This is a genomic window from Acidovorax sp. LjRoot38 (assembly GCF_964252975.1).
Classification (GTDB): Bacteria; Pseudomonadota; Gammaproteobacteria; order Burkholderiales; family Burkholderiaceae_C; genus Acidovorax; species Acidovorax facilis.
This window is the reverse complement of record NZ_CAXUPT020000007.1, coordinates 164,799-218,900: the sequence shown is the minus strand read 5'-3', so window position 1 is coordinate 218,900 and position 54,102 is coordinate 164,799. Positions and strand designations below refer to the sequence as shown.

Annotated in this window: 57 protein-coding genes and 1 pseudogene (2 of these 58 running past the window's edge); 27 read left to right on the top strand and 31 right to left on the bottom strand. The window is 66.3% G+C overall.

The annotated features are described in order from the left end of the window. On the bottom strand, positions 1-275 hold the 5' portion of the coding sequence (locus ACSQ22_RS15185) for an MliC family protein (protein WP_228899006.1). Its footprint begins 76 nt before the window's first position; 275 of the gene's 351 nt are visible here — the first part of the coding sequence; its start codon is at positions 273-275; its stop codon lies beyond the left edge, outside the window. Between the two features lie 105 nt (positions 276-380). Here ACSQ22_RS15185 and ACSQ22_RS15180 point away from each other — a divergent pair, with 105 nt between their 5' ends. Together ACSQ22_RS15180 and ACSQ22_RS15175 are read left to right on the top strand one after the other, a co-directional pair. Then, positions 381-896 (top strand): CoA-binding protein, encoded by a 516-nt coding sequence (locus ACSQ22_RS15180; RefSeq protein WP_176887211.1) that lies wholly within the window; start codon positions 381-383, stop codon positions 894-896. Positions 897-984: 88 nt separating this feature from the next. Then, complete coding sequence (locus ACSQ22_RS15175; RefSeq protein WP_436130794.1) at positions 985-2,310, top strand: O-acetylhomoserine aminocarboxypropyltransferase/cysteine synthase family protein; 1,326 nt, start codon at positions 985-987, stop codon at positions 2,308-2,310. Here ACSQ22_RS15175 and ACSQ22_RS15170 read toward each other — a convergent pair. Beyond that, complete coding sequence (locus ACSQ22_RS15170) at positions 2,307-2,762, bottom strand: methyltransferase family protein (RefSeq protein WP_436130793.1); 456 nt, start codon at positions 2,760-2,762, stop codon at positions 2,307-2,309. The genes ACSQ22_RS15175 and ACSQ22_RS15170 overlap by 4 nt on opposite strands. A 90-nt stretch (positions 2,763-2,852) precedes the next feature. Here ACSQ22_RS15170 and ACSQ22_RS15165 point away from each other — a divergent pair, with 90 nt between their 5' ends. Next, entirely contained in the window at positions 2,853-3,446 is a 594-nt protein-coding gene (locus tag ACSQ22_RS15165; protein ID WP_218301551.1) for a Crp/Fnr family transcriptional regulator, read from the top strand. A gap of 7 nt (positions 3,447-3,453) precedes the next feature. Here ACSQ22_RS15165 and ACSQ22_RS15160 read toward each other — a convergent pair whose 3' ends face one another. Next, entirely contained in the window at positions 3,454-4,266 is an 813-nt protein-coding gene (locus ACSQ22_RS15160) for an IclR family transcriptional regulator (protein ID WP_436130792.1), read from the bottom strand. A gap of 142 nt (positions 4,267-4,408) precedes the next feature. Here ACSQ22_RS15160 and ACSQ22_RS15155 point away from each other — a divergent pair, with 142 nt between their 5' ends. The 4 genes from ACSQ22_RS15155 to ACSQ22_RS15140 all read left to right on the top strand — a co-directional run bounded on the left by ACSQ22_RS15155 (position 4,409) and on the right by ACSQ22_RS15140 (position 8,395). Continuing rightward, on the top strand, positions 4,409-5,368 hold the full coding sequence (locus ACSQ22_RS15155) for an MBL fold metallo-hydrolase (protein ID WP_343735621.1): 960 nt from the start codon (positions 4,409-4,411) through the stop codon (positions 5,366-5,368). 27 nt (positions 5,369-5,395) lie between these two features. After that, positions 5,396-7,048, top strand: a complete 1,653-nt coding sequence (locus ACSQ22_RS15150; protein WP_436130791.1) for an FAD-dependent oxidoreductase — start codon at positions 5,396-5,398, stop codon at positions 7,046-7,048. A gap of 26 nt (positions 7,049-7,074) precedes the next feature. Then, positions 7,075-7,332, top strand: a complete 258-nt coding sequence (locus ACSQ22_RS15145; RefSeq protein WP_436130790.1) for a DUF2783 domain-containing protein — start codon at positions 7,075-7,077, stop codon at positions 7,330-7,332. A gap of 94 nt (positions 7,333-7,426) precedes the next feature. Then, positions 7,427-8,395 carry a Bug family tripartite tricarboxylate transporter substrate binding protein gene (locus ACSQ22_RS15140; protein WP_436130789.1) on the top strand — a complete coding sequence of 323 codons (969 nt, stop codon included), beginning with the start codon at positions 7,427-7,429 and terminating at the stop codon, positions 8,393-8,395. Between the two features lie 108 nt (positions 8,396-8,503). Here ACSQ22_RS15140 and ACSQ22_RS15135 read toward each other — a convergent pair whose 3' ends face one another. Continuing rightward, complete coding sequence (locus ACSQ22_RS15135; RefSeq protein WP_436130788.1) at positions 8,504-9,046, bottom strand: DUF2062 domain-containing protein; 543 nt, start codon at positions 9,044-9,046, stop codon at positions 8,504-8,506. Positions 9,047-9,063: 17 nt separating this feature from the next. Continuing rightward, positions 9,064-10,044 (bottom strand): TerC family protein, encoded by a 981-nt coding sequence (locus ACSQ22_RS15130; protein WP_436130787.1) that lies wholly within the window; start codon positions 10,042-10,044, stop codon positions 9,064-9,066. Positions 10,045-10,194: 150 nt separating this feature from the next. On the opposite strand from ACSQ22_RS15130, the gene ACSQ22_RS15125 reads away from it, so the two are divergent. Then, positions 10,195-11,097 carry a LysR family transcriptional regulator gene (locus tag ACSQ22_RS15125; RefSeq protein ID WP_436130786.1) on the top strand — a complete coding sequence of 301 codons (903 nt, stop codon included), beginning with the start codon at positions 10,195-10,197 and terminating at the stop codon, positions 11,095-11,097. Between the two features lie 75 nt (positions 11,098-11,172). On the opposite strand, the gene ACSQ22_RS15120 is transcribed toward ACSQ22_RS15125, so the two are convergent. The 4 genes from ACSQ22_RS15120 to ACSQ22_RS15105 all read right to left on the bottom strand — a co-directional run bounded on the left by ACSQ22_RS15120 (position 11,173) and on the right by ACSQ22_RS15105 (position 15,424). Beyond that, positions 11,173-11,901, bottom strand: a complete 729-nt coding sequence (locus tag ACSQ22_RS15120; RefSeq protein ID WP_436130785.1) for an alpha/beta fold hydrolase — start codon at positions 11,899-11,901, stop codon at positions 11,173-11,175. Positions 11,902-12,083: 182 nt separating this feature from the next. Next, positions 12,084-13,055: a helix-turn-helix domain-containing protein gene (locus ACSQ22_RS15115; protein WP_436130784.1), complete on the bottom strand. Its 972-nt coding sequence runs from the start codon at positions 13,053-13,055 to the stop codon at positions 12,084-12,086. 84 nt (positions 13,056-13,139) lie between these two features. Further along, positions 13,140-14,468, bottom strand: coding sequence for a sulfatase family protein (locus ACSQ22_RS15110; RefSeq protein WP_436130783.1), 1,329 nt, complete (start codon positions 14,466-14,468; stop codon positions 13,140-13,142). Further along, complete coding sequence (locus ACSQ22_RS15105) at positions 14,465-15,424, bottom strand: Bug family tripartite tricarboxylate transporter substrate binding protein (protein WP_436130782.1); 960 nt, start codon at positions 15,422-15,424, stop codon at positions 14,465-14,467. The genes ACSQ22_RS15110 and ACSQ22_RS15105 overlap by 4 nt, the downstream gene beginning before the upstream one ends. Positions 15,425-15,541: 117 nt before the next feature. On the opposite strand from ACSQ22_RS15105, the gene ACSQ22_RS15100 reads away from it, so the two are divergent. Further along, a complete protein-coding gene (locus ACSQ22_RS15100) occupies positions 15,542-16,111 on the top strand; it encodes a MarR family winged helix-turn-helix transcriptional regulator (RefSeq protein ID WP_218301538.1) in 570 nt (189 codons plus the stop codon). A gap of 49 nt (positions 16,112-16,160) precedes the next feature. Here the strand turns inward: ACSQ22_RS15100 and ACSQ22_RS15095 are convergent, their stop codons facing one another. Further along, complete coding sequence (locus ACSQ22_RS15095; protein WP_436130781.1) at positions 16,161-16,748, bottom strand: hypothetical protein; 588 nt, start codon at positions 16,746-16,748, stop codon at positions 16,161-16,163. A 226-nt stretch (positions 16,749-16,974) separates the two neighbouring features. Here ACSQ22_RS15095 and ACSQ22_RS15090 point away from each other — a divergent pair, with 226 nt between their 5' ends. The 3 genes from ACSQ22_RS15090 (at position 16,975) to ACSQ22_RS15080 (ending at position 20,764) form a co-directional block, all read left to right on the top strand. Then, positions 16,975-18,558, top strand: coding sequence for an MFS transporter (locus ACSQ22_RS15090; protein WP_121421341.1), 1,584 nt, complete (start codon positions 16,975-16,977; stop codon positions 18,556-18,558). Between the two features lie 156 nt (positions 18,559-18,714). Next, positions 18,715-19,827 (top strand): uroporphyrinogen decarboxylase, encoded by a 1,113-nt coding sequence (gene hemE / locus ACSQ22_RS15085; RefSeq protein ID WP_218301536.1) that lies wholly within the window; start codon positions 18,715-18,717, stop codon positions 19,825-19,827. Between the two features lie 58 nt (positions 19,828-19,885). After that, on the top strand, positions 19,886-20,764 hold the full coding sequence (locus ACSQ22_RS15080) for a helix-turn-helix transcriptional regulator (RefSeq protein WP_255577899.1): 879 nt from the start codon (positions 19,886-19,888) through the stop codon (positions 20,762-20,764). Between the two features lie 26 nt (positions 20,765-20,790). Here ACSQ22_RS15080 and ACSQ22_RS15075 read toward each other — a convergent pair whose 3' ends face one another. After that, on the bottom strand, positions 20,791-21,252 hold the full coding sequence (locus ACSQ22_RS15075; protein ID WP_369801366.1) for a NuoB/complex I 20 kDa subunit family protein: 462 nt from the start codon (positions 21,250-21,252) through the stop codon (positions 20,791-20,793). Positions 21,253-22,098: 846 nt separating this feature from the next. On the opposite strand from ACSQ22_RS15075, the gene priA reads away from it, so the two are divergent. After that, the gene (priA, locus tag ACSQ22_RS15070; RefSeq protein ID WP_436130780.1) at positions 22,099-24,237 is read left to right on the top strand and encodes a replication restart helicase PriA; all 2,139 of its coding nucleotides are present in this window, start codon (positions 22,099-22,101) and stop codon (positions 24,235-24,237) included. Between the two features lie 6 nt (positions 24,238-24,243). Here the strand turns inward: priA and ACSQ22_RS15065 are convergent, their stop codons facing one another. Further along, positions 24,244-24,807, bottom strand: coding sequence for a midcut-by-XrtH protein (locus tag ACSQ22_RS15065; protein ID WP_218301533.1), 564 nt, complete (start codon positions 24,805-24,807; stop codon positions 24,244-24,246). A gap of 123 nt (positions 24,808-24,930) precedes the next feature. Between ACSQ22_RS15065 and ACSQ22_RS15060 the strand changes: the two genes are divergently transcribed. From ACSQ22_RS15060 to ACSQ22_RS15045, 4 genes are all read left to right on the top strand, one after another. Next, on the top strand, positions 24,931-25,206 hold the full coding sequence (locus ACSQ22_RS15060) for a cupin domain-containing protein (RefSeq protein ID WP_218301532.1): 276 nt from the start codon (positions 24,931-24,933) through the stop codon (positions 25,204-25,206). A gap of 136 nt (positions 25,207-25,342) precedes the next feature. Further along, positions 25,343-25,771 carry a hypothetical protein gene (locus ACSQ22_RS15055; protein ID WP_255582593.1) on the top strand — a complete coding sequence of 143 codons (429 nt, stop codon included), beginning with the start codon at positions 25,343-25,345 and terminating at the stop codon, positions 25,769-25,771. Next, a complete protein-coding gene (locus ACSQ22_RS15050; RefSeq protein ID WP_218301531.1) occupies positions 25,772-26,578 on the top strand; it encodes a hypothetical protein in 807 nt (268 codons plus the stop codon). It abuts the gene before it with no gap. 317 nt (positions 26,579-26,895) lie between these two features. Continuing rightward, the gene (locus tag ACSQ22_RS15045) at positions 26,896-27,624 is read left to right on the top strand and encodes a hypothetical protein (RefSeq protein ID WP_218301530.1); all 729 of its coding nucleotides are present in this window, start codon (positions 26,896-26,898) and stop codon (positions 27,622-27,624) included. A gap of 80 nt (positions 27,625-27,704) precedes the next feature. On the opposite strand, the gene ACSQ22_RS15040 is transcribed toward ACSQ22_RS15045, so the two are convergent. Together ACSQ22_RS15040 and ACSQ22_RS15035 are read right to left on the bottom strand one after the other, a co-directional pair. Then, positions 27,705-28,658, bottom strand: a complete 954-nt coding sequence (locus ACSQ22_RS15040; protein ID WP_121508398.1) for an AEC family transporter — start codon at positions 28,656-28,658, stop codon at positions 27,705-27,707. A 141-nt stretch (positions 28,659-28,799) separates the two neighbouring features. Then, positions 28,800-30,080: an ABC transporter substrate-binding protein gene (locus ACSQ22_RS15035; protein WP_436130779.1), complete on the bottom strand. Its 1,281-nt coding sequence runs from the start codon at positions 30,078-30,080 to the stop codon at positions 28,800-28,802. A 333-nt stretch (positions 30,081-30,413) separates the two neighbouring features. Here ACSQ22_RS15035 and ACSQ22_RS15030 point away from each other — a divergent pair, with 333 nt between their 5' ends. The 4 genes from ACSQ22_RS15030 to ACSQ22_RS15015 all read left to right on the top strand — a co-directional run bounded on the left by ACSQ22_RS15030 (position 30,414) and on the right by ACSQ22_RS15015 (position 34,988). Beyond that, entirely contained in the window at positions 30,414-32,504 is a 2,091-nt protein-coding gene (locus tag ACSQ22_RS15030; RefSeq protein ID WP_121508396.1) for an ATP-dependent helicase, read from the top strand. Positions 32,505-32,548: 44 nt separating this feature from the next. Further along, complete coding sequence (locus tag ACSQ22_RS15025; protein WP_436130778.1) at positions 32,549-33,037, top strand: hypothetical protein; 489 nt, start codon at positions 32,549-32,551, stop codon at positions 33,035-33,037. Next, complete coding sequence (locus tag ACSQ22_RS15020) at positions 33,034-34,233, top strand: phospholipase A (RefSeq protein ID WP_121421353.1); 1,200 nt, start codon at positions 33,034-33,036, stop codon at positions 34,231-34,233. The genes ACSQ22_RS15025 and ACSQ22_RS15020 overlap by 4 nt, the downstream gene beginning before the upstream one ends. Positions 34,234-34,601: 368 nt before the next feature. Continuing rightward, the gene (locus tag ACSQ22_RS15015; RefSeq protein WP_055392926.1) at positions 34,602-34,988 is read left to right on the top strand and encodes a hypothetical protein; all 387 of its coding nucleotides are present in this window, start codon (positions 34,602-34,604) and stop codon (positions 34,986-34,988) included. Between the two features lie 70 nt (positions 34,989-35,058). On the opposite strand, the gene ACSQ22_RS15010 is transcribed toward ACSQ22_RS15015, so the two are convergent. Beyond that, a complete protein-coding gene (locus ACSQ22_RS15010) occupies positions 35,059-35,538 on the bottom strand; it encodes a universal stress protein (RefSeq protein WP_436130777.1) in 480 nt (159 codons plus the stop codon). 109 nt (positions 35,539-35,647) lie between these two features. On the opposite strand from ACSQ22_RS15010, the gene tgt reads away from it, so the two are divergent. From tgt to ACSQ22_RS14985, 5 genes are all read left to right on the top strand, one after another. Beyond that, the gene (tgt, locus tag ACSQ22_RS15005) at positions 35,648-36,820 is read left to right on the top strand and encodes a tRNA guanosine(34) transglycosylase Tgt (RefSeq protein WP_436130776.1); all 1,173 of its coding nucleotides are present in this window, start codon (positions 35,648-35,650) and stop codon (positions 36,818-36,820) included. Positions 36,821-36,929: 109 nt separating this feature from the next. Beyond that, entirely contained in the window at positions 36,930-37,406 is a 477-nt protein-coding gene (locus ACSQ22_RS15000) for a hypothetical protein (RefSeq protein ID WP_228899054.1), read from the top strand. Positions 37,407-37,517: 111 nt separating this feature from the next. After that, positions 37,518-38,654, top strand: coding sequence for a diguanylate cyclase (locus tag ACSQ22_RS14995; RefSeq protein ID WP_436130775.1), 1,137 nt, complete (start codon positions 37,518-37,520; stop codon positions 38,652-38,654). 54 nt (positions 38,655-38,708) lie between these two features. Further along, on the top strand, positions 38,709-39,278 hold the full coding sequence (locus tag ACSQ22_RS14990) for a LuxR C-terminal-related transcriptional regulator (protein WP_436130774.1): 570 nt from the start codon (positions 38,709-38,711) through the stop codon (positions 39,276-39,278). A 135-nt stretch (positions 39,279-39,413) separates the two neighbouring features. After that, on the top strand, positions 39,414-40,811 hold the full coding sequence (locus ACSQ22_RS14985; protein WP_436130773.1) for a sensor domain-containing diguanylate cyclase: 1,398 nt from the start codon (positions 39,414-39,416) through the stop codon (positions 40,809-40,811). A gap of 73 nt (positions 40,812-40,884) precedes the next feature. Here ACSQ22_RS14985 and ACSQ22_RS14980 read toward each other — a convergent pair whose 3' ends face one another. The 8 genes and pseudogenes from ACSQ22_RS14980 to ACSQ22_RS14945 all read right to left on the bottom strand — a co-directional run bounded on the left by ACSQ22_RS14980 (position 40,885) and on the right by ACSQ22_RS14945 (position 46,137). Continuing rightward, on the bottom strand, positions 40,885-41,337 hold the full coding sequence (locus tag ACSQ22_RS14980; RefSeq protein WP_436130835.1) for a helix-turn-helix transcriptional regulator: 453 nt from the start codon (positions 41,335-41,337) through the stop codon (positions 40,885-40,887). 39 nt (positions 41,338-41,376) lie between these two features. Further along, positions 41,377-41,700: pseudogene (locus ACSQ22_RS14975) on the bottom strand (AraC family ligand binding domain-containing protein); the annotation flags it as partial. Further along, positions 41,691-42,134: a DUF2000 family protein gene (locus ACSQ22_RS14970; RefSeq protein ID WP_436130772.1), complete on the bottom strand. Its 444-nt coding sequence runs from the start codon at positions 42,132-42,134 to the stop codon at positions 41,691-41,693. The gene ACSQ22_RS14970 and the pseudogene ACSQ22_RS14975, both read right to left, overlap by 10 nt. Further along, positions 42,127-42,918 carry an acetoacetate decarboxylase family protein gene (locus tag ACSQ22_RS14965; RefSeq protein WP_436130771.1) on the bottom strand — a complete coding sequence of 264 codons (792 nt, stop codon included), beginning with the start codon at positions 42,916-42,918 and terminating at the stop codon, positions 42,127-42,129. Before ACSQ22_RS14965 ends, ACSQ22_RS14970 begins: the two co-directional genes overlap by 8 nt. A 123-nt stretch (positions 42,919-43,041) precedes the next feature. Beyond that, complete coding sequence (locus ACSQ22_RS14960; protein ID WP_436130770.1) at positions 43,042-44,097, bottom strand: serine endopeptidase; 1,056 nt, start codon at positions 44,095-44,097, stop codon at positions 43,042-43,044. A gap of 77 nt (positions 44,098-44,174) precedes the next feature. Further along, positions 44,175-44,969 carry a DUF2145 domain-containing protein gene (locus ACSQ22_RS14955; RefSeq protein ID WP_436130834.1) on the bottom strand — a complete coding sequence of 265 codons (795 nt, stop codon included), beginning with the start codon at positions 44,967-44,969 and terminating at the stop codon, positions 44,175-44,177. Between the two features lie 71 nt (positions 44,970-45,040). Then, positions 45,041-45,526 carry a hypothetical protein gene (locus ACSQ22_RS14950; protein ID WP_436130769.1) on the bottom strand — a complete coding sequence of 162 codons (486 nt, stop codon included), beginning with the start codon at positions 45,524-45,526 and terminating at the stop codon, positions 45,041-45,043. A 122-nt stretch (positions 45,527-45,648) separates the two neighbouring features. Continuing rightward, positions 45,649-46,137: a YiaA/YiaB family inner membrane protein gene (locus tag ACSQ22_RS14945; RefSeq protein ID WP_116748108.1), complete on the bottom strand. Its 489-nt coding sequence runs from the start codon at positions 46,135-46,137 to the stop codon at positions 45,649-45,651. A 295-nt stretch (positions 46,138-46,432) separates the two neighbouring features. Between ACSQ22_RS14945 and ACSQ22_RS14940 the strand changes: the two genes are divergently transcribed. Further along, positions 46,433-47,614 (top strand): saccharopine dehydrogenase family protein, encoded by a 1,182-nt coding sequence (locus ACSQ22_RS14940; RefSeq protein ID WP_436130768.1) that lies wholly within the window; start codon positions 46,433-46,435, stop codon positions 47,612-47,614. Between the two features lie 214 nt (positions 47,615-47,828). Here the strand turns inward: ACSQ22_RS14940 and ACSQ22_RS14935 are convergent, their stop codons facing one another. From ACSQ22_RS14935 to ACSQ22_RS14900, 8 genes are all read right to left on the bottom strand, one after another. Further along, positions 47,829-48,809, bottom strand: coding sequence for an NAD-dependent epimerase/dehydratase family protein (locus ACSQ22_RS14935; protein ID WP_436130767.1), 981 nt, complete (start codon positions 48,807-48,809; stop codon positions 47,829-47,831). After that, positions 48,809-49,822, bottom strand: coding sequence for a fumarylacetoacetate hydrolase family protein (locus tag ACSQ22_RS14930; RefSeq protein WP_436130766.1), 1,014 nt, complete (start codon positions 49,820-49,822; stop codon positions 48,809-48,811). Before ACSQ22_RS14930 ends, ACSQ22_RS14935 begins: the two co-directional genes overlap by 1 nt. A 21-nt stretch (positions 49,823-49,843) precedes the next feature. After that, positions 49,844-50,833, bottom strand: a complete 990-nt coding sequence (locus ACSQ22_RS14925) for a tripartite tricarboxylate transporter substrate binding protein (protein WP_436130765.1) — start codon at positions 50,831-50,833, stop codon at positions 49,844-49,846. 4 nt (positions 50,834-50,837) lie between these two features. Continuing rightward, positions 50,838-51,584: an SDR family NAD(P)-dependent oxidoreductase gene (locus ACSQ22_RS14920; RefSeq protein ID WP_436130764.1), complete on the bottom strand. Its 747-nt coding sequence runs from the start codon at positions 51,582-51,584 to the stop codon at positions 50,838-50,840. Continuing rightward, the gene (locus tag ACSQ22_RS14915; RefSeq protein WP_436130763.1) at positions 51,581-52,552 is read right to left on the bottom strand and encodes a Bug family tripartite tricarboxylate transporter substrate binding protein; all 972 of its coding nucleotides are present in this window, start codon (positions 52,550-52,552) and stop codon (positions 51,581-51,583) included. Before ACSQ22_RS14915 ends, ACSQ22_RS14920 begins: the two co-directional genes overlap by 4 nt. Then, positions 52,549-53,130, bottom strand: a complete 582-nt coding sequence (locus ACSQ22_RS14910) for a cupin domain-containing protein (protein WP_108500000.1) — start codon at positions 53,128-53,130, stop codon at positions 52,549-52,551. The genes ACSQ22_RS14915 and ACSQ22_RS14910 overlap by 4 nt, the downstream gene beginning before the upstream one ends. A gap of 11 nt (positions 53,131-53,141) precedes the next feature. Beyond that, complete coding sequence (locus ACSQ22_RS14905; RefSeq protein WP_431150921.1) at positions 53,142-53,939, bottom strand: cyclase family protein; 798 nt, start codon at positions 53,937-53,939, stop codon at positions 53,142-53,144. 78 nt (positions 53,940-54,017) lie between these two features. Next, positions 54,018-54,102, bottom strand: partial view of an MFS transporter gene (locus ACSQ22_RS14900; RefSeq protein ID WP_436130762.1) — the 3' end only. It continues 1,076 nt past the right edge of the window; 85 of the gene's 1,161 nt are visible here — the last part of the coding sequence; the start codon falls outside the window, past its right edge — the gene reads right to left on this strand; it ends in the stop codon at positions 54,018-54,020.

Sequence of the window (54,102 nt, the reverse complement as noted above, 5' to 3'; positions counted from 1 at the left end):
GTGCCGCCATCACCGTATCCAAAACCCGACGCCACGCGCTCAGGCTGCAGCGGCACGGTGCGGCCATTCATTTCCAGCAGCGCAGGGCCATCGGGCTGGGCGGGCCAGTGCACCACCATCATGGGGCCACGGTCACAGGCGTAGGTCGTGACGCGCTGGACCTTGGGCACATCGGGGGCACGGGGCGGTGTGCAGGCGCTCAGGGCAAAGGTGGACAAGACAACAGCCGTGGCGACAAGGCCAGTGGTGCGGCGGGCGCGTGGTGGGTTCTGCACGGGATCTCCTCGGATTCTGGGTCGGTGCCACCGTGTTGATGGCAGTGTGGGTGGACAACGCGGGGGTCTGGCGCCGCAGCGGTTCGCCCCCATACACTGCCATGTATGAAACGCACGCCCGACACCATCAGCACCCTGCGCGATATTCTGACGCACTGCCGCACCCTTGCGGTGGTGGGACTGTCGCCCCAATGGCACAGACCCAGCTATTTCGCGGCCAAGTACATGCAGGCACATGGCTACCGCATCGTGCCGGTGAATCCGCTCGTCGCGCGCGAGGGCGGGCAGATCCTGGGCGAAACCGCCTACGCCAGCGTGACCGAAGCCGCTGCCGCGCTGGCGGCGCAGGGGCAGAAGATCGACATGGTGGACTGCTTTCGCAAAAGTGAGGACATCCCGCCGCTGGCCGATGAAGCCATCGCCATCGGCGCAAAGTGCCTGTGGCTGCAACTGGGGGTGTTCAACGAGGCGGCCAGGCAACGCGCCGAGGCCGCCGGGCTGCAGGTGATCGAAAACCGCTGCGTGAAGATCGAGCACGCGCGGCTGTTTGGCGGCCTGGGCTGGATGGGCGTGAACACACGGGTCATCAGCGCCAAGCGCCTGCGGCAGCTGCCTTACTAGCCAATTCGCAGCCAAACTTAAAGCTATCAAATTCATAGCTATTAGCGCTTATCCATAAAGCGCTAGCAGCCAATTTCCTCAAGATCCCATGTCCTCAGCCCCCTCCAATGGCGCCGACCGCGAGTTCGGCTTCGGCACCCGCGCCATCCACGCCGGCGCCCAGCCCGACCCCGTGACTGGCGCACGCGCCACGCCCATCCACCAGACGACGAGCTTTGTGTTCGACAACGCCGAGCACGCCAGCAGCCTGTTCAACCTGCAGACCTTTGGCAACGTCTACAGCCGCATCAGCAACCCCACGGTGGCGGTGTTCGAGGAGCGCATTGCGAGCCTCGAAAACGGCCGTGCCGCCCTGGCCTGCGCCAGCGGCATGGCCGCGCAGATGGCGGCGCTGCTGGCCATCCTGAAAACCGGCGACCACATCGTGGCGGCCAGCACGCTCTACGGGGGCACGGTGGGCCAGCTGGGAGTGGGCTTCTCTCGCCTGGGCATCGAGACCACATTTGTGGACCCGGCCGACCCAGAAAACTTTGCACGCGCCATGCGCCCCAACACCCGCGCCGTGTATGGCGAAACCATTGGCAACCCACTCGTCAACGTGCTCGACATCGCCGCCGTGGCCGAGGTGGCGCATGCGCACGGCGTGCCGCTCGTCATCGACAACACGGTGGCCAGCCCCTACCTGTGCAACCCCTTGCAGCTCGGCGCCGACATCGTGGTGCACAGCGCCACCAAGTACATCGGCGGCCACGGCACCACCATGGGCGGCGTGGTGGTGGAGGGTGGCAAGTTTCCGTGGGACAACGGCAAGTTCCCCGAGATGGTGGAGCCCAGCCGCGCCTACCACGGCGTGAAGTTCTACGAGACCTTTGGCGACTTTGGCTACACGATGAAGGCGCGCATGGAGGTCAACCGCACCTTCGGCGGCGTGCTCTCGCCCATGAACGCGTGGCAGCTGCTGCAGGGCGCCGAAACCCTGCACCTGCGCATGCGCGAACACTGCCGCAATGCGTTGGCGGTGGCGAAGTTTCTGCAAAGCCATCCGCAGGTGGCGTGGGTCAACTACCCGGGTCTGGCGGATTCGCCGTACTACGATCTGGCGCAAAAGCAGTTTCGTGCTGTGGACGGGGCGCCGGGCGCCTCGGGCATCCTCACGTTTGGCGTGAAGGGAGGCGCTGCGGCGGGCGAGAAGTTCATCGACGCCTGCGAGTTCCTGAGCCACCTCGCCAACATCGGCGACGCCAAGACGCTGGTGATCCACCCTGCGTCAACCACGCACCGCCAACTGAGCGAAGAAGAGCTGGCCCGCGCTGGCGTGAGCGCGGACATGGTTCGGCTGTCGGTGGGGATTGAAGACCTGGACGACATCCTGTGGGACGTTGACCAGGCACTGGCGCGCTCTCAAGGAGCCTAGATCCAGCGCCGCACATCCCGGCAGTAGTCCGCGTACTGGCGTCCAAAACGGGCCGCCAGCTTGCGCTCTTCGAGCGGGATGTACCAGCACTGCGCGAGCACAAAAAACTGCAACACCAGCAACCACGGCGACAAAGTGCCCAGCGCCAGCGCCACACCCGCCAGGGCCAGCAGCATGCCCAGGTACATGGGGTTGCGGGTGTGTGCAAACAGGCCCGCTGTGGTGAGCGTGCCGGGCTCGCCAAAGGTGTTGATGTTGGTGCCGATTCGCTTGAACAGGCGGGCATGCCACTGGGCAATGGCCAGGCCCGCCAGCACCAGCACACCCCCCGCCCACCAGGCCAGCACGCGCCCATCGGCGGGCAGCACGGCCACGGGCCAGGTGCGCTGCAAAATCACCATCGCACCGACCGACGCAAACCAGACCACAGGGGGCAGCAGCAAACGTTGCATTCCGACCTCTCCTTGCACAATCAAGACATGGCCCGCAGTCTGCCGATGGCGTGCTGTGCTGGCGATAACCTGGGTTAACGGAGTCCTCTTTTGCCGACCTTTTCTCATTCCACCCACACGGTGCTGGAGCAACTGGCACAGGCCCCGCTGCCCGAGTGGGAGGCTCTGGACCGCGCCACCACGGTGCGGCAGCTGCGGCCGGGCGAGGTGCTGTTCCACGCGGGCGAGGCGCAGCCCCGGGTGTTTGTGGTGAACCAAGGACTCATCAAGATGGTGTACGAGACGGCCGTAGGTGACGCCTGGGTCAAGGGGTTTGTGCCGGCCGGCATGTGTTTTGCCAGCCTCACGGCACTGCAGCCGGGCGGCGTTACCAGCTACACCGCCCTGGCGGAAGGCGGGCCCTGCACGGTGGAGCAGATCGACCATGCCGCGCTGGAAGCGCTGGCCGCGCGCCACATGGGGTGGCAACGCGCGCTGAGCAATGCCTACCGCATGTACGGCCAGCGCAAGGAGCAGCGCGAGATGGAGTTGCTCACCCTGTCGCCCGAAGAGCGCTACCGGCGCTTTCTGCAGCAGCACCCGCAGATCGCCGCCCAGGTGCGCCAGCGCGACATTGCCAGCTATGTGCGCGTGACGCCGGTGGCGCTCAGCCGCATCAAGGCGCGCATATTGCGCGGCGGCTGACGGCGGCTCAGGGTTTGGTGCCCTGCGCGGCGCCCAGGCGCTGCGACAGGCTGCGCGCGGTGTCGCGCAGATGGCCTGCGACAGCACTGCCCAGCCCCGTCTGCAGCGTGGCGCTGGGCCCTATCACCGCCAGGCACAACACCAGCTGCCCAAACCCGTCAAACACCGGCGTTGCCAGCGCGCTGATGCCGGGCAGGAGCTGGTCGGTCACCTCGCTGATCTGGTGCTGGCGCACCGCCTCCAACTCGGCCGCAAACGCGGGTTCATCCAGGGCCCCCGCAAACCCTTCGGCCGCCAGCGCAGCCGCAGCGCGCTCTCGCGGGCCGAAGGCTGCAAACACCTTGCCCGTGGCCGTGTGCCGCACCGAGGCCGTGGTGCCGTGGCGCATGGCCACATACACGGCCGTGGGGCCTTCTTCCACACGGATGATGGTGGGGCCGTTGTCACCCCAGACCGAGGCCGACACGGTGTAGCCGATGCGCTGGGCCAGCGCGGGCAGCTCGGCAATGGCCAGGCGCACCGGGTCCACCTGCTGCAGGCTGATCAGGCCCAGCTGCATGGCCAAGGGGCCCAGGCCGTAGTGGCCGCTCACGGCGTCCTGCTCGATCAGGCCCAGCTTGCCAAAGCTCACCAGGTAGGGGTGCGCCTTGGCGGCCGTCATGTCCGCCGCGCGGGCCAGGTCCTTGAGCGCCATGCGCCGGCCGGTGCGCGCCAGCACCTTCAGCAGCTGGCCGCCCACCTCCACGCTCTGGATGCCGCGCGGGCTGCGGGGCGTGTCTTCGTCGTCGGCGGGGGGCAGGTCGGGGGTCGTCATGGGCATGGGGCGATTGTCCACGCAGCACAGCATCCACACGCCCTTCGGGTTTACACCTAAACAAATGCGTTAGACATGAACGAATTTCTTGCCTAACATCAACGCATTCCGTTTAGATAAACGCATTCACCATTAACAAATCACCACCATGAGCACCGTCAAAACCTTTGCCTCTGCCGCCGACCTCGAAGTGAAGAAGGTGAGCTTCGACAAGCTCTCCGACCACGCCTATGCCTACACGGCCGAGGGCGACCCCAACACCGGCATCATCATTGGCGACGACGCGGTGATGGTGATCGACACCCAGGCCACGCCCGTGATGGCGCAGGACGTGATCCGCCGCATCCGCGAGGTGACGGACAAGCCCATCAAGTACGTCCTGCTCTCCCACTACCACGCGGTGCGCGTGCTGGGGGCCAGTGCGTACGGCGCCGAGCACATCATTGCCAGCGAGGACACGCGCGACCTGATCGTGGAGCGCGGCCAGTTCGACAAGGACAGCGAGATCGGCCGCTTTCCGCGCCTGTTCCAGAACGTGGAGAGCGTGCCGGACGGCCTGACCTGGCCGACCATGACCTTCAACAGGAAGATGACCCTGTGGCTGGGCAAGCTGGAGGTGCAGATCCTGCAGCTGGGCCGGGGCCACACCAAGGGCGACACGGTGGCCTGGCTGCCGCAGGAAAAGATCCTGTTCAGCGGCGACCTGGTGGAGTTCGACGCCACGCCGTATGCGGGCGACGCGTATTTCCAGGACTGGCCGCAAACGCTGGACAACATTGCGGCGCTGAAGCCCGAGAAGCTGGTGCCCGGCCGTGGCGCCGCGCTGCAGACGCCCGAGCAGGTGCAGGCGGGCCTGGCGGGCACACGCGCCTTCATCAGCGACCTGTACGAGAGCGTGAAGGCCAGTGCTGCGAAGGGTGAAGACTTGCGCAAGGTCTACGAAGCCACCTTCGCCAAGCTGCAGCCCAAGTACGGCCACTGGGTCATCTTCAACCACTGCATGCCGTTTGACGTGACCCGTGCGTACGACGAGGCCACGCAATACCCCGACCCACGCATCTGGACCGCTGAGCGCGACATCCAAATGTGGAAGGCTTTGGAAGGCTAGGCCGCTGAGGTTGGAGGAGACAAAAACATGAACCCCAGAGACATTCCCCCAGAGGCCTTCCACGCCAGCGGCGCCGAGGTGCAGGCCCTCGATTTTGGTTATGTGCGCTCGCCCGACCAGGACGGCGCGAAGCCTGCACGACACCCCATCGTGGTGATCGGCGCGGGCCCCGTGGGCCTGTCGCTCGCCATCGACCTGGCCCAGCGCGGGCAGCGTGTGGTGGTGCTGGACAACGACCACAAGCTCTCCATCGGCTCGCGCGCCATCTGCTTTGCCAAGCGCACGCTGGAGATCTGGGACCGCCTGGGCGTGGGCCAGCGCATGGTGGACAAGGGCGTGTCGTGGAACCTGGGCAAGGTGTTCCTCAAAGACGAGCAGCTGTATGAATTCAATCTGCTGCCAGAAGAAGGCCACGAGCGCCCCGCCTTCATCAACCTGCAGCAGTACTACGCCGAGGCCTACCTGGTGGAGCGCGCGCTGCAGCTGCCGGGCATCGACATCCGCTGGCACAACAAGGTCACTGCGGTGCAAAGCCGCGCGGACGGCGCGCTGCTGAGCATCGACACGCCCGAGGGCGCTTACCAGATCGATGCGCAATGGCTGGTGGCCTGCGACGGCGCGCGCTCGCCCACGCGGCAGATGCTGGGACTGGAGAGCAAGGGGCGCATTTTTCAGGACCGCTTCCTGATCGCTGATGTGAAGCTGGCGGATGAAGCGAACTTCCCGACCGAGCGCTGGTTCTGGTTCGACCCACCCTTTCACCCCAACCAGAGCGTGCTGTTGCATCGCCAGCCCGACAACGTCTGGCGCATCGACTTCCAGCTGGGCTGGGACGCCGACCCCGAAGAAGAAAAGAAGCCCGAGAACATCATCCCGCGCGTGAAGGCGCTGCTGGGTGCGGATGCACAGTTTGAGCTGGACTGGGCCAGCGTCTACACCTTTGCCTGCCTGCGCATGGACCAGTTCGTGCACGGCCGCGTCGTCTTCGCGGGCGACAGCGCCCACGGCGTTTCGCCCTTTGGCGCACGGGGCGCCAACAGCGGCGTGCAGGACGCGGAGAACCTGGCCTGGAAGCTGGACTGGGTGCTCCAGGGCCGCGCCAGCCCCGCGCTGGTGAGCACCTATGGCCCCGAGCGTGAATACGCGGCCGATGAGAACCTGTGCAACTCCACCCGCGCCACCGACTTCATCACGCCCAAGAGCGAGGTGAGCCGCCTGTTCCGCGACGCGGCACTGCACCTGGCGCGCGAGCATGCGTTTGCACGGCGCATCGTCAACAGCGGGCGCCTGTCGGTGCCCGCCACGCTGCACCAGTCGCCGCTGAACACGCCGGATACCGATCACTTCGCAGGCACCCAGGTGCCCGGTGCCGTGCTGCTGGATGCACCCTTGACGAAACAGGGCCAGCCCACCTGGCTGCTGCGCGAGCTGGGGCCGGACTTCACGCTGCTGGTGTTTGGCCCGGCACCCACCTGGGCGCGTGGCCTGCCCCAGGTGAAGGTGCTGCAGATCGGTATCGACGTGATCGACCACCAGGCGCTGGCCGCCCAGCGGCTGGATGCGCTGCCGCGCACCGTGTACCTCGTGCGGCCCGACCAGCATGTGTGCGCACGCTGGCGCACGCCCACCGAAGCGGCCGTGCACAGCGCACTGGCCCGCGCCACGGCCGCAGCCGTCTGACCAGGAAGACGACAAGGAACATGCCCATGCTGAACACCCAACCGAACCTGCAGGCCTGCGACGACTTCTATGAAGCGCTGATTACCGCGCACCAGGGCCTGTCCACGCCCGATAGCCACGCCATGAACGCACGCCTGGTGCTGCTGCTGGCCAACCACATCGGCGACCAGGCCACGCTGCAGCACGCGCTGCAACTGGCGCGCGGCAGTGCCGTGCCCACGGCCGACCGGCGCACCACCCCGGCCATCACGCCCGTGGTGCCCACCCACGCGGTGGCGGCCTAGCCTCACCTTTTTTACCCCACAGCTCCAGCACCGCGCAGACGGTGCGGGGCCCAGGCTTTGCCTTCATTTTTTGACAACACCACGGAGACAACACATGCAGCGCAAACACTTCCTCGCCACCCTTGCCGGGTTGGCCCTGGCCACCACCCTCCCCCTGGCCCACGCCCAGGACACCAAACCGCTCGAATGGGTGGTGGGCTACGCGGCCGGTGGCGGCTCAGACATCGTGGCGCGCACGATTGCCGAATCCATGTCGGCCACGCTGGGCCGCCCCATCGTCATCAACAACAAACCCGGCGCGGGCACCAACATCGCGGCCGAGTACAGTGCGCGCAACAAGGACTTTGGCAACCTGATGTTCTCGGCCGACTTCGCCACACTGGCGGCCAACCCGTTCTTGTTCAGCAAGCTCGCCTACAACGCCGAGAAGGACTTCCAACCCGTGGGCCTGCTGGTGCGCTTTCCGATGTTCCTGGTGGTGTCCAACAACGTGCCCGCCAAGAACCTCAAGGAATTCATGGCCTGGGCCAAGGGGCAGGCCGATGGCGTGAACTGGGCGTCGGCCGGGCCGGGCAGCCCGCACCACCTGGTGGGCGAGCTGTTCCGCGAGCAAAGCGGGCTCAAGCTCACGCATGTGCCGTATCGCGGCGCGGCTCCGGCGATCCAGGATGTGATTGGTGGTCAGGTACCCGCGATGTGGATCGACAGCGCCACGGTGTACCCGTTTCTCAACGGCGGCAAGGTCAAGGCCATTGGTGTGGCCAGCCCGCAGCGCGTGACGACCATGCCCGATGTGCCCACGATGTCCGAACAGGGCCTGCAAGGGTTTGAAGGTTTTGCATGGCAGGGCCTGGTGGTGCCCGCGGGTGCATCGGCCGATGTGGCCGCGAGTTTCAGCAAGGCGCTGCAGACGGCCCTGGCCGACACACGCACCAAGGCCCGGCTGCAGGCCCTGGGTGTGGAACCCATGCCCGGCACGGCCGCCCAGATGGGCAGCTTTGCGCGCACCGAGCGCGAAAAGTGGGGCCGAGTCATTACGAAGGTGGGCGTGAAACTCGATTAACTCCCTGAACGGCTGCGCCGTTTTCCCCTGGAGGGGACGCCACCCATGGCCTGGCAAAGCCAGTTCCACGGTGTCGCTGGCAAAAGCCACGCTCCCGTCGCAGGACGCTCAGCGGCTGCGCGCCAGCCGCCGCTTGCGCTGCAGGGCGGGCGCCAGCCACAAAAGTTGCACCGTGGCATAGCCCAGCGCCGCCATCACCAGGCCCAGCGTGGGCAGGCCCACGAGCAGCGGTGTGCCCAGGGCCTGCATCCAGGCGCCCAGCGCCTGCACCGAGAAGTCTCCGCCCGGCACCACGCTGCTCCACGCGGGCAAAGTCTGGGTGCCCGGCATCACCAACGCGCCCAGATAGAAGGCCAGCGCATACAGCGGCACGGTGGTGAGCGGATTGGTATAGAACGTGGCCACCCCGCCCGCCACGATGTTGCCGCGCAGCCAGGCGCAGACCAGCAGCGTGCCCGGAATCTGCAGCGGCCCGGGGATCAGCCCACAGAACAGGCCCGCCGCCACCCCGCGCGCCAGGGGCTGGCGCTGAAAGCGAAACAGCTCGCGCCGCTCCAGCCAGGGGCGCAGGCGGATGAGCCAGTCCCGGTCCAGGTGTGCGCGGGCGCGTGGCTCCAGGGCGCGCAGCCAGCGGCGCATTGAACAAAGCATCTGGCTTACCACTGCACTCAGTCCTTGCGCGGCAGGGCCGGAGCGCCATGGGCGCTTTCGCCCGAGCTGCGCAGCGACAGGAAGATGGAGCCTGCAATCAGCGACGCCGTCACCAGCAGCGCATAGCCGATCGGGATCTTCACAAAGTCGATGAGCAGCATCTTGCCGCCAATGAACACCAGCACCAGCGCCAGGCCATAGGCCAGCAGGTGGAAGCGGTTGGCCAGGTCAGCCAGCAGGAAGTACAGCGCACGCAGGCCCAAAATGGCAAAGATGTTGGCCGTGAGCACGATGAACGGGTCGCTGGTGATCGCGAAGATGGCCGGGATGCTGTCCACCGCAAAGATGATGTCGGTGGTGCCGATGAGCACCAGCACCACAAACAGGGGAGTGAAGTGCTTGACGCCGTTGATCATGGTGGAGAGCTTCTCGCCATCGAACTGGTCGGTGATGCGAATGCGCTTCTTCAGGAACTTGAGCACCGGGTTGGCGGCGATGTCAGGCTCCTGCCCAGCGGCAAACCACATCTTCACGCCGGTGACGACCAGGAACGCACCGAACACATACAGCAGCCAGTGGAAGGTGGCCAGCAGCCAGGCACCTGCCAGGATGAGCAGCGTGCGCAGCACGATGGCACCGATGATGCCGATGATGAGCGCGCGCTTTTGGTACTGCGGCGGCACGGCAAAGTAGCTGAACAGCATCAGGAAGACAAAGATGTTGTCCACCGACAGGCTCTTTTCGACCAGATAGCCGGTGATGAACTGCATAGAGACGGTGTTGGCAATCTCACGGCCCTGGCTTCCGTCCAGGTACCACCACAGAATGGCCACAAACACAAACGCCAGTGAGAACCACAACAGGCTCCAGCGCGCTGCCTCGCCCATGGTGACCTTGTGCGCTCCCTGGCGCTCCATGACCAGCAGGTCCACGCCTATGGCAATGACCACGAAGACGGCAAATCCCGCCCACATCCACCACGTTCCGATCGTTTCCATCAAGTTTCTCCAAAGATGCCCTCACACGTCCGGGCAAGCCGGACGCCCAAGCCCCGGACTGTAGGGGCTGAGGTACTTCTTTAAAACCTGTTATCACAGTAGTATTGATTCGGTTTTTACGAACAAAACCCTTTTCCCTCGGAAGAACCCATGAGCCAGAGCTTCAACTACCGCCATCTTTTCTACTTCTGGGTGGTGGCCAAGGAGGGCGGTATCGCCCGCGCCGCTGAGCGGCTGGACATGGCCATGCAGACCATCAGCGCCCAGGTGCGGGAGCTTGAAAAGTCGCTGGGCGTGAGCCTGCTGCGCACCGAGGGCCGCAACTTGGTGCTGACCGATGCGGGCGTGGCCGCGCTGCACGAGGCCGACCACATCTTTGCGCTGGGCGAGCTGCTCCCCGTGCGCGTGCGCGAGGCGGCCACCGGCCAGACGCTGCGGCTGAACCTGGGCATCTCCGACGGCATCGCCAAGCTGGCCGTGCACCGGCTGCTGACCCCCGTGCTGGACGAGCCGCACCTGCGCCTGCTGTGCCACGAGGGCGAGTTCCAGCCCCTCTTGGGCGAGCTGGCGCTGCACAAGCTTGACGCGGTACTGGCCGACCGCGCCGCGCCCCCCAACCCGGCGCTGCGCACCACCAGCCAGTTGCTGGGCAGCAGCGCCATCGCTTGGTACGCGCCGCCGCTGTGGGCCGAGGCGGCGGCCAACAACTTCCCCCACAGCCTGGCCGTGGTGCCCGTGCTGCTGCCCACCGACCACGCCGCGATGCGCGCGCGCATCGACCACTGGCTGGAGCGCGAGCGCATCCGCCCGCGCATCGCGGGCGAGTTTGAAGACAGCGCGCTGCTGAGCACCTTTGCCGCCACCGGCATGGGCGTGATGCCCGCGCCGGTGTCGCTGGGCGAGCACCTGGCACAGACCCACAGACTGGTGCAGGTGGGCACCACGCCGGACGTGCAGGAGCAGTTCCACCTGATCTACAGCGCCCGCAAGGTGATGCACCCGCTGCTCACACGGCTGCTGGAGGCGGGGAGTAGCGGGTCACTCCTGAATTGATAGCAATCAGCACTTACCCAGCAGGCGCTAGAGGCCAAAAAACCTTGTAGTCAGCGCAAAAAACTCTGGTTCCCTTCAGTCGCGCCCTGCCCGCTCGATGTGCAAGGCAGCCGATGCCGGGTCGGAAAAGCACAGCTCATGGCTGCCCGGGCACTCCACCAGGCGGAACAGGCCCAGCCGCTCCGACAGGCGCGGGTGCCAGGGCAGGCTGTGCGGCAGCGCGGTGTCCTGCTGCGCGTTGAGGTAACTCTTGCCCACCTCCAGCGCGGCCAGCGGCACGGGCAGTTGCGCGGGTTCGGTGAAGGTGCGGTAGGGGTGGGGGTTAAGCAGCGCGTAGGTGCTTTGCGCCAGGGCCTCGTCGGCATCGTTGATGAAGGCCTCGCGCCAGATGGGGTACGGCAGCATTACGGCATTGCCACTGCTCGCCGCGACCTGGTCGAACAGCGCACGGTAATGCGGCGGCACCAGGTCATTCAGGCACTCGCCCGGCTGCGGCACAAAGGCGTTCCAGTACACCAGACGGCGGATGCGCCCAGGCAGACGCGCGGGCATGTGGCTGATGACCATGCCGCCGTAGCTGTGGCCCACCAGGCGCACGTCGGTCAGGCCCTGGCCTTCGATGAAGGCCGCCAGCGAATCCACCGCGTCGGCCAGGCCCGTGGCCGCGCGGTCGTCGCCGGGGTTGTTGCCCGCGAGCGTGGGGCAATGCACCGTGTGGCCGCGCGCCCGCAGGTGGGTGGCGGTGGCTTCCATTTCGGCGCCGGTGTGCCAGGCGCCATGGACCAGGACATAGGTATCCGGCATGTGTGTCTCCTTGGGGTTGTGTTGCTGGACCGGGCGATCCGCCCTGCCGCTACCTTAGAAACACCTGGTGGTAAGTAATGGCCTGTGCGTGCCAGCCGGCTGTGCTGGGTGTGCCAAAAGCTTCACCGCCGTGTAGCGCGGCAAGGCGAAGCAACAACGACGCGGATGATTTGTAAACGGAATCAGCCGCCACGCCGCCACTGCGCGGGCGACACCCCCATGGCGCGCTGGAAGGCGCGTGCGAAATGCGAAGGGTCGGCAAAGCCGCAGCGCCGCCCAATCTCGCCCACGGCCACATGGGCCAGCTGGGGACGGCGCAGCAGCTCGCCTGCACGCGCTAGGCGCAGTTCGCGCAACGTGCCCGCAAAGGTGTGGCCCTGCGCCGCAAAGGCCCGGTGCAGGGTGCGCAGCGACACGCCCGCCTCCTGCGCCAGCGCCGGGGCCGAGAGGCCCGGCTGGTCGATGCGCGCCCGGATCAGCGCACACAGATGGGCATGCAGGCTGCGCGCCGCAGTGGGTGCCGGTGGCTGGGGTGGCTCCAGCGCAGCGCACAACAGCGCCCCCAGGTGGTCGGACAGCAATGCTGGCGGCAGTGCCTGCGCCGAGGACGGGTCACGTGCCAGCTGCACGGCCAGCGCCCCCAGGCTCTGGCCCCAGCCCTGGTCCCGCCAGGCCACGCGCGGGCCGGGCGCCTCGGCCTGCTCCAGCCACTGCCCCACCCAGGCGCGCGGCAGCTGCAGCGACACACAGTGCACACCATCAGGAAAATGCAGTTCGTAAGGCCGTGCCGAATCCAGCAGCACCACATCGCCCGGCCGCAGATGGGCCACATGGCCATCCTGGCGCACATGCCACGCGGTCTCGGCCTGGCCGATCAGGTAGAAAGGCAGCTGGCGGCTGCGTGCAATGCCTGCGGGCGTGCGAAACACATCCTGGGTGGAGGCCCGTACGCGGTTGATGGACAACGTCTCCACCGGCAGGCTTTGCAGTTCCCCGCCAAACAGCGGCGCCTCGCGGGAGCTGCAATCCATCTCCAGAAACGCCTCGCAGATCGCGCCCACCCAGTAGTCCAGGCGCGCGGGCGGCGCCACCACGTCGGTGGTCCACTGGCGCACAGCAGCGGGGGACGAGGGCGCGAAGGCGGCGGCGGGCATGGCGCCCAATCTACCGGCAAGCGGGCCGGGCAGGCAACAGGGCAAGCCCGCCCAACCACTCCCCTGACGGCCTGCCCGCCAGGCTCAGCGCTGCGGCATGTCCTTCACCGAGTACCCCAGGCTCACCGTGGCATCGTCAGGAATGGCGGGCATGGACGCATTCCATGCCTCCCACGCGGCGCGCATGGCCTGCAGGCGCTCGGGCTCCACGGGCGCACAGTTGGCGCGCTCGCGTTCATCGTCGGCCAGGTTGAATAAGTAATCATTGCCGTCCACCCGCAGGTACTTCCACACGCCCTGGCGCATGGCGCGCTGGCCCCGGTGGTTCATGCGCCAGAACAGCGGGGGCGCGTCCAGCGCCGCCGCATTGCGCAGCAGCGGCATAAGCGAGCGGCCGTCCAGCGGGTAGTCCGCATGCGCAGCGGCGCCTGCGGCGTCGAGCATGGTGGCCGACCAGTCCATGGTCATGCAGGTCTGCGCGCTCACGCCGCCGGGGGCGATCACGGCAGGCCAGTGGGCAATCCATGGCACGCGGATGCCGCCTTCGGTCAGGTCCATCTTGCCGCCCACCAGCGGCCAGTTGTCCGAGAAGCGCTCGCCGCCGTTGTCGCTGGTGAACACCACCAGCGTGTCGCGCGCCAGGCCCTTTGCCTCCAGCAGCGCCATGATGCGGCCGATGCCCTCGTCCATGTGGTGGATCATGCGGCGGTAGGTCTCGATGTTGCCGCCGTGCAGATGGAACAGGTTGCCCTTGACCTCCTGCGCCAGCGCCTCGTCATCGCGCGTCTCCCACGGCCAGTGGGGCGCGGTGTAGTGCAGGCTCAAGAAGAAAGGCGTGCCCGCCTGCGCGCCCGGCGCCATGCGCTGCACGTAGTCGAGCGCGTGGTCGGTGATGAGGTCGGTGAGGTAGCCGTCCTGCTGCTTTTCTTCTTCGCCCAGGTACAGGTCGTGCGTGCCGTTGGAGCTGCAATGCGTGAAGTAGTCCACCCCACCCGACATGGGCCCGAAGAACTCCTCGTAGCCCGAGCGCAGCGGCCCGAACGCGGGCGGGTAGCCCAGGTGCCACTTGCCCATCAGCGCCGTGCGGTAGCCCGATGCGCGCAGCAGCGAGGGCAGTGTGGGGTGCTCGGACGGCAGGCCCAGCGTGGTGCTGCCCCGGCTCTTGCTGTTGATGGGTTCCTCGGCCGCGCCGCGCAGGCGGTACTGGTAGCGCGCGGTCATCAGCGCAAACCGCGTGGGCGAGCAGACGGGGGAATTGGAATAGCCCTGCGTGAGCTTGAGGCCATTGGCCGCGAGCTGGTCGAGCACCGGCGACACGGGGCCAAACGCCGCGTCGCGCCCGCCGTAGCAGCCCAGATCGGCATAGCCGAGGTCGTCGGCGACGATGAAGATGATGTTCGGGCGGGTGGTCATGGTTTGAAGCCCGAGCGCTGCACCACCGGCGCCCATTGCGCACGGTAGGCCTTAAGCATGGCCTCGGTCTGCGCCATGGTCGCCACCACGGGCTCCATCTTGGCGGCCTCGAACTTGCGCTGGGTGTCGGGGTCCTTCATCACCTCGTGGATCAGCGCGGCCAAGCGTTCGGCTTGCGCTTTGGGCATGCCCATGGGCGCGAAGAAGGTGTTCCATCCGGTCGCAGCCAGGTCCAAACCGCTTTCCTTGAAGGTGGGGATCTTTCCATCCAGCGCGCTGCGCTTGGCACCCGACACCGCCAGGATGCGGATCTTGCCCGCCTCGTGCTGCGGCAGCAGGGTGTCAAACGTGTCGAACGCCACGGGCACCTGGCCGCCCAGCAGGTCGTTGAGCAGCGGCGCGGAGCCCCGGTAGCCCACCACCTCGGCGCGCACCTTGGCCGCGTCGCCCACCATCAGGCCAAAAAAGTGCGGCAGGCTGCCCGTGGCGGGCACGCCGAAGTTGGCCTTGTCGGGGTTGGCGCGCAGCCAGGCCATGAGGTGAGGCAGTTCTTTCACCGGCACGGCGCTGCCCACGGCCACGCCGAACTCGTAGCTGTTGACATGGCTCACGGGGCGGAAGTCGCGCTCGGGGTCGTAGCCTGCGTCGGGGAACACCAGGGGCGCCACCAGCATGACGGCGGGGTTGGCCAGCAGCAGCGTCGGCTGGTGGGCGGGCGCGGCTTTGACGGCCTGCGCCGACAACCGGCCGCCCGCGCCGGTCTTGTTCTCCACGATCACGGGCGTGCCCAGTTTGCTGCCCAGCTTGTCCGCCACGATGCGGGCCACGCGGTCGGTGGAGCCGCCGGGGGCGTAGCCCACCACGATGCGCAACGGGGCTTCCTGCGCTTGCGTGATGGAGGCGGCCAGGGCCAGGGCCAGCGCTATGGCCGGTACCGATGAAAGGGGTTTGCGCATCGTCGAAAAGTCTCCAGGGACAATTGCAGGGCCCTGCACCATCGCGCAGGTTGATGGGCGCACTGTATTGGCCACACAATCGATTGATCTAATCAACTATTGCACGGAAATACCCTGATGTCCGCGCCCACCCCGGCACCCCCAGGCCCCGCCGAGCCGGGCCACCGCCTGACCCATCCGGAAGCGGCCAACGACCTGTTGATGTACCGCCTGAACCGACTGCTGGCCGTCGCGGGCAGCCTGGTGGTGCGGCTGTGCGAAGGGGGCTACGGCATCACGCGGCGCGAGTGGGGGCTGCTGATGATGCTGGCGCAGCACCCGGGCATGCCCCCGGCCGAGCTGGCCCAGCGGCTGGGGCTGGACCGGTCGCGCACGTCACGCGCCATCACGTCGCTACTGGCCAAAAAACTGCTCACCCGCGATGCGATGCCGGGCGACCGGCGCCAGGCGGTGCTATCGCTCACCCCGGCGGGGCAGGCGCTGCACGATCAGCTGTTCCCCCAGGTGAAGGCGCTTAACCAGGAACTGCTGGCGGGCCTGAACACGGGCACGGTTCAGGCCCTGGACCACGCGCTGGCCGATATGCAAAAACGGGCGGAAGCCCTGGTGGCAAGCCGCACCGATGTGCCGCGCACTTACCGGTTGCGAGGGGGCCGTAACACCTCGCGAACAGACCAAGACTGGTGACGGCAGCGCCACCAACGGTCCTTTCCAAACCCCCTGGAATCGCAGTTTCCTATTTTTCAGTATTTGCCTGAATTTCCATGAGCTGGTTCAAATCAGCTCGCAGCATTCCATTTGGATCCACAGCGGCATCGTTTGCTGAAGATCGGATTCCTGCCGCCGTAATGGCCGCCGTGACGTCGGTAAAAGAAATTTGAACCTGATAAAGATTTCCATCATTTGCATACTCCTTGGTGAAAGCACAAACAGCCTCCCCGGGGTCTGCAAAATAAATGACTGCCGCGTCAGTAGCCCGATTAGGAATCCGCATAAAGCTGGAATACAAGGATGCCGGCACAGGGGTTCGTGCTGAACCGTTGACGTAGTACTCCTCCTCCCAGTCGTCGTTTTGCATCACATAGTTGTATTTCAGCGAGCTGACTCTGAGCATCGGGTCACGCCCATTACCCGTCGATTCGGCAAAGATATACAGCACTTTGGTCCCACGGTACGACGGCCCATCGTATCCAGCTATAGTGCAAGCGATGGCTTCCAGATTGGTTGCAGAATGAACTCCGGTCGCGCTGATATTTTTAAGATCTGCGTGTGCAAATCCAGTCACGCAAATAAACCCCAAAGAAATAATGCTATTTTTCAACATACCCTCTCCTCCGTCGGTGAATTGACCTAGGCTTGCCACTACTTTATACAAATAGCTACAACACGCACAAATACTAACAAACGTCCACCTCAGCGTCATCCCCCGTTTTGGGGATTGACTGCACAGGGCCGCACCCAACGGCGGTACGCGTTGGCAAAGGTCGCAGCGGTGAGCGTGGCTGCTCCAGTGCATTCCTTCTGGTCCGCCTTTTTTTTGCCCACCCGCCATGTCATCACCCCCGACCTCTTTGTGGAGCCCCCTGCGCCAACCCGCTTTCCGAGGCCTGTGGATCTGCGGTGGCATCTTTTTTGTGGGCAGCGGCATGCAGACCATGGCCGCTGCGTGGCTCATGGTGGAACTCACGGGCTCGTCGTTCCTGGCGGCGCTGGTGCAGACCGCCGTGTTTTTGCCCATGTTTTTGCTGGCCCTGCCTGCCGGTGTACTGGCCGACACCACAGACCGGCGCAGGCTGATATCGGGCGCGCTGATGGCACAGGTGGGCGCCTGTGCACTGCTCACGCTGCTGGTGCTGGGTGGCTGGGGCGGTCCGGCGTCGGTGCTGTTTCTGGTGTTTGTGTGTGGCTGCTGCACGGCGGTGCTGACGCCTGCGTGGAACTCCTCGGTCATCGACCCGGTGCCGCGCGATGAGTGGCCCCAGGCCATCACCGCCGTGAGCATCGCCTACAACGCCGCGCGCGCCGTGGGGCCCACGCTGGCCGGGCTGGTGTTTGCGCAGCTGGGTGCGGGCTGGGTGTTTGCCGTCACGGTGACCACAACGCTGGTGATGTGGGAGTCCATCCGCCGCTGGCCGCCCAAGGCACACCCACCGTCCAAGCTGCCCGCCGAGCGCCTGTGGGGCGGCACGCTCAGTGGCCTGCGTTTTGCTTGGCACTCGCGCATCATCCTGGCGCAGCTGGTGCGCGTGATGGCGTTCAGCGCGGCAGGCTCGGCCCTGTGGGCGCTGCTGCCGGTGATCGCGCAGCGCCAGCTGGGCACCGGTGCGCAGGGCTTCGGGCTGCTGATGGGTTGTCTGGGTACGGGTGCCGTGGCCGTGGGCCTGGTGCTGGGGCGGCTGCGCGCGCGCTTTGGCATGGAGGTCATCGTAGGCGTGGGCGGCGTGGTGTTCGCTGCCGCCATGCTGGTGGCAGCGCTGACCAAGGTGGCGTGGGTGGTTTACATCGCCATGCTGTTTGCGGGCGCGGCGTGGATGTCGGCGATGTCCACCTTCAACACCGCCACGCAGGCCAGTGCCCCGCAGTGGGTGCGATCCCGCGCCGTGGCCATGCACATGGTGGCCGCGCTGGGCGCGTTTGCCATGGGCTCGGCATTCTGGGGCGCCGCATCCGACATCGTGGGCCTGGCTCCCACGCTGTATGTGGCCGCTGCGCTCATGGGTGTGGGGCTGCTGCTGGCACGCCCTATGCCGCTGCGCATGGGCGGACTGCACGAAGTGACTCAGGCCACACCGTGGGATGAACTCTTCATCGAGGCTGAGCCTCTGCCCGAGGCCGGCCCCGTGGCCGTGGAGGTGGGCTACCGCATCGCCCCCGGCACCGACGCCGCCTTCCTGGACACCATCAGCCGCATGAAGGCCCCGCGCAGGCGCGACGGCGCCACATTCTGGCGGGTGTACAAGGACCTGGGTGAACCCTCGCGGTACGTGGAACGCTTCATCGTTGAATCCTGGGCGGACTACCTGCACCAGCGCGCCCGCGCCACCATGGCCGACCAGGCCCTCGAGACGGAAGTGCGGGCGTTTCTGGCGCCGGGCGAAGTCGTGCGGATGTCGCACTACATCGCGGAGAGGTGAGTCTCCGCGCGCTGAAACTGGCGCGGCCGAGGCCAGTGCACCCGTGGAACTGGCTTTGCCAGGCCACCGGGTGCGTCCCCCTCCCGCGCAGCGAGAGAGGGGGAAGACGCGAAGCGTCTCAGGGGGAGCACTCCCGCCTGCTGCGACAATCGCAGGATGACCTTCGCCCCCCTTGCCAACGACACCTTCCTGCGTGCCTGCCGCCGCCAGGCCACCGACTACACGCCCCTGTGGCTCATGCGCCAGGCGGGGCGCTATCTGCCGGAGTACAAGGCCACGCGCGCCCAGGCCGGCAGCTTCATGGGCCTGGCCACCAATGTGGACTACGCCACTGAAGTGACCCTGCAGCCGCTGGAGCGCTTTCCGCTCGATGCGGCCATCCTGTTCAGCGACATCCTCACCGTGCCTGACGCCATGGGTCTTGGCCTGTCGTTTGCCGAGGGCGAAGGCCCGCGCTTTGCCAAAGTGGTGCGCGACGAAGCAGCCGTGGCCGAGCTGGCGGTGCCCGACATGGACAAGCTGCGCTACGTGTTCGACGCGGTCACCAGCATCCGCAAGGCCCTGAACGGCCGCGTGCCATTGATCGGTTTTTCGGGCAGCCCCTGGACACTGGCCTGTTACATGGTCGAAGGCAAGGGCAGCGATGACTACCGCCTCGTCAAGAGCCTGATGTACAGCCGCTCCGACCTGATGCACCGCATCCTGGCCATCAACGCCGACAGCGTGGCCGCGTACCTGAACGCCCAGATCGACGCCGGAGCCCAGGCCGTGATGATTTTTGACAGCTGGGGCGGCGTGCTGGCCGACGGCGCGTTCCAGGAGTTCAGCCTGGCCTACACCACGCGCGTGCTGGCGCAATTGAAGCGCACCGGCGTGGACGGCACCGACGTGCCGCGCATCGTCTTCACCAAGGGCGGCGGCATCTGGCTGGAAGACATGAAGGACATCGACTGCGAGGTGCTGGGCCTGGACTGGACGGCCAACCTGGGCAAGGCCCGCGCCATCGTGGGCGGCCAGCCAGGAGGCCCGGGCAAGGCGCTGCAGGGCAACATCGACCCCAACGTGCTGTTTGCGCCGCCCGCGCAGATCGTGCAACAGGTGCACAAAGTGCTCGACAGCTTCGGCAAACCCCACACCGACCGCAGCACCACCGGCCCCACCCACATCTTCAACCTGGGCCACGGCATCAGCCAGTTCACACCGCCCGAGCATGTGGCGGCGCTGGTAGAGGCGGTGCACAGCCACTCGCGCGCGCAGCGCCAGGGCTGATCCCCCGGGCGAGGGCTCCAGACCGCGCGGCGCACCCGGCAGGGACCAGGTGATGGCAATGGAACAGCCCGTACCGCAGCCAGCGGAGTCCCCCACCGGCCCGCAGGCGCTGCCCGCCTCGGCCCTGCAAGCCCCACCCGGCGCGCTCGCGGACTGCGTGCGCGCCTTTTTCTGGCGCGACCTGGGCCGCCAGCCGCCCCACACCCTGGCGGACACGCGCGTGCCGCCCAGCCCCTACCCGGGCATCATCTGGCTCACGCGGGGCACGGCCCAGCTCGTGGAATGTACGGGTACGGCCACGGCAGCGGCCATGCCGGCCATCACGCTGTCGGGCGCCCACCGCCATCCTTACCACTCGGTCTCTTCCCGCGATGGCGATTCGTTCTGCCTGGCGTTCCAGCCCGGCGCGCTGGGGCTGCTGACCGGGCAGGACCTGGCGCCGCTGACCGACCGCATCACGGACGCGGTGACCTGGTTGCCCGAGGAGTGGCACCCATTCCTGGCAGCCGTCCACGCGGCGCCCGACCATGGTGCGCGCAAGGCGCTGTGTGTGGCCTTCCTAACCCCGCGCTGGGGCGCCGTGGCAGACCGGCACGCCGCCTGGCTGCAGGTGTTGCAACGCGACTGGCAGCGCGGCGCACGCCAGGTCCTGGCCACCACGCTCGGCTGGACGCCCCGGCACCTGCAGCGCCGCACACGGCAACTGGTGGGCCTGCGGCCTGGCGAGATCGAGCGCATGCTGCGGGCCGAACATGCCCTGCTGGCCATGCGCGACGGCGATGCGGGTGCGCTGGATGCAGCGCTGCTCCACGGCTACGCCGACCAGGCACACTTCAGCCGCGAGGCGCGCAGCCTTTTCGAACGCCCTCCTGCCGCACTCAAGGCCCACACCCAGCAGCCGGGTGACGATGCCGACTGGCTGCTGCGGCGCAGTTGAAGGGGCCGCCGCGCTTTGCGACCGCTTTACCGCTGGATCACACGGGGGCGCTTGATCTTGGCCTGCAACTGCAGGATGCCGTAGAGCAGCGCCTCGGCCGTGGGCGGGCAACCGGGCACATAGACATCCACCGGCACGATGCGGTCGCAGCCGCGCACCACCGAATAGCTGTAGTGGTAGTACCCGCCGCCGTTGGCGCAAGACCCCATCGAGACCACATAGCGCGGCTCGGGCATCTGGTCATAGACCTTGCGGATGGCGGGCGCCATCTTGTTCGTCAGCGTGCCGGCCACGATCATCAGGTCGCTATGGCGTGGGCTGGAGCGCGGAATGATGCCGAACTGGTCCAGGTCGTAGCGCGCCATGGCGGCGTGCATCATCTCGACGGCACAGCAGGCCAGGCCAAAGGTCATGAACCACAGGCTGTTGGCGCGTGCGGCCTGCACCACATCGTCCAGCCGGGCAAGCACAAAACCATCGCGCTCCATGGAGGGAGCTATTGCAAGGGAAGGAGAAGAGTTGTTAGCCATGGCCGAATCGTCGCCACGCGGGCCCACGCCGTCTTGAAGCAAAGCGACATCGGCCTACATCACCGGAGACCTGCGACGACACCAGCCCCACCGCACAGCGCCCCAGCAGGCCCTGCGACAATCCTTAGAACCTGTTCAAGATCTTCAGGTGCCGGCGAGCCCGCTTCCAAGGCGAACTTATGCACAAAATTGGAGCATCCACCGGCCCCGAGCCACTGGAGGTGGCAACTTGTAAAAAAACTTTGCGCAACCGCTAAGTCATTGATTTATATGGATTTAAATCCCCTGCTTTTTTGACAGGCAATCCAGCCAAAGCACGGATTTTCAAGGGCTTGCGGGGCAAACCCAAGGGATATCAACAAAGTTATCCACAGAAGTTTTGGATTTCTTACAAATACCCTGTGAAATCAAGCACTTGCAGGCCATATCGAAGAAATGCGTGAACATGACATCACACCGCTAGCACAAAAAGGGGGCCATCTGTCCTCTTGACGAAGCTCTCGTGTCCGACTTATGCACACCAACCGTGATGCGGCGCAACATACGTCCGTCACAACGGCCTAGCACAAAAATTCGTGGGAAATTTCTTCAGATGCTTGATTCATAACGATTTTTTTGCTGTGCCGCATTTCCGGGCAATCTGTTCGCAGCCAGCATTCATGCGGGCTGGCAGGGTGTCCGGACAGGATGTCAACAAAGTTATCCACAGAAAGTCGGGATTACTTGGGCCCCCTCATCAAATCAAGCACTTAGCCCCCAAACCTCCACGCGACCTCCACAAGCTGCTGTAACCCGCCCTCTGCCGTGCCTACCCCCTCCACCATCGTCCAGGTTGCCCTGCACACCCCGTCACACAGCGGCGTGGGCGATCTGCTGAGCTACGCCAGTGAACACCCGCTCGCGCCCGGCACGCTGGTGCGCGTGCCGCTGGGCACCCGCGAGGTGCTGGGCGTGGTGTGGGATATCGACGAGGCCACCGGCGAGTTGCCTGACGGCGCCACGCTGCGGCCGATTGCCGGTGTGCTCGACGGTGTGGCGCCGCTGGACCTGCCTTGGCGCCGCCTGGTGGCATTCGCCGCGCGCTACTACCAGCGCGCCCTGGGCGAAGTCGCTACGGCCGCCTTGCCGCCCCAGCTGCGCGACCTGCGCCCCGAACAACTCGCCCGCCGCCTGCGCCGCCCGGCCAAGGCAGGGGGCGACGCTTCAAATGCTATTGAAAACATAGCACTTACCCCAGAACAGGAGAGCGCTAAGGCCCGAATTTCTGCTGAAAAAGGCCCTTTCCTGCTGTTTGGCAGCACGGGCAGCGGCAAGACCGAGGTGTATTTGCGCTGTGTGCAGGAGATGCTGGAGGCCGACCCCACCGCGCAAGCCCTGGTGATGGTGCCCGAGATCAACCTGACTCCCCAGCTCGAAGAGCGCTTTGTGGGCCGCTTTGCCCCGCGCTTCGGCCCCGGTGCCGTGGTGTCGCTGCACAGCGGCATGACGAACCCCCAGCGCCTCAAAAGCTGGCTGGCCGCTCACAGCGGCAGCGCGCGCATTGTGCTGGGCACGCGCATGGCTGTGTTTGCCAGCCTGCCGGGGCTGAAACTCATCGTGGTCGATGAAGAGCACGACCCCAGCTACAAGCAACAAGAGGGCGCACGCTACTCGGCCCGCGATCTTGCCATCTGGCGTGGGCGCGAGCAGGGCGCCAAGGTCATTCTGGGCTCGGCCACACCATCGCTGGAGAGCTGGTACGCCAGCCGCCCCCCCACGGCCGACGACCCCGAAGGCGGCCGCTATGTGCGGCTGCACATGCCCAGCCGCATCGGTGCCGGCGCCCTGGCGCGTGTGCGCCGGGTGGACATGAACCAGCAACCCCGCCGCACCGTGTTCAGTGCCCCCCTGCTGCAGGCCATCACTGAGCGCGTGGCGCGCGGCGAACAAAGCATGGTGCTGCTGAACCGCCGGGGCTACGCCCCCGTGCTGCACTGCGTGGACTGCGGCTGGAAAAGCGACTGCCCGCACTGCAGCGCGCACCAGGTCTTCCACAAGACCGACCGCACCCTGCGCTGCCACCACTGCGGCTACACCGTGCGCGTGCCCTACCACTGCCCCACCTGTGGCAGCCCCGACATCCACCCCATGGGCCGGGGCACCGAGCAGCTCGAAGAACAACTGGGCGCCCTGCTGTCCGAAGTGCTGCGGCCCGACCGCACACCTGCGCGCATTGCCCGCATCGACGCCGACACCACCAAGGCCAAGGGTGCGCTGGAGGCGCAGCTGGCGCAGGTGCATTCTGGTGAGGTGGATGTGCTGGTGGGCACGCAGATGATCGCCAAGGGGCACGACTTCCGGCGCATCACGCTGGTGGCTGCGGTGCAGCCCGATGGCGCGCTGTTCAGCAGCGACTTCCGCGCGGCCGAGCGGCTGTTTGCGCTGCTCATGCAGGCCGCAGGCCGGGCTGGGCGCGATGCGGCCTACATGGCGGCGCAAGCGGTGCATGGCACGCAGCCCGAGATGTGGGTGCAGAGTTTTCACCCCAAACACGCCGTGTTCGAGGCGCTGCGCACGCACGACTACGAGGCTTTTGCCGCCCAGCAGCTCAAGGAGCGCGAGGAGGCCGCCATGCCGCCGTTCTCGTACCAGGCGCTGGTGCGGGCCGATGCCCGCACGCAGGAGGTGGCGCAGGGTTTTCTGTCAGCAGCTACCGCCGCCGCCCACGGCGCGCAGCTGCCAGGACTGCCCGATGGCACGGTCATCCTGTTCCCGCCCGTGCCGCTGACCATCCAGCGTGTGGCCAATGTGGAACGCGCCCAGATGCTCATGGAAAGCAGCAGCCGCGCCACCCTGCAGCGCTTTCTGGCCGCGTGGCAGCCAGTGCTGCAAACCACCCGCAGTCAGCCCGAGCACAAGGGGCTGATACGGTGGCTGGTGGATGTGGACCCGCTCGCGATATGACGCCGGTCAACCGGGCAGATTGTCGTTGTAGACCTTGATGTAACAGACTTCGTTGGGCTGCAGCACCAAGCCCACAGTACATTCTGGCGTGAAGCCCGTGGGAGGAAGCACAACCAGTCCGGATATGACGCTGACGCCGGTCACCCGCTGCGCGCGGTCCGTCAGGTTCTGGGCGGTATAGATATGAAAGAAATCCCCGAAGAAGAGTTCGGTGCTGTGGGGAATGTTGGCCACGCCGCCTGTGGCCTGGTCAAAGGCGATCTCGACCGGTGGGGGAGTTGCGATGGCGGGGTGATTCCAGAGGCTCGCTGAGAGCACTCCGCAAACCAGCAGACCCGTTGTCCAGGCCTTCAGCGCACGGCCGCCCTGGGCACGCATCGCGTGATAGGCCGCCAGGGCCACCAAAACCGCCATTCCGATCAGCCCCCATTCAGACACCGTGGGCACGTTCGAGGCCGCCAGGGGCGCGTAGGACACGCTACCCATGGATTGCGCGGCTGCGCCCTGCGCCACGAGCAATCCCACCATCGCGACGACACTAGCCCGCGCACCCAACATCACTTGCTTCATTCTGGAATTCCTTTTTTGCGTAAAACAGAAAGTGTTACAAGGGATTACTGAATCGGCAAGCAAGTTATTGCCATGCGCAGACCATCAGCGCTTGCGCAATACTTTCGGCCTCTGGAAACGATCATGACCCCCGACCACTTCACCCACGTTCTTGCCCAGGAAGGCTTTGCCGAGCCAGTACGCGTTGAGCGTGAACCTCATGGCCTTTGGGACAACCATACCCACCCGTTCGAAGCCAAGGCACTGGTGCTGGCGGGCGACATCCGCATCGTCACCGCAACCTCTGAGCGGGTGTATCGGCAAGGTGAGGTGTTTCACCTGCAGGCGAACGAGCCGCATTCGGAGTTTTATGGGCCGATGGGTGTGAGCTACCTGGTGGGGCGCAAGCCGGTGCCCTGAGTGCTGCGGGTGCGCCAATGGAGTGCCGCACACCGTCCGGTGCGCACTGCGGTATCGCACTGCGCTACTGCGGGTAGCCACACGCGGGCCGAGCGCTGAAATCCTGCGCCATCGACGGCACTGCCGGACACATTCCATGGCACGGCCACAGTTCATGCTCCACACACTCGCCATCCCAACCCTGATGCGTTCCTACTACAACCTGCTGCCCCCGCTGTGGCAGACCATCGCCGTCACCGTGGCCACCCTCGCGACCAACTGGATCTGGGGTTCGTGGTTCATCAAAACCAAGGGCACGGGCCTCGCCGCGCTGATGATTTACAGCATCTTCGGGTGGCCGCTGATGTTGGCCGTCACTTACCTCATCCTGGGTTATGCCCTCAAGTTCTGCGGCGGCCTGACCTTGCTGCGCATGGCCATCGTGCTGGGCGTGGTCGGGTTGGGCTTCGCTGTATATGGGGTGCCGGGCCCGTGGAACCTGCTTCTCTGCGCCGCCGTCGCCATCCCCGTTGCGTTTCAGGCCTGGCGCACGGCACAGGACGATGCCGACCTGGAGAAGCTGTAAATGGCCGTCAAAGAGAAGCCGCCCAGCGGGCTGCTCGACAGTTTTTCGGCACCGCTTTGGGTGCGGCTGGGCCTGACAGCCCCTCGGCCCGTGTGGATCGTCAAGAGCCAGCACCGGGGCTATGACTGGATGGCCATCGAGCTCGATCACGGCGGTACGGGCTTCCAGCAAACGCGTGCCACCACCACTGTCTTTGTCGTGTGGCTACCGCACAAGTCCCAGGACTGGTACCTGCCAGGCCACCGCATCACGCCCGAGCAGCAGGTGTGCGTGGACGACACGTGCGTTTACGCTGCGGCACTGGGCCAGCAACCCCGCGTGCGCACCTGGACCCACTGGCTGGACCTGGCCGTGGACGCGGCCGAGGAGGTGATCAGCACCGAAGGCATGCGCCGCGATGAAAGCCCGCAGCAGAAAGCGGAGCGGGCAGACGAAGCCAGCTGGAACCCTACCGACGTCAACCTGGTTTTGCTCTGCCTGGTGTCGATGGCAGTATTCAGCTTTCTGAACGTCATGATGCTGGTCGAGGCGTACGGCGAATGGCAACGGCACGGTGCCATCCTCGTGTGCCATCCGAAGACCTCCATCGGGACCTATCTGCAAGGCTGGAAGGCCGTGGCCTATGCCGTTTCGTTATCGGCACCCCTGCTGATAGCACTCAAGGCGCTGCACACCATGGTCACGCGCGTTCACAGGCCAAATTTTTTCTTTCGACTCTGTTTCGAAGGGCTGATCTGGGTGGGCGCCATGTATGGGCTTCACCACGCCCGGCAGGCTCTGATTGAATCGGTGCAGCGGGCTTGCTAGTCCGCCTTCAGCGCTTTTTTGACTGATCGGGTCCCAGGGCTGTCACACGCCATGGTGAACGGTGCGGACCAATGCACACGCACCCATGCGCCGCCCCCACACCATGGAGCGTTCCACCGCCCTGCATCATCCCTCCAGCGCGCGGCGCCCCGGTGCCTGATAAAACTTGCATGCCGCGGACTGAGCCCAGATACTGCGGCATCGCACGGCGTCACCTCGGGCCAACTGTGCTGCACGGGCTCGATAGCCCTGGGGTCAGTGCGTGCCCGATGCCCCGTGCTCCCGCTTTGTCCCTCCATAGTCAGAAAGCCCTTCCAATGACAGCCATTGTTCGTGCCCTGATCTTGCTGCTCCTCCTGGCGGGGGGAACCGCCGTGCGTGCCCAGAACCTGCTCACCAACGGCAACTTCGAGGCCGGCCTGGCTGGCTGGAGTACCTGGACGGCGCCGCCGGGCTTCTGGGACGGCACCTGGATACACAGCAACGACTGCGATATCTGGGTGCCCACCCAGTGCCCGTTCGGAGGCGCCGGAACGTCCCACGCGCAGAAAAAAGGCAGTGGCGCGGGCAATGCACACGGGGGCCTGTTCCAGACCGTGGCGGTCACGCCCGGGCGGGTGTACCGGCTGCGCGGCGCCTGGTCGGGGGGCGTCACGGGCAATGCCGGCGGCAACGCCACCTGGTGGGAAGTGGTGGCCTACGACGGCGCCGTGGGCGCAGCCACCATCGACGCGGCGCCCGGCCCGCTGGATACGCTGATTGCCCGGCGCGACGTGTCGAACCTCGCGCTCAACGGCGTCTTCCAGTTCCAGTGGGAGCCCTTTGACGGCACCTTTACGGCGACCTCCAGCCAGGTGACCATCGCACTCAAAACCGGCAGCTTCTTCACCTTCGACGCGGCGGGCTACCACGACGACCTGGTGCTCGAAGAAGTGGCCTCCAGCAACATCCCCGTCAACTCGCCCTGGGCGCTGGTGGTGCTTTGCCTGGGGCTGCTGGCGACCGGCGCCTGGATGCGGCGCGGCCCGGGAACGCGGCGCGGGTAGAAGGCAGCGCCAAAAATTCAAGCATTTTGGGCCGCCAGCGCTTTATGGAAAAGCGCCAATAGCTATCATAAATATAGCAATCAGGTCAGCAACGCCACCGCTGCTGAAAAGCTCAGAAACGCCAGCGCCGTGGACACCAGAATGATCCGCGCCACACGCCCATTGTTGGCGCCGAACTTTTCGGCCAGCAGCGAGACGTTGCTGGCGCTGGGCAGCGCGGCCAGCAGCACCAGCACCGTCAGCGCAAAAGGCGTGAGCGGCACCCCCATCGCCATGCCCGCCGTGCCCACGCCCCACACCAGCAGCGGGTGCACCAGGAGCTTGGCCAGCGCCACCGGCACATAATCGCGCGCGGGCACCTGCTCGTGCTGGTTCATCTGCGAACGCGCCAGCACGGCGCCAATGGTGAACAGCGCCACAGGCGAGGCCGCGTCGGCCAGCATGGCGATGGTCTTGTCGACCGGGCCGGGCAGCTTGAACTGCAGGGCCGAGGCCAGTGCGCCCAGCGCGATCGACCAGGGCATGGGATTGGTCGCCATGCCCTTGAAGGCGTTCTTCAGCGCCACCCCCACGCCGTGGGTGCCCGCACCATCCAGGCGCGAGAGCGCAATACACAGCGAGCTGGTGATGACCATGTCCACCACGATGGTGACGATGGCAGGGCCCGCGCTTTGCGCCCCCAGCAGCGCGACCAGCAGCGGCACGCCCATGAAGCCGGTGTTGGGAAAAGCGGCCACCAGCGCGCCAAAGGCTGCGTCGTTCCAGCCGATGTGCGCCTTGCGCGTGAGCGCCACCGTGGCGCCCACCATCACCAGCGCACAGAGCACATACACGCCCGCCACGGCCGGGTCCAGCAGCTGGGCGATGGGTGTGCTCGCGCCAAAGCGGTACAGCATGCAGGGCAGTGCAAAGTACAGCACGAAGGCGTTGAGCCCCGGGATGGCCGGCTGGGGAAGCACTCCGCGCCGGGCGGCGAGATAGCCGCAGAGCACCAGCGCAAAGAAGGGGAAGGTGATGAGAAGGACGGAGAGCACGGTCCCATTGTCCTTGCTGCGCCTGCGGCCGGGGTCTGCGGCGCCCGGTGTGGTCAGCGCAAAGTCAGGTGGGGGCCATCACCCATGGCGAATGCACGGCAAGGATCTCCAGCCAGCGTTGCGGTTGAAGGCGCATCCACTTCACTGCTTGCGCTGGATGATCAGGTTGCGCTTGGCGTCTTCGGGGTAGGCAAAGGTGATGGCGCCGTTCTTGACCATGCCCATGACCAGCATGTTGCGCGTGATCGCGTCCTTGTCCTGCACGCTGAAGGGCTTGTCGTAGGTGGTGACCACGCCGTAGTAGGTCTTCATCTTGCCCTCCAGCGACTCCTTGATGGCTTTGCCGGTGAGGTTGCCGTCGCGGATGCCGAGGAAGGAATACATCAGCAGGTAAGTGGCGTCGTAGGCGTTGGCCGCTGCCATGGGCACGGCCACCTTGCCATGGTACTTGCGGGTGTAGCTCGACAGGAACGATGCACGGCGCTCGTTGCTGGGCTCGGCGATGAAGGTCTGCACCATGAGCGCGCCCTCGGCCGCGTCCTTGGCGCCTTCGAGGAAGAAGGGGAAGGACAGTGGCCACGGCCCCACCTGCGGCACCTTCCAGCCCAGGGCCTTCTTGCCGTTGGCGATGGTGGCGTTTTCCGGACCCACGGTGTAGCTGTAGACCACGTTGGCGCCCGCGTTGCGCGCGGCGGTCAGCTCGGCCGTGAGGTCCTTCACCCCCAGGTCAAAACGCGCCACATGCACGGGCTTGAGGTTTTTGGCCGCCAGCGCGGCCACCACGTCGTTGTAGCCGCCTTCGCCATAGCCGGTCTTGTCGGCAAAGATGGCGACCTTGTCCCAGCCGCGCTTGACGATGTCGTCCACCAGGAAGGGCGCCTGGATCGCGTCGCGCGCCTGCACGCGGAAGATGTAGCTGTCGGGCGCGGGGTATTTGGCCGTCACGGCAGTGCCCGTGGCGCAGGGCACGATGAGGGGGCTAGAGGCGCCCTGGAACAGGTCGATGGCCTTGAGCGCCACGCCGGTGTTGCAAAAGCCGATGGTGGCGACCACTTTTTCATTGAGAAGCTCTTGCGACACCTTACGCCCCTGGTCGGGGTCGGCCGTGTCGTCCTTGACGACCAGTTCCAGCGGGCGGCCCAGATAGCCGCCCACGGCATTGATTTCGTCCACCGCCAGCTTGATGCCGTTGAGCATGGGCACGCCAAAATCGGCCGATGGCCCGGTGAACGGCCCCACGACCCCCACGCGCACAGGCACGGTGCTGCCGATCTGGGCCTGTGCCGGCAGCAGGGCCGTGCAGGCCAATACACCGGATGCCACCACAGCGCTCCATGCGCGAAGGTGCACACAGCGGCGGCGTGCGTCCGGGATGCCCGATGCGGCGGTCTGAGCGGTGGAGGGCTGGTCAGTGGGGTTCATGGCGGGGCTCGGTTCTCTACACCAGCATCCCGGCAAGAGATGCACTGGCCTGCGAGTATCAAATTGTGAAAACAAAGCCCCTAGCGGGGTTTCCCGGAGCGTCCGGCCCGCCAGGTGCTAGTGGCGCCCACCCGTCAGGGGCCTGTCAGCCGCCCGCCCGGCACACGCGGTCCACCCCGACTGGGCACGGGCTAGACAGGCTGCCGGACCGCGCCGGTATCATTGCGCCCTTGCGCGGCCTGACCCGGCCGCGCCACCATCAGCCCCTGGGCATGCGCCGCCCACACCCGCCCTCCCTGTCCCGCTCCCCGCTGCTCTGCTGCCCTCCCTCCCATGTCTGCCGGTCTCAATCTCGCCCAGCTCCAGGCTGTCCACTACACCGACGGGGCTTGCCTCGTGCTGGCCGGGGCGGGCTCGGGCAAGACGCGGGTGATCACCATGAAGATCGCCCACATGATCGAAAAGGGCATGGACCCCAAGCGCATTGCGGCCATCACCTTCACGAACAAGGCTGCCGCCGAAATGCGCGAGCGCGCCAAGGGCCTGATCGGCCGGCGCGCCAAGGATGTGCTGGTGTGCACCTTCCATGCCCTGGGCGTGCGCATGGTGCGCGAGGACGGCCATGTGCTGGGCCTCAAACCCCAGTTCAGCATCCTCGACGCCGATGACGTAACGGGCATCCTGAAGGAAGCCTCGGGCGGCACCACCGACATGGCCACCGCGCGCCAGTGGCAGTGGGTCATCAGCAAGTGGAAGAATATGGGCCTGACCTCCGAGCAGGCGCTGGCCCAGGCGGCGGACGACAACGAACGCATCATCGCCACGCTGATGGCCCGCTACGAAGAGCGCCTGGCGGCCTACCAGAGCGTGGACTTTGACGACCTGATCGGCATGCCGCTGCGGCTGCTGCGCGACTTCCCGGAGGTGCGAGCCAAGTGGCAGGCTGCCCTGGGCCATGTGCTGGTGGACGAGTACCAGGACACCAATGCCACGCAGTACGAGCTGCTCAAGCTGCTGGTGGGCGAAAAGGGGCACTTCACCGCCGTGGGCGACGACGACCAGTCCATCTACGGCTGGCGCGGCGCGACGCTGGACAACCTCAAGAAGTTGCCGGTGGACTACCCCCACCTCAAGGTCATCAAGCTGGAGCAGAACTACCGCTCCACCAGCGCCATCCTGCGTGCGGCCAACAACGTGATCGGGCCCAACCCGAAGCTGTTCCCCAAAACCCTGTTCAGCGAACTGGGCGAAGGCGAGCCCGTGCGGGTGGTGGACGCCGACAGCGAAGAACACGAAGCCGAGCGCGCCGTGGCCCGCATCCAGAGCCTGCGTGCGGCCAGCAACCCGCCACCGGACTGGAAGAGTTTTGCCATCCTGTACCGCGCCAATCACCAGGCCAAGCCGTTCGAGAAGGCGCTGCGCAAGGCCAATATTCCGTACAAGGTGTCGGGCGGCACCAGCTTTTTCGACCGCGCCGAAATCAAGGACCTGTGCGCCTGGTTTCGCCTCTGGATCAACAACGACGACGACCCGGCGTTTCTGCGCGCCATCACCACGCCCAAGCGCGGCATCGGCCACACCACGCTGGCGGCTCTGGGCGCGTTTGCCACGCAGCACAAGCAGAGCATGTTCGGCGCGCTGTTCAACGGCATGCTGCCAGCGGCGGTGCCCAAGCGTGCCATGGACGGCCTGCACGAATTTGGCCGCTACATCAATTACCTGGAGTACAGCGCCCGCCGCACCCATGGCGCCGAAGAGGCCCGCGCCTTTCTGAACGAATGGCTCAAGGAAATTGGCTACGAGCAGCACCTGTACGACAACGAAGACAGCGAAAAAGTGGCGGCCGCCCGCTGGAGCAACGTGATGGAGTTCTGCGACTGGATGGCCCAGCGCGCGGGCGGGCAGATCGACGATACGGCCGGTGCCGTGGTGGCCAAGGAGACCAAGAGCCTGCTGGAGGTGTCGCAGACCATTGCGCTGCTGTCCACCATCAGCGAGCGCGAGCAGGAGCAGGACATGGTCACGCTCTCGACCCTGCACGCCAGCAAGGGGCTGGAGTGGCCCCACGTGGTGCTGGTGGGCGTGACCGAGGGCATGCTGCCCTTCAAGCTCGACGACGACGAAGGCCGACAGCAGAAGGTGAGCGACGACACGCTGCAGCGCCTGCAGGAAGAGCGCCGCCTGATGTACGTGGGCATCACCCGCGCCCAGCGCACCCTGGCCGTGAGCTGGACCAAGCGGCGCAAGAAGGGCCGCGAGATGGTGGCCGCGCAGCCCAGCCGCTTCATCGCCGAAATGGGCCTGGACAAGACCACCGCCCGCGAAGACCCGCGCGAGAAGCTCAAGGCATTGCGCGCCGAATTTGCGGCCAAGGCCCAGGCCACCACCGCAGCCACTGCAGCCGCAGCCGCCACCCCGGAATGAGCGCCCCACCGCAGCCACGGCACCCACCACAACGCACTCCACCCATGGCGCCCGACACCCACCGACACACGCCGCTGTTGGCAGTTGCTTTTGTTTTGATAGCTATCAGCGCTTATCCTACAAGCGCCAGTAGCCAGAATGACCCAAAATCCACGGCAGCATGCCCGTCGGCGGCAGACATCGACCACCAGCACCTGCAAGGGCGCTGGCTGGCCCAACTGCAGGGCGCATCCCCGGATGCACCTGGCGCCACCGCCACACTGCAACTGGGCCCGCATCCCGAGCTGGCACAGAGCGTGCGTGGCACCGTGCAGAGAAATGGCGCCACGGCGCAGGTCAGTGGAGACGTCGATGGCGGCGACCTGACGCTGGAAGAATCGATCAATGGCACGAACATCAGCGCCACCTGGACAGGCCAGGTGGTCGATGGAAGTTGCGGCAAGGAAATACGCGGAACATGGAACAACGCCAACCCCACCCCTTCGGCCCCCTCGGCTCCTTTTGTGCTGCGCAAGCAGGTGGGCTGGCAATGACGGCCGCGCCAGCCTCACCTCGCCGCAGCGGCGGCCACCGGCGTGGCACGCTGGCCCTGCTGGTGGCCGCTGCGCTGGCGCCTGCCGGCGCCGCGCTGGCGCAGACCCCGCCTGCTGGCGGCTCGGCCACCCCGAGCGGCGACGCTGCTTGGCGCCGCTGCGCCGCCCTGTCCAGTGACAATCAGGCGCGCCTGGCCTGCTTTGACCAGTGGGCCACCGACCAGCAAGGCTGGAACGCGCCTGGCGCCACGGCGTCGGCCTCGACAGACGTGCCGCCCCCGGTGGACACCACGCTACCCGCCACCCGTGTGATTGACGTGGCCCGCACCGAGGGCTGCCGCGATCCGCAGTACAGCGACCTCTCGCGCTTCTGGGAACTGGAGTCGGGCAGCGACTGCGGCACCTTCAGCTTCCGGGGCTACCGGCCCATCACCGTGTCGGTGGTGGCGTCAAGCAATGTGAACCGCCAGCCCACGTCGGATGCAGCCGACCATTCGGCCACCGAGTCCACGCCCTACCGCCGCACCGAGAACCGCATCCAGCTGTCGGTGCGTACCAAGGTTGCGCAAGGGCTGCTGACCCAGGGACATCCCACGCTCAAGGACTCGGTGTGGTTCGGCTACTCCCAGCAGTCGTACTGGCAGCTGTTCACCCCCGAGATCTCGCGCCCCTTCCGCGCCACCGACCACGAGCCCGAGGTCATGTATGTCTACCCCACCACGGCACAACTGCCGTTTGGCTGGAAGTGGCGCTACAGCGGCATCGGACTGGTGCACCAGTCCAACGGCCAGAGCAAGCCCCTGTCGCGCAGCTGGAATCGCGCCTACCTGATGACGGGCATGGAGCTGGGCAACAGCGTCAGCGTGAACGCGCGCATCTGGAAGCGCATCCCCGAAAGCTCGGGCAGCGACGACAACCCCGGCATCAGTGACTACATCGGGCGGGGTGAGCTGTCGGCATTCTGGAACGTCAACAAGGAGAACACGGTGGGCGCCACGCTGCGCCACTCGTTGTCGAGCAGCGACCGGGGCTCGGTCCGCCTGGAATGGCTGCAGACCGTGGGCACGGGCCTGTTTGGCAACAAGAGCAACCTGCGCCTGCACACGCAGCTGTTCAGCGGCTACGGCGACAGCATGATCGACTACAACCGCAAGCGGACCGTATTCAGCGTGGGGTTGAGTCTGGTGGACTTCTAGAGTCCATCCCCCTGAGGCGCTGCGCACCGTCCCCCTTCTCTCGAATGGCTGCGCCATTCGGGAAGGGGGACGCAGCCCTCGCTGCAGGGCGGCCCTTGCTCGGCTGCCCGCGCCTGGGGCTGCGCCAGTCTCACAGGCTGCGCACAAGGCAAAGCGCAGCGAACTCCGCGCTGGATTGTTCACAACTCGTTACGACATCGTCCTCAAGTTTTGTGTGACGGCGCCGACAGGCCGCCACAATGGCACGCGCACAGAAACCGGCGTGGCCATCTGTGAGAGGCGTTCAAAAAGAGCCCCTTTCCCACCGTTTTACCTGCCATTGCCCGCACCGTGCGCCCTCGACAATGCCGACAAAGAGGAACACACCCATGGACATGCAATACCAGCTCAAGGCAGGCAGCTACTACCTCTACGACATGCGCGAGGCGCCCAGTGCCGTCACGGGTGAGCGCAGGTTCAAGCTCAAGACCGACACGGTGGCCATTGCGTTCGATGCGCACACGGGCGAGGTACACCAGCATGGCAGCCCCACGCGCATCCAGTCCTGGGCCAACAACACGCGCCGCCGCCTGCGCGCTGCTGGGGCGCAGGACATGGCCAACGACATCGTGGTGGTGTCGGGCCCACTGCCGGTGGACGAACTCAACAAATGCCTGTGGGTGCGCGGCTATGTGCGCCGCATGTTCTCGCGCCTGGCCACCTTGCCCCACGGCAAGCTGCAGCGCCCTGCGGAGCCGTTTCGCAAGGCAGCGTGAAACCAGGCGAGCTTCCTCAAAGATCCCGATCAGGGCCGCACACAGCGGCCCTTTTCTTTTCTGGGAGCGCTCAGGCCTCCGGGTCCTCGGCCACGTCGCTGTCTGTGTTCTCCAGCACCTCGGCGTGTTTGACGATGGTCACCGGCACCGGGCTGGCATGCGCCACCTCCTGCGACACCGAACCCAGCAGCGCACTGGTGATGGCGCCCTGGCCCTTGGCGCCGATGATGACCATGTCGCAGCCCGAGCGCTCGATCATGTCCACCAGCGTGTGCGCCACATCGCCCACACCCACATCGGTTTCATAGGCCACCCCGGCCGCGTCGAGCAGCGCGCGCGCCGACGCCATGAGATGGTCACCCGCCTCCAGGCTGGCGGCGGCGATCAGGTCGGGGTCGCGCGTGGTCACCAGTTCGTACAGCGTGGCGGGCTCCTGCACATTGGCCAGCACCATGGTGGCCTGGAGCCCCTGGCCCACCAGCGCCAGTGCGTGGTGCACGCCATCCAGGGAGAGTTCGGAGCCGTCCACGGCGATGAGGATTTTGAGCATGGTGTTCTCCTTGTAGTACCGTGGTCCAGTGTAGCCACGGCCTCGTCGAAAACCCGTCCATAACCTTGAGCGAGGTCAGGGTAGCCTGTCTGGGACAATGCCGCCCATCATGCTGCAGTTCGACCTCCTCAAAACCGACCCCACCAGCCACGCACGCCGTGGCACGCTCACGCTCAACCATGGCGTGGTGCAGACCCCCATCTTCATGCCCGTGGGCACCTATGGCACCGTCAAGGGCGTGATGCCCCGCAGCCTGCACGACATGGGCGCGCAGATCATTTTGGGCAACACCTTCCACCTGTGGATGCGCCCGGGCCTCGACGTGATGCAGAGCTTTGGCGGCCTGCACGGCTTTGAGAAGTGGGACAAGCCCATCCTCACCGACTCGGGCGGCTTCCAGGTCTGGAGCCTGGGCGCCATGCGCAAGATCACCGAAGAAGGCGTGACCTTTGCCAGCCCCGTGAACGGCGACAAGCTCTTCATGTCGCCCGAGGTGAGCATGCAGATCCAGACCACGCTCAACTCCGACATCGTGATGCAGCTCGATGAGTGCACGCCCTACGAAACCAAGGGCCACAAGACCACCGAGGCAGAGGCGCGCAAGAGCATGGAAATGAGCCTGCGCTGGGCCAAGCGCTCGCGCGATGAATTCGAGCGGCTGCAGAACCCCAACGCGCTCTTCGGCATCGTGCAGGGCGGCATGTTCAAGAACCTGCGCCAGGAGTCGCTGGAGCGCCTGGTCGAGATGGACTTCCCCGGCTACGCCGTGGGCGGCGTGAGCGTGGGCGAGCCCAAGGACGAGATGCTGGACATCATGGCCCACACGCCGCACCGCCTGCCCGCGCACAAGCCGCGCTACCTGATGGGCGTGGGCACGCCCGAGGACCTGGTGCAGGGCGTGGCCGACGGCGTGGACATGTTCGACTGCGTGATGCCCACCCGCAACGCACGCAACGGCACGATGTTCACGCGTTTTGGCGACCTGAAGATCCGCAACGCACGCCACAAGGCCGACCACCGGCCGATGGACACCAGCTGCACCTGCTACGCTTGCGCGGGCAGTTCGGGCGTGTCGTGGGACGATGGCGGGCGCGAGGGCTTCAGCCGCGCCTACCTGCATCACCTGGACCGCTGCGGCGAGATGCTGGGCCCCATGCTCACCACCGTGCACAACCTGCACTACTACCTGAACCTGATGCGCGAGGTGCGCGAGTCGCTGGACGCGGGCACGTTCGCCGAATTCCGTGCACGCTTCAAGACCGAGCGCGCACGGGGCGTATAAGCACAGCCAATAGCTATAAAAATGATAGCTATTAGCGCTTGATAGATAAGCGCCAGAGGCCAAAATCATCCAAAAACTCCTGCACCACCTGCTGCGCTGGCCCGCCCGCATGCTGACCGGCCTGGGCAGCGGGCTGCTGGCGCTGCTGATCCTGTTCGAGGAATGGGGTTGGGAGCCGCTGCAGCGCCTGCTGGCGCGCATCGGCCGCTGGCCCGGCCTGCGCTGGATTGAAGGCTGCGTGCGCGCCCTGCCCCCCTGGGCGGCGGTAGCGGTGTTTCTGCTGCCCACGGCACTGCTGCTGCCCGTCAAGCTGCTGGCCCTGTGGGCGGTGGGCCGGGGGCACGTGGTACTGGGCATGCTGGTGATCGTGCTGGCCAAGGTAGTGGGCACCGCCGTGGTGGCGCGGCTGTTCAGCCTGACCCAGCCCGCCCTGATGCAGCTGCACTGGTTTGCCTGGACCTATGCCCACTGGATGCGCCTCAAGCACGCGGTGCTGGAGCGCGCCCGCGCCTCGTGGGCCTGGCGTGTGGCGCGGGTGGTGCGGCGGCAATGGCGGCTGCGCTGGCACAGGCTTCGCGCCAGGTAATGTTGGGGAGCGCCAGGGTAGCGCCCGCCGCTGTTTTGCTGCCAAGATATGCGCTCCCGCCAAAGCCCTCCCCAACGTCATCCCCCACCGCCACCGCATTGCGACATGGGTATGCAGCTTGACCTCCCGACCATCCTCCTGCTCTACAAGACCGCGCTGGTGGCGGGGGCGCTGAGCATCTTTCATGTCAGCCGCCATTCGTGCCGCCCGCAAGGGCTCAAGCCCCTGGCAGCCGCCTACCTGCTGCTGGCCGTGGGTGCCGAACTGGCAGGCCAGGGTGAATATTCCATGCTGCCGCTCTGGTTCTGGACCCACACCAGCCTGCTGCTCGGGGCACTGGGGTACACCCTCTTCTGGGCAGGTGCACGGGCACTGAGCGGCCGCAGGCGCGTCCTGCCTGCGGTGCTGATACTGGTTCCCGGAGGCTGGCTGGTGCTGGGCCTGGTCACGCAGTTTCCGCTGGACAACCTGCTGCGCGCAGGCGCCTTCCACCTGACCGCCGCAGTGTCACTGACCGCGGCAGCCTGGGAGGTGTGGCACGACCGCCGCACCGAATCCCTGCCATCGCGTCCCCTGCTGGCCGGGCTGCTCCTGGCCAGCGCGGGCACCTTTGCCCTGCAGCTGTTGTACATCGCCACGCACACCGCCAGCCCACAGGGTTTTGCGCTGGCATTCTCCGTGCAGATGTTCTGCCACTTTGGCGTTGCGCTCATGGTCTCGTCCCTCTCCAACGAGCGCGCCGAAGTGCGCCTGGAAAAAGTGGCGCAGACCGACACGCTCACGGGCGTGGGCAACCGCCGCTGGGCCATGTCCATGCTGCCCGCGCGGCTGCCCGTGGGCAGCGCCATCGCGCAGCTCGACCTGGACCACTTCAAGCACATCAATGACCGCTTCGGCCATGCGGCGGGCGACCGCGTGCTGGTCGCCACGGCCGACGCACTTCGCCACCAGCTGCGCGATTCGGACCTGCTGGCCCGCATGGGCGGTGAAGAGTTCCTGGTCTACCTGCCGGACGCCAGCGCCAGTGCTGCAAGCGCCATCGCCCAGCGCCTGTGCGGGGCCGTGCAGCAGATCCGGCTGTCCGAGCTGGGCGAGGACATCCCCATCACCGTGAGCATTGGACTGGCCTGCGTGACCTCCGCCGGCGGAACCTGGGCCGACTGGCTGGCTGCGGCCGACCGGGCGCTCTACGACGCCAAGCGCGCGGGCCGCAACCGCGTGGTGACAACGCACGAGCGCACTGCCTGAAACCGGTCCTTCTCACCCGAGCCGCGCCGCTGACCTGCGGCAGAATCCCACCCCATGCCCGCACCGCCCTATGCCGCCCTGAACGAAGCGCTGGAGCTGGCCTTTAACCTGGCCCCGGTGGGCATGTGCGTGACGCGCGAGCGCAGCATCGAGATCTGCAACGACGCCTTTGCCCACATGTTCGGCCACCAGCAGGCCGAGCTGCTGGGCCAGCCGCTGGCGCCGCTGTACCCTTCGTTCGAAGAGTTCACCCACACGGGCCACCTGGGCCTGCAGGCGATGAAGGCGTCGGGAAGTTATGCGGATGAGCGCATCATGCGACGGCGCGATGGCTCGCTGTTCTGGTGCCACGTGGTGGGCCGGGCACTGGACCGGTCGGACCCGTTTGCACGGGCGGTGTGGATGTTCGAGGACATCTCGCACCGCCGCCCCGTGAGCACGCCGCTGACCCTGCGCGAGCGCGAAATCGCCCAACACATCGTCACCGGCGCCACCAGCAAGCAGATCGGGCGCTACCTGGACATCAGCCACCGCACGGTGGACGCCCACCGCGCGCGGCTCATGCGCAAACTGGGGGCCAGCAGCACGGGGGAGCTGGTGGCGCTGCTGCTGGGCAACACCTGAGAGCTGGCAACGATCTCACAGGCAATCATCAACAATTGTTTCCCCAGCCAACGCTGCGGAGTCTCCCGCGCACCCGGCCCGGGGACAATCGGCACTGACGCGCGCGCCGCTCCCCGCCCATCAACTGCTGTCCCCATGTACCGCCCTTTTTTGCTCCACCGCCCGCTTTCGCCGCCCCTGGCCTGGCTGGGTTTGTCCGTGCTGATCTTCGCCGCCTGCCTGGTGGGCATCTTTGCGCGGCCCATCGGTTTTCTGTCGGTCTTCTGGCCCGCCAATGCGCTGCTGCTGGGCCTGCTGGTGCGTTATCCCAGGCTGGCGCGCCCGCCAGCCTGGGTAGCTGCCGCCGTGGGCTATGTGGCGGCAGACCTGGTGACGGGCAGCTCCTGGTCCATGGCCCTGTGGCTCAACGGCGCCAACCTGCTGGGCGCCACCGCGGGCTGGCTGGTGTTGCGTCGGCTGGACGAACGCATCCGGCGCCTGCAACGCACCATCTCTGCCCTCTACCTGCTGCTGGCTGCGCTGGCAGCCAGTGCCGTGGGGGCACTGGCTGGCTGCGGCGCCGCGCCGGTCTACTTCAACAGCCCGTGGACCGACCTGCTGTCCCTGTGGTTCAGCACCGAACTCATGAACTACATGCTCATCGTGCCGGTGGTGCTGGCCGCGCCGCGCGCCGACGACCCGCCGCCCGCAACGCAGGAGGTGCCCCTGATCTGGCGTGTGGCACCCGTCAGCTCGCTGCTGCTGGCCGAAGGCGTGCGCACCGTGATCGGGGGGCCCGGCATGCTGGCCTTTGTGGTGCCAGGGCTGCTGTGGTGCGCGCTCAGCTACAGCCCGTTTGTCTCTAGCCTGCTGTCGCTGGTGGTGTGCCTGTGGACCATGGCCGGCGTGGCCACCGGCGTGCTCAACTTCACACCTGCCCATGCCAGCGACGTGTTCTCGCTGCGTGTGGGCGTCACGCTGCTGGCACTGGGGCCGCTGGCCGTGGCCTGCGCCAGCGCGGCGCGCGCAGAGGCCCTGCGCCGCCTGGACCACGCCGTGCGCCACGACGACCTGACCGGTGTGCTTGCGCGGCGCGCGCTGCTCAAACAAGGCGACCGCCTGCTGGTACGCTACCAGCGCGAGTCCACCGGGCTGGCGGTGATGATGGTGGACGTGGACCATTTCAAGCAGGTCAACGACCAACACGGGCATGGCGCGGGCGACCGGCTGCTGGTCAGCATTGCCCAGACCATGGCGCGCGCGCTGCGCCCCCACGACGCCCTGGGCCGCATGGGTGGCGAGGAGTTTGCTGCCGTGCTGCCCGGAGTGTCCCCCACCGAGGCCCAGGCCATTGCCGAGCGCGTGCGCAGCGCCGTGGAGCATCAGGCGCTTGACCCAGTAGAGGACGGCCCCCAACGCGCCACCGTCAGCATTGGCCTGGTGCACAGCGCCACCATGGGCTCGGACGCCGACATGGACACCCTGCTGCTGGCGGCCGACGCAGCGTTGTACCGCGCGAAGGCAGAGGGCCGCAACCGGGTGATGGTGGGATGAAAACAAACGCAGCGTCGATGCCAAGGCATCGGTGCTGCCAACGCCCACTGCGATCAAGACAAGAGTGCTGTGTCTACTTTATGGAAGCAGCCTGGTCGCGCTCCGCGTCACGGGACATCGCACGCACCAAGTCACCGGGCGTGTAGCCGAATGTGCGCCGGAACCAGCGCGTGAAGTGCGCCTGGTCAGAGAACCCACATTCCGCCGCCACAGAGGCCACCGGCTCGCCGTTCATGACCAGTTGTTTTGCACGGAGCAGGCGGACGGCACGCAAGTACTCCCGGGGCGCCATGCCCAGCCACTGCCTGAGCACCCGATGCACACGCTCCCGGCTGACAGCGCAGTGCCTCGCCAACCCAGAGACCGTCTGTTCGCCACCCAGGACGGCAGACCGCACCCCCTCGATGAGCATACGTACCGCCTTGGTGGGGATGGGATCAGCAGCGCTTCGGTCCAGCGGTAGCGCATCGGCAAGAAGGGGCACTGCGCTGTCCAGCCAGGCTCGCACATCGTTTGCGCAGGCCATCCGCGCGGCTGCACCAGCAAGCCCAGGGGCGCGTATTGCGCCGCTGCGATCAGGCCCTGCGAGACCCCACTGTGCCAAATAGGGGGGCGGAACATACAACATGACCAGGTGCACGGCACCTGTGTGCGCAGGATCGGTCAGCGCCCCCACGTGAACGACACCTGGCCGTATCACAATCAAATCACCGGCACGCGCGACAAACGGACGTCCGGCAACGCTGCAGCAGCATTGACCCTCCAGCACAGCGCCGAAAGACCACTCTTCATGCCAGTGTGGCACCCACTCCTGTTCAGGCTGCTGATGGTGCACCTGCGCAAGATCGGACAGGTGCAGACGTCGCACTTCAGATCGATTCAACGCCATAGCGGCAGGCTCCCAGTCATGCTGCTCACCCAACGCTTTGCGCCGACCAAACCGACACCGAGCATAGCCTCTTCAGCGTGCGACACCAGACCATGGCGGTGCCAGTATTCGCTGCTTTCGTGGATGGCATGCGCATAGGCTGGAAATAGTGAAATACGGCCATTGTCCTGCGCTGTCCCTTCGGTCAGGCGCCTGAGCAGCGCATTCATCGCAGTGACTGGCGCCTTCAGGATGGTGATGGGCACATGTGAGGACGACACAGATCTCCATCCAGATGCATCGACCAGTGCCCGGCCAGCCCAGTCCGGGCGCGAGGCTGCCAAGCCTGCGGCAATGCACGCCGCAATGTTGGCAGCAGGCCCGGGCGCCAGATCCGCCGCCAGCACTATGGCCACCTTGGCCGGATCGGCAGGGGCAGACAACGCGTCAGGCATCGCGCGCTCCCGCCACGGTGAGCCCCAACCAGCCCGCACTGGCGTCCTCAACCACCAAGTCGCCCAGCAGGCCAATGTCCTCTCCTGGGTGCGAAGCCATGCGAAGGCAGGCAGAGACTTCATGCCAGCAGCCCCCCGTGCGCGCCACGATGTCTGGCTTGACAAGCGCCAACTCGGGAAACTGTTCAGGCTGCCGCAGATCGGCCCAGCCCACGGCACCAATGGTCGCTTGCGTCAGAAATCCCAGCGGTCGTCCTGGCTGGCCGGTGAACTCCGCATGCGCCTCAAACAGGCGGCGGTCTTTCACCGCAAGGCTGGCGCCCAGTTTGCTCCCCCTGCGCAAAGGTGCCGCTGCGGGGTGGTCCAGCGGCAAGCTGCGCGTCAGCCAGGTGCTGCCCATCTTCTTGGGCCACCCCTGCAGCAGCCCCCGCACCATGGAGATATCCTGGTCAACCCAGATGGCAGGACAGTACATGCAGCGGCTCCCGTCAGGCCGTTCAATCTCCAGCACCACAATGGTTTCTCGGTACTGCGACAGCACTGGATCAAACAATTCATGGCCGTCTGTACAGGCCTGCCAGTCGGCAAAGTGCACACACCCTGTGCCCATCGGCCTGCCAACAGCATCAGGAACCAGAGGCACAGCCGCTAGTGCGTCGAACCGAAAGGCCACGTTGAGCAACCAGCCCGCGTAGTGCCAGGGTGGCGGACGCACCAGCGCGGAGCGGCCGGTGATCGTGAAGGGAGCGGTGAAACTTTGGTGGGGCCAATGGTGGGAATGCATGCCGACGATTCTGGCCAGTCAGTCGCGCTTCCGATAGAACGGATGTGAACATCGCAGGCGCGCAGGGGGCCCAACGCGCCGCACAGGGCGGCAGGGCCCAGGGACACGACCGATTCACCTGCGTCAGTCTTCGCTCGCCAATTTCACCCCCGCCCCCGTGCCGCAGGCATGGCAAAAGCGTGCAAAAGCGCTCTTGCGGGTACTGCAGTGGCCGCAATGGTCGAACAGCCCAATGCCGCAATGCGGGCAAAAGTCGATCTTCTCGTTTTTCAGGTCCACCGGCCGCTCGCAGCCAGGGCACACGCTTTTGGCCAGGCGGGCCAGGGCGACGTCGTAGCTCAGCTCCTTGCGGCGCTCTTGGTCGGGCAGGGTTTCGGCCAGCTTCTGGCGCTCCAGGTAGCGGTTGAGCGCCAGGATGGCGTAGCGCCCCACCACGGCCGTCACGGCAATGCCCACCACGTAGCGCACATAGCCGCCGTAGCTGGGCAGATAAGGCACCAGCTCCACAAAGAAGGCAAACAGCCCAAAGAAGATGAAGCCCCACACAAACGGCCAGTAGGTGCTCTTGCGCTGCCTGACGAACAGCCAGCCCGCAACCGCCAGCAACGGCAGCGTGAGGGCCAGGCGATAGAGGAACACCCGCAGCTCGACCTTGCGGCGCTCGGCATTGAGCTTCACGTAGCCGTCGGACTCCATGCGGTTCAACTGCTCCTGCCGGGCGGCTGCGGTCTGGCGGGCATCGAGCGCAGCCTGCTGCTGCGCCTCCACCGCCTGCTGGGTCTTGCGTTCGGCGAGCTTGAGCACGTCCAGCGCCTGGGTGCGCGCCAGCACCTCGGGGTCCTGATCGGCGCGCTGCGTGGCGCTGCGGGTGGACAGCCAGTTGTTGAAGCTGTCCCTCTCGGCCTGCACCTCGCTGCGCACCTTGCTGCGCTGCAGCTGGGCCTGCTCCAGCGCGGTCTGCGCATCCTGCTCGGCCTGGCGCGCTGCTTTGACCTCGGCGCGCAGCTTGTCGGCTGCGGCTTTATCCAGAAAGTCGTCCACCCGCAGCGGGGTCTCGACTTTGGGCAGATCGCCCACGATGGTGCCGCCCAGCCCGATGAGGAAGCTGGCAAACACCAGCGCCACCAGCCACAGGCCACGGCGAAACCATTTTTCAGACAGCCGCAGTGATTTGCTCATGATCGTTCCTCTCTGGAAATGCTATGCAATCGATAGCTTCCAGCGCTTACCAAGCATGCGCCAGAGGCCATTTTTATTCAATTTTTTACCGCCAGCACCGCTGGCGGTGCCGCCAGTTGCGCGCGCTGCAGCCAGGCCAGCACCGAGTCGACGGTGACGGTTTCGATGCGGTCCGAAAACCGCTTTTCGTTAGGGTGGTCGTCAAACGCAATGTTGGCCGAGCCGACCCGCCCGCCCATGCGCGTGAGCGGCCCGAGCTTGAGCGCGGTGGGCTCGTAGCCCTTGAACTGCAGCCAGGCCTGCGCCTGGTCGCGCGAGCGCACGGTGGCGGGCTCCATGGCCATCGCCAGGGTCTCCAGCGCCCACTGGTTGGACTGCTGGTATTTGCGGCCCCACGCGTAGCTGACCATGCTGTAGGGTGGGTGCTGCAGCGTCTTGGTGCGGCCCTTGTCCAGCAGCACGGCCAGCAGGCGCTGCTGCACCTCGGGCGTGGGCACAGCGTAGACGGCTTCGTAGCGCCACAGGTCGTCCAGGAAGAATTCCCCCAGGCCCTGGCGGTACAGGTGCCCCAGGGCCGTGCCACATTCGTTGAGCTTGTGCTCCACGCGCCAGGGGCCTTCGGCCGTCTTGTAGGCCCAGCCCATGTGCGAGTAGCGCAGGCCGTATTTGCTCAGGTCCTGCCCCGCACGGGCCAGCGCCACCACCTGTGCACCCGACCTGGCGTGCTCGGCGTCGAGCGCGGCCGAGGTCTGCTCGGCCAGTTTCATGCCGCGCTCGATCACCTGCGGGGGCACGGGCTTGCGCGATTCGCACGAGCGCCCGGCCTGGGCCGGGGTGGTAGCCAGCAGCGCGGCACCGGCGAGGAACACCATGCCCACGACGGCAGGGATGCGCTGGGCGGGGCTGCGGCCAAGGTTCAGGGCTTTCACCATCGTGCCGCTCCTCAAAGACGCTCGTTGTGCAGCAGCGCACGGCCGATGGCGTTGGGTACAAAGGCAATGGCCTCGCCCGCCGCCGACAGGATCACGCCCGAGCCGATCACGCTGCAGGTCACCACCGTGCCCACCGCATAGGCCGAGCCCGCCACGCCACGGCCGACCACTTCCACGCTCACCTGGGCGCCGTCCGAGGCTCGCTCCAGCAGGTACACCGTGCCCACGGCCGAGGCCTCCACCGCCCGCACCGTCAGCACCGCGCCACCCACCGACAACGCGGCTGGCACCGTCACCACCGCACCTGCGGCGGCCGATGCAACAGACGCCGTGCCCACCACCGAGGCCACGGGCAGCAGCGACAGCGCGGCAGAAGCCTCGCTTTGCGCCCGGGCTGGGGCGGCAACCACCAGGGTCGCACACACCAAACTGACGGCCAGCAGGGCGCGGGGCAGGCGGGCAGCAAAGCCCCACGAAGAAAACTTGGCATTCATCATCATTCACTCCTCAAGGTACGGCCCGCCCACACACCCAAGGTACGGAACAGACCGGGTCGAAAGACCAGAAAGAAATTCATCCACAACGGCGGCTGATTGCCGCCTGCGCATACCGGTTGCGATCAGTTCGCGCTGTGGTTCTGGGCGGCTGCCTGGGCAGCTTCGCGGCGGCCTTGCAGGCGGGCTTCCATCAGATCGGCTTCGTGGCGATCGCGCAGCATCTTGGCCAGCGTGAAGGCGGTGGTGATCAGGTACAGCCAACTGACGCCCAGGAACGCCTTGTAAGTCCCATTGATGTCCATGCTCATCAGGCCCCAACCCGTGAGGCCCATGGCCACCGCAAAGCCGCCCCACACCACCAGCTTCCACATAGGGGTGTCGCCACCGCCACGGCGCGAAGCGCTTTCGTTGTCCCGCACAAACTTGGCCAACACAAACGCGGCCGAGAGGCAGAACACGTAGCCCATCACCATGAAGGCCTGCTCCAGTTGCTCGCCAGGCAGCCATGCCAGGCCCACGGCACACAGAAAAACCGCGATGCCGAACGAGACCCACACCTGCAACTGCCAGGCCTTGGTGTCACGCTGAACAACGATGGGAGAAGAAGACATTGCAGTGGTGCCCCGGGGGGACGTTGGTTGAACACGGAGCGAATGGTGCCCAGACGTAACTTGCGTGTCTGCATTGAACCGTAACAGTGGCTACCCGCAGGCTACCCGGTATCGTTTGGCGGTACTTTTTCTCGAAAAAATAGCCGAAGTCCGTTGTTCTCGCCCTACGCAGCCCCTGCAACGCACCTGCGCGACAGAGCCTGCAGGCCCCGCCAAAGACAATGGCAGCCCCCCCGGCGTGGCAGCCCCTGACCGCTGCGCGTGCTTGCTTTTTTGATGGACGGAGACCCACACCATGACCAAACCCTTTGACCTCGTCGTCCACGGCGCTACCGGCTTCACCGGCCGCCTGGTGGTCGAATACCTGCTCCAGCGCTACCCCGCTGGCAGCGGCCTGCGCTGGGCCATGGGCGGGCGCAATGCCGACAAACTCGCCGCCGTGCGCGACGAAGTGGGCGCACCGGCCGACACTCCGCTGGTCGTGACCGACACCAGCAACCCCGCCAGCCTGCAAGCGCTGATGGATTCCACGCGCCTGGTGCTGACCACGGTAGGCCCCTACCAGCTCTATGGCAACGAACTGGTGGCCGCCTGCGCGAAGGCTGGTGTGGACTATGTGGACCTGTGCGGCGAGCCCGCCTGGATGCGCCAGATGATCGACGCGCACGAAGCTGCGGCCAAGGCCAGCGGCGCGCGCATCGTGTTCTCGTGTGGGTTCGACTCGATCCCGTTTGACCTGGGCGTGTTCCTGCTGCAAAAGGAATTTGCCCAGCGCTTCGGCCACCCCGCACCGCGCGTGCGCGGCCGGGTGCGCAAGATGAAGGGCACCTTCTCTGGGGGCACGGCCGCCAGCCTCAAGGCCACCATGGCCGCGGCTGCCACCAACCCTGCGGTGCTGGATTTGCTGAAGAACCCGTTCTCTCTCACGCCCGGGTTTGAAGGGCCGCGCCAGCCAACCGGCCACAAACCCATGGTGGACGAGGCGCTGGGCGATGGAATCTGGGTGGCCCCGTTTGTAATGGCCGCCATTAACACGCGCAACGTGCACCGCTCCAACTTCCTGTTGCAGCACGCCTATGGCACCGACTTTGTCTACGACGAAATGCTCATCACCGGCCCTGGCGAAAAGGGCGAGGCCATCGCCAACGCGGTGGCGGGCGACAAGTCGCTGGGCTCGGACAAAGGCCCCAAGCCCGGCGAAGGCCCTTCGCGCGAAGAACGTGAGAACGGGTTCTACGACGTGCTGTTCCTGGGCACCGACGATGCGGGCAACAGTTTGCGCGTGGGCGTGAAGGGTGACCGCGACCCGGGTTATGGCTCCACGTCCAAGATGATCACCGAGGCCGCCGTGTGCCTGCTGCAGGATGCCACGGCGACCCCGGGCGGCATCTGGACCACGGCGCCTGCGCTGGGCGACAAGCTGATCGCGCGGCTGCAGGCGAATGCGGGCCTGAGCTTTGCGGTGGAAACGGTGTGAACACATAGCTCCCGGGCGGGCGGTGCAGCGCCTTCGCGGGTAGGCACGTACAAAGCTGCAGGAAAGGCCGCGGGAAGTGCCTTGCACACACCTGCACGCCAGATGCGCCGAGGCTGTGGGCGCGTCACACGGCGTGCAGGGAGGAGCTGGCACCGCCCACCAGTCCGGCGCCCACTCCACAGCACACCCCATGACGCGCCTTTTTCTGTCTCCCCTACTCCACCATCCCAGGGCTGTGCAGCCCCCCCAGCACCCGCGTAACCAGAGACTCCAGCGAGCCGTCATGCCGGAAACCGGCAGCCTCTGACTGAGGCGTCCGCAAGGCTGGTAAACACCCGAACAGTGCTTCGGTGCGCGCGTCGGGTGCGTACCGGATCCAGTCCTTGGGATCGAGACCCTGGGCGTGCGCGATGGCTTGCACCACATCACCCACCGATGACTGCAATACCGGCGGCTGCCAGCACCGCGCGGTCGGCATGCCCCGCGTGGGCAAGCGCGCGGCATGCACCAGGTTGTCCAGACAGCACTGGAGCGACATCCACCAGGCGGTGGCCTGTGCCGACACGGGGCAGGTGTACATCTGCCGCGCCCGCAGGGCATGGAAGATCTGGCTCATGAACGCGGAGCCATGGCCCGTTTCTGCGGGTGGCCGCGCCACGATGCCAGGCAGCCGGATGCTGCAGCCATCAATGTCGCCGCGCCGTCCATAGTCGGCCACCAGCAGTTCCGTCATCCACTTGTGCACCCCATAGCTGAGGGTGGGCTGCGGCCCCTGGCGCTCATCCACCGCTTGGGTGCCCAGCGCACCGTACACCGCCACCGAACTGGCAAACACCAGCCGTGGGGCACGCGCCCGGCCTTCGCGCACCGGGCGCGCAAGCCCCTCGCACAAGGCCACGGTATCCAGCAGATTGGCCTGCACACCCAGCCCAGGTTCACGCTCGGCCAGCGATCCCGGGACACTGGCCAGGTGGAATACGCAGTCGGGCGGGTGGTCCTCCAAGGCTTCGAACAGTGCGCGGTCTGCAAAGCCGCCGATATGCCAGTGCACGGCCGGTGCGCAAGGGGCAGCGGGCCCGGCTCGGTCCACCAGCGTCAAGCGCAGGGGCAGACCGGGCACCAACGGCACGGACTGCAACCGCTCGGCCAGGGCGGCGCCAATGAACCCGCCGGCACCGGTGACAAGCACATGCATCAGCGCACCTCCGAGCCCACAGCCACCACGCGCTGATGCACCACGCCAAAAGGCCCATCGCGGCCATCGCGGCCATCGCGGCCATCGGGCCAGCGTGCCTGCATGCGCACGCGGTCACCGTAGCGCATGAACGGCGTTTTGGCCGCACCTTCGTCCAGTATCTCGATCACGCGCCGCTCGGCCAGGCAGGCAGAGCCTGCATCGCGCGCCTGGTTGGACACCGTGCCCGAACCGATGATGGTGCCGGCCGTGAGCCGCCGTGTGCGAGCCGCGTGGGCAATGAGCTGGCCGAAACTGAAATTCATTTCTCCGCCATGGGGGTGGCCAAACCACTTGCCGTTGGAGTCCACATGCAATCGCAGATGCACCCGCCCACCCTGCCAAGCGTCGCCCAATTCATCCGGCGTCACGGCCAAAGGGGCAAAGCTGGTAGACGGCTTGGCTTGCAGGAAGCCAAAGCCCGTCTTCATTTCGTGCGGGCCCAGCGCGCGCAGGCTCCAGTCGTTGATCTGGACGACCAAGCGCACGCAGTTCAATGCCGCTTCGGCCGTCACGCCCATGGGCACGGGGCCACAGACGACGCCGAACTCGCCTTCGAAATCGATGCCGTCGGCCTCACTGGGCAAGGGCACATCGTCGCAAGGGCCCAGAAAATCGTCGCTAGCGCCCTGGTACATCACGGGGATGGTGTCAAAGTGCGGGATGGGCGGCGTGTTGAACGCCCGCTCCATCAAGCGGCCATGGTTGAGGAACGCCGATGCATCGAGCCACTGCGGGCTGCGCGGCAAGGGAGCGCAGCATGCGGCGGGATCGAACGCAAAGATGCCGGTGGCAGTGCCAGCCTCCAGCGCAGCAGCGCGCTCGCGCAGGGCGGGCTCCACAGCATCCCAGTTCTGCACAGCGGCCAGCAAGCTGGCCGCTATCGGAGCGGCATCGACGGCCCGCAGGCCGTTGGAAGAAACCAGTACCAGGCTGCCGTCCAGGCTGCCGTCTTTCAAAGTTGCAAATCGCATCGCCAGTCCCATCAGGAAGAATTAGGAAGAAGGTGTTTCAAGACGCAGCCCCGCCGCCCGGATGACGCGGGCATAACGGTCTGTCTCTGCTGCCAGAAATGCGCCAAATTCGCGCGCGCTTTGGGTGGGTGTATCAGCACTGCCCAGCAAGGCCAGTTTTTCGCGCAGCTCGGGCAGGGCCAGGATGCGAACGCATTCCGCGTTGAGCCGGCCCACAACGTCGGCCGGTATGGCGGCAGGCGCCAACAAGCCAAACCAGCCTGTCACCTGAAAGCCCGTCAGGCCCAGCGTCTCGGCCACCGTGGGCAGATCGGCGGGCAAGGCAGGCGAGCGCTGTGCGCCGGTCTGCGCCAGCAGGCGGACGCGCCCGTCCTTGACCATGGGGGCCACGGCCAGGGCGCTGTTGAACATCAGATTGACTTGCCCAGCCGCCAGGTCGTTGAGGGCGGGCGCAGCGCCTTTGTAAGGCACATGCAGCAGCTGCACTCCGGCCTGCTGCGCCAGCATCTCGCCCGCCAGATGCAGCACGTTGCCGATACCGGCCGATGCGTAGCTGACCTGCCCGGGCTGCCGCCGGGCCAGTGCGATCAGGTCCGACAAGCTGCGCACCGGCAGGGCCGCAGGCACCGCAATCACCATGGGCCCGGGGCTGGCCACCAGGGCCACAGGGGCAAAGTCGCGCTGGCTGTCGTAAGGCAGCCGGGGGTAAAGGCTGGCGTTGATGGCGTGGGCTGCGCTGATCCACAACAGGGAGTGCCCGTCTGTGCTTCGCGCTACAGCCTCCGATGCAATGATGCCGTTGGCCCCTGCACGCGACTCCACCACCACTGGGCTGCCCAGGGCCTGGCCCAGCTTGTCGGCCAGCAGGCGTGCCACCAGGTCAGAGCTGCCTCCGGCTGCGAACGGCAGGACGATGCGCAACGGCCGTGTGGGCCAGGTGGCAGCCCACGTGCTCAGCGGGAACGCCAAGGCACTCACCACCAGGGTTCTTCGGTTCAACATGCGGTGCATGGTTTCAACTCCCATCGCTGATGGTGGTGCCGCCATCGACCACCAGGTTGTGTCCGGTCACAAAGGCCCCGGCGGGGCTGGCCAGCATGGCGACCACGCCGGCCACTTCCTCGGGTTCTCCTGCGCGCCGCAGCGGGGTGGCCTGGATGCGCCTGACCATGAAGGCTTCATCTGCCATGAGCTGCTCGGCCAGCGGCGTGCGGATGAGGCCGGGTGACACGACGTTGACCCGCACACCCGCAGGGCCCCACTCCACAGCCAGGTTGCGCGCAAGCTGGGCCAGCGCAGCCTTGGTCAAACCGTACAGGCCAATCGAACGGTTGCCGCGCAGGCCTGCAATGCTGGAAATGAGCACGGCACTGCCACCGCCCCGTGCCGCCATGCCGGGCAGCACCAGCGCACACAGCCGCGCTGCGGCCCGCAGGTTGATGTCAAACACCTGATGCCAGTCGGCATCGCTGGCATCGGCCAACGGGCCGGCCGGCCCCTGAATGCCGGCGTTGCACACGAGGATGTCCAGCGGTCCGGCGCGCTCCACCAGCGCAATGAGGGTGGCAGGCACCGCCATGTCGGCAGCGATACCGACAGCCATCGGCAGCGATGCAGAAACCTGCTCACAAGCGAGCGCATCCCGGTCGGAGACCACCACCCGGGCGCCCTGCTCGGCCAGGATGCGCGCAATCGCCAGACCCAAGCCCTGGGTGGCCCCCGTGACCAGGGCGGTGCGGCCCTGCAGGTCAAAGAGGCTCATTCGACCTTGATCCCAGCTTGGCGAATGGCCAAACCCCACCGCTGCGATTCGCCCTGGATGAACTCGCCGAATGCAGCTGGCGTGAGTGGTGCAGGCTCCAGGCCAAGCGGCCGGTAGCGGCCCAGCACTTCGGGAGACTCCAGCGCGGTCACCACCGCCTTGTGAAGCACATCGACCACGGACGCCGGGGTACCAGCCCGCACCATGACACCATTCCAGCCCGGAATATCGAGGTCCGCATGCCCGGCCTCGGTCAGGGTGGGCACCTGGAGGAGCACTTGCAGGCGCTGCTCGCTGCCAACGCTGACCAGCGCGCGCAGCTTGCCTTCGCGCACCAGCGGCAGGCTCGAAGCCACAACATCGCACATGAAGTCCAGGCGCCCGGCCATCAGGTCCTGCAGCGCGGGCGCTGCGCCCTGGTAGGGCACATGGGTCATGCGCGAGCGTGTCTTGATGCGCAGTTGTTCGGTCCACACATGCGGCTGACTGCCCTGCCCATATGAGCCGTAGTTGAGGCCATCGCCTGCAGCCGCCGCGCGCAGCAAGTCGGCCAGGGACTGGAACGGGCTGCCCGCTGGCACGACCACGACCAGTGGCGACTTGAACAACCGCGTCAGGGGCGCAAAGTCCTTGAGGGGGCTGAAGCTCAGTTTGGCATACAGCGCCGGGTACATGGCCAGCGGGCCGATGTCTGCGTACAGCAAGGTGTGGCCGTCGGCGGGTTGCTGCTTGACGTATTGGGCCGCCAATTGCGCGGCACCGCCGGGCTTGTTTTCCACGACCACGGCTTGCTGCATGCGCTCTCCCAGCTTCTGCACCAGCAGGCGCGACATCGCGTCGCCAAAGCCCCCGGCCGGGTAAGGTACCACCCAGCTCAAAGGGCGCGCGGGATACGGGGCCTGCGCCCACGCCCAGGGGACCACCGCTGCGGACGCTGCAGCGCCCAGCCATTGACGGCGCGTGCTCATGGCTGCTCCTTGGCAGGTGCGGCCACTGACTCATCAAAGCGCCCGTCCACCAGCACAAACAGCATGCGGCACGGCGCGCCCGAACGGTTGGCCCATGCGTGGTTGGTACCCCGCTGCACCACCACGCTGCCGGGGCGCAGTGGCACTTCGCCTTCGTCCAGCACCAGCGTCAGTTCGCCTTCAATCACCACGCCGTAGTCCACCGATTCGGTACGGTGCATCAGCGGGTGGGGGGAGTCGGTTTTCACCGTGGAGGCGGCCGCATCGCCAATCTGGCTGAAGGCGTCATGCATGCGCTCGGCACCCCGTGCGAGGAACTCGGGCGTATCGGGCGGAATGTCCACGAACCGGATGCGCGTGCCACCCTGCGGGGGCGGCAGCACCAGCGGACCGAGCGTAGGGTCCGGGCCGTTATCCACGACGGCGGGCGATTGCAATGTGCTCCAGACCTCATGGAACACCGTACCGGGAATGGCCGCAATCTCGACCACGGTGGGCAGCGGCCCCTGGCTGGCGACCACGGCCCGGCCTTGAGTGTTGTGGCCCGTGACCACGCGGTGGATGGATGGAAAACCCATGAACGGACTCCTCAGTCTTCAAAAATGGCGACCGCGCGCGTCCAGCCTGCCGAGGCACCGCGGATCTTGTGGGGGAAGCAGCTGATCGTGAACCCCGTGGCCGGCAGCGCCTCCAGGTTGTGCAACTTCTCAAGATGGCAGTAGCCGATGTCGCGGCCCGCCTTGTGGCCCTCCCAGATCAGGGCCTTGTTGCCTGTCTCGGCCACGCGCTGGGCGGTGTACGAAAACGGCGCATCCCAGCTCCAGGCATCGGTGCCCGTGAGGCGCACACCACGCTCCAGCAGGTACATCGTCGCTTCGTAGCCCATGCCACACCCCGCGCCCAGGTAGTCCTTGTGCCCGTAGCGCGACCCAGCGCGGGTGTTGACCACCACGATGTCGAGCGGCTGCAGCGTGTGGCCGATGCGGGCCAGCTCGGCCTGCACATCGGCGGCGGTGGCGACGTAGCCATCGGGCAGGTGGCGAAAGTCCAGCTTCACACCCGGCTGAAAGCACCATTCCAGCGGCACTTCGTCAATCGTGATGGAGGGGCGGGCTCCGCCGTTCTTCGCGTCCTGCGTGGAGTGGAAGTGCCACGGCGCATCCAGGTGGGTACCGTTGTGCGTGGTCAGCGTCACCCACTCGGCCGCTGCTGCTTCGCCATCGGGGTAGTCCTCAGGCTGGGTGCCGGGGATCATGGTCATGAACTCGGGCAACGTATCGGCGTGTTTCTGGTAGGTGATCTTGGGCGCCAGGGGCGGCGGGTCGGAGAGCACGTCGTTTTCGAGGTAAATGGACAGGTCCACGAAGCGGCGTTGGGGTTTGGTCATACGGGCACAGGAGTTGGCGCTGAACGCGACCGAAACGGGAGCGTTCAGCGGGGCATGGAATAGAGAAGGCAAACGTTGTCACGCCACCCCGGGCAAAGGCTTCGCTTTGTGAGGGGCACGGTGGATGCGTGCAAATGCATAGACCGCCACCGCGTCGATCACC

What these genes read in the sequence shown, in the direction of transcription:
- ACSQ22_RS15180 (WP_176887211.1), top strand. Translation starts at nt 381, where the DNA reads ATGAAACGCACGCCCGACACCATCAGCACCCTGCGCGATATTCTGACG.
- ACSQ22_RS15175 (WP_436130794.1), top strand. Translation starts at nt 985, where the DNA reads ATGTCCTCAGCCCCCTCCAATGGCGCCGACCGCGAGTTCGGCTTCGGC.
- ACSQ22_RS15170 (WP_436130793.1), bottom strand. Translation starts at nt 2,762, where the DNA reads ATGCAACGTTTGCTGCTGCCCCCTGTGGTCTGGTTTGCGTCGGTCGGT.
- ACSQ22_RS15160 (WP_436130792.1), bottom strand. Translation starts at nt 4,266, where the DNA reads ATGCCCATGACGACCCCCGACCTGCCCCCCGCCGACGACGAAGACACG.
- ACSQ22_RS15155 (WP_343735621.1), top strand. Translation starts at nt 4,409, where the DNA reads ATGAGCACCGTCAAAACCTTTGCCTCTGCCGCCGACCTCGAAGTGAAG.
- ACSQ22_RS15150 (WP_436130791.1), top strand. Translation starts at nt 5,396, where the DNA reads ATGAACCCCAGAGACATTCCCCCAGAGGCCTTCCACGCCAGCGGCGCC.
- ACSQ22_RS15145 (WP_436130790.1), top strand. Translation starts at nt 7,075, where the DNA reads ATGCTGAACACCCAACCGAACCTGCAGGCCTGCGACGACTTCTATGAA.
- ACSQ22_RS15140 (WP_436130789.1), top strand. Translation starts at nt 7,427, where the DNA reads ATGCAGCGCAAACACTTCCTCGCCACCCTTGCCGGGTTGGCCCTGGCC.
- ACSQ22_RS15135 (WP_436130788.1), bottom strand. Translation starts at nt 9,046, where the DNA reads ATGCTTTGTTCAATGCGCCGCTGGCTGCGCGCCCTGGAGCCACGCGCC.
- ACSQ22_RS15130 (WP_436130787.1), bottom strand. Translation starts at nt 10,044, where the DNA reads ATGGAAACGATCGGAACGTGGTGGATGTGGGCGGGATTTGCCGTCTTC.
- ACSQ22_RS15125 (WP_436130786.1), top strand. Translation starts at nt 10,195, where the DNA reads ATGAGCCAGAGCTTCAACTACCGCCATCTTTTCTACTTCTGGGTGGTG.
- ACSQ22_RS15120 (WP_436130785.1), bottom strand. Translation starts at nt 11,901, where the DNA reads ATGCCGGATACCTATGTCCTGGTCCATGGCGCCTGGCACACCGGCGCC.
- ACSQ22_RS15115 (WP_436130784.1), bottom strand. Translation starts at nt 13,055, where the DNA reads ATGCCCGCCGCCGCCTTCGCGCCCTCGTCCCCCGCTGCTGTGCGCCAG.
- ACSQ22_RS15110 (WP_436130783.1), bottom strand. Translation starts at nt 14,468, where the DNA reads ATGACCACCCGCCCGAACATCATCTTCATCGTCGCCGACGACCTCGGC.
- ACSQ22_RS15105 (WP_436130782.1), bottom strand. Translation starts at nt 15,424, where the DNA reads ATGCGCAAACCCCTTTCATCGGTACCGGCCATAGCGCTGGCCCTGGCC.
- ACSQ22_RS15100 (WP_218301538.1), top strand. Translation starts at nt 15,542, where the DNA reads ATGTCCGCGCCCACCCCGGCACCCCCAGGCCCCGCCGAGCCGGGCCAC.
- ACSQ22_RS15095 (WP_436130781.1), bottom strand. Translation starts at nt 16,748, where the DNA reads ATGTTGAAAAATAGCATTATTTCTTTGGGGTTTATTTGCGTGACTGGA.
- ACSQ22_RS15090 (WP_121421341.1), top strand. Translation starts at nt 16,975, where the DNA reads ATGTCATCACCCCCGACCTCTTTGTGGAGCCCCCTGCGCCAACCCGCT.
- hemE (WP_218301536.1), top strand. Translation starts at nt 18,715, where the DNA reads ATGACCTTCGCCCCCCTTGCCAACGACACCTTCCTGCGTGCCTGCCGC.
- ACSQ22_RS15080 (WP_255577899.1), top strand. Translation starts at nt 19,886, where the DNA reads ATGGAACAGCCCGTACCGCAGCCAGCGGAGTCCCCCACCGGCCCGCAG.
- ACSQ22_RS15075 (WP_369801366.1), bottom strand. Translation starts at nt 21,252, where the DNA reads ATGGAGCGCGATGGTTTTGTGCTTGCCCGGCTGGACGATGTGGTGCAG.
- ACSQ22_RS15065 (WP_218301533.1), bottom strand. Translation starts at nt 24,807, where the DNA reads ATGAAGCAAGTGATGTTGGGTGCGCGGGCTAGTGTCGTCGCGATGGTG.
- ACSQ22_RS15060 (WP_218301532.1), top strand. Translation starts at nt 24,931, where the DNA reads ATGACCCCCGACCACTTCACCCACGTTCTTGCCCAGGAAGGCTTTGCC.
- ACSQ22_RS15055 (WP_255582593.1), top strand. Translation starts at nt 25,343, where the DNA reads ATGGCACGGCCACAGTTCATGCTCCACACACTCGCCATCCCAACCCTG.
- ACSQ22_RS15050 (WP_218301531.1), top strand. Translation starts at nt 25,772, where the DNA reads ATGGCCGTCAAAGAGAAGCCGCCCAGCGGGCTGCTCGACAGTTTTTCG.
- ACSQ22_RS15045 (WP_218301530.1), top strand. Translation starts at nt 26,896, where the DNA reads ATGACAGCCATTGTTCGTGCCCTGATCTTGCTGCTCCTCCTGGCGGGG.
- ACSQ22_RS15035 (WP_436130779.1), bottom strand. Translation starts at nt 30,080, where the DNA reads ATGAACCCCACTGACCAGCCCTCCACCGCTCAGACCGCCGCATCGGGC.
- ACSQ22_RS15030 (WP_121508396.1), top strand. Translation starts at nt 30,414, where the DNA reads ATGTCTGCCGGTCTCAATCTCGCCCAGCTCCAGGCTGTCCACTACACC.
- ACSQ22_RS15025 (WP_436130778.1), top strand. Translation starts at nt 32,549, where the DNA reads ATGGCGCCCGACACCCACCGACACACGCCGCTGTTGGCAGTTGCTTTT.
- ACSQ22_RS15020 (WP_121421353.1), top strand. Translation starts at nt 33,034, where the DNA reads ATGACGGCCGCGCCAGCCTCACCTCGCCGCAGCGGCGGCCACCGGCGT.
- ACSQ22_RS15015 (WP_055392926.1), top strand. Translation starts at nt 34,602, where the DNA reads ATGGACATGCAATACCAGCTCAAGGCAGGCAGCTACTACCTCTACGAC.
- ACSQ22_RS15010 (WP_436130777.1), bottom strand. Translation starts at nt 35,538, where the DNA reads ATGCTCAAAATCCTCATCGCCGTGGACGGCTCCGAACTCTCCCTGGAT.
- tgt (WP_436130776.1), top strand. Translation starts at nt 35,648, where the DNA reads ATGCTGCAGTTCGACCTCCTCAAAACCGACCCCACCAGCCACGCACGC.
- ACSQ22_RS15000 (WP_228899054.1), top strand. Translation starts at nt 36,930, where the DNA reads ATGCTGACCGGCCTGGGCAGCGGGCTGCTGGCGCTGCTGATCCTGTTC.
- ACSQ22_RS14995 (WP_436130775.1), top strand. Translation starts at nt 37,518, where the DNA reads ATGCAGCTTGACCTCCCGACCATCCTCCTGCTCTACAAGACCGCGCTG.
- ACSQ22_RS14990 (WP_436130774.1), top strand. Translation starts at nt 38,709, where the DNA reads ATGCCCGCACCGCCCTATGCCGCCCTGAACGAAGCGCTGGAGCTGGCC.
- ACSQ22_RS14985 (WP_436130773.1), top strand. Translation starts at nt 39,414, where the DNA reads ATGTACCGCCCTTTTTTGCTCCACCGCCCGCTTTCGCCGCCCCTGGCC.
- ACSQ22_RS14980 (WP_436130835.1), bottom strand. Translation starts at nt 41,337, where the DNA reads ATGGCCTGCGCAAACGATGTGCGAGCCTGGCTGGACAGCGCAGTGCCC.
- ACSQ22_RS14970 (WP_436130772.1), bottom strand. Translation starts at nt 42,134, where the DNA reads ATGCCTGACGCGTTGTCTGCCCCTGCCGATCCGGCCAAGGTGGCCATA.
- ACSQ22_RS14965 (WP_436130771.1), bottom strand. Translation starts at nt 42,918, where the DNA reads ATGCATTCCCACCATTGGCCCCACCAAAGTTTCACCGCTCCCTTCACG.
- ACSQ22_RS14960 (WP_436130770.1), bottom strand. Translation starts at nt 44,097, where the DNA reads ATGAGCAAATCACTGCGGCTGTCTGAAAAATGGTTTCGCCGTGGCCTG.
- ACSQ22_RS14955 (WP_436130834.1), bottom strand. Translation starts at nt 44,969, where the DNA reads ATGGTGTTCCTCGCCGGTGCCGCGCTGCTGGCTACCACCCCGGCCCAG.
- ACSQ22_RS14950 (WP_436130769.1), bottom strand. Translation starts at nt 45,526, where the DNA reads ATGATGAATGCCAAGTTTTCTTCGTGGGGCTTTGCTGCCCGCCTGCCC.
- ACSQ22_RS14945 (WP_116748108.1), bottom strand. Translation starts at nt 46,137, where the DNA reads ATGTCTTCTTCTCCCATCGTTGTTCAGCGTGACACCAAGGCCTGGCAG.
- ACSQ22_RS14940 (WP_436130768.1), top strand. Translation starts at nt 46,433, where the DNA reads ATGACCAAACCCTTTGACCTCGTCGTCCACGGCGCTACCGGCTTCACC.
- ACSQ22_RS14935 (WP_436130767.1), bottom strand. Translation starts at nt 48,809, where the DNA reads ATGCATGTGCTTGTCACCGGTGCCGGCGGGTTCATTGGCGCCGCCCTG.
- ACSQ22_RS14930 (WP_436130766.1), bottom strand. Translation starts at nt 49,822, where the DNA reads ATGCGATTTGCAACTTTGAAAGACGGCAGCCTGGACGGCAGCCTGGTA.
- ACSQ22_RS14925 (WP_436130765.1), bottom strand. Translation starts at nt 50,833, where the DNA reads ATGCACCGCATGTTGAACCGAAGAACCCTGGTGGTGAGTGCCTTGGCG.
- ACSQ22_RS14920 (WP_436130764.1), bottom strand. Translation starts at nt 51,584, where the DNA reads ATGAGCCTCTTTGACCTGCAGGGCCGCACCGCCCTGGTCACGGGGGCC.
- ACSQ22_RS14915 (WP_436130763.1), bottom strand. Translation starts at nt 52,552, where the DNA reads ATGAGCACGCGCCGTCAATGGCTGGGCGCTGCAGCGTCCGCAGCGGTG.
- ACSQ22_RS14910 (WP_108500000.1), bottom strand. Translation starts at nt 53,130, where the DNA reads ATGGGTTTTCCATCCATCCACCGCGTGGTCACGGGCCACAACACTCAA.
- ACSQ22_RS14905 (WP_431150921.1), bottom strand. Translation starts at nt 53,939, where the DNA reads ATGACCAAACCCCAACGCCGCTTCGTGGACCTGTCCATTTACCTCGAA.